Annotated in this window: 56 protein-coding genes and 1 pseudogene (2 of these 57 running past the window's edge); 30 read left to right on the top strand and 27 right to left on the bottom strand. The window is 52.7% G+C overall.

Annotated elements, in window-relative coordinates; all coding sequences use genetic code 11:
* The 4 genes from E3E29_RS08080 to E3E29_RS08065 form a co-directional block, all read right to left on the bottom strand.
* Positions 1–233 carry the beginning of a hypothetical protein gene (locus E3E29_RS08080; protein WP_167910469.1) on the bottom strand. Its footprint begins 559 nt before the window's first position, so the window shows 233 of its 792 coding nt (coding positions 1–233); its start codon is at positions 231–233; its stop codon lies beyond the left edge, outside the window.
* 4 nt (positions 234–237) lie between these two features.
* Positions 238–792 (bottom strand): hypothetical protein, encoded by a 555-nt coding sequence (locus tag E3E29_RS11865; protein WP_240922823.1) that lies wholly within the window; start codon positions 790–792, stop codon positions 238–240.
* 1 nt (position 793) lies between these two features.
* Positions 794–3,937 carry a hypothetical protein gene (locus E3E29_RS08070; protein ID WP_167910468.1) on the bottom strand — a complete coding sequence of 1,048 codons (3,144 nt, stop codon included), beginning with the start codon at positions 3,935–3,937 and terminating at the stop codon, positions 794–796.
* 145 nt (positions 3,938–4,082) lie between these two features.
* Positions 4,083–5,324, bottom strand: a complete 1,242-nt coding sequence (locus E3E29_RS08065) for an NDP-sugar synthase (protein ID WP_167910467.1) — start codon at positions 5,322–5,324, stop codon at positions 4,083–4,085.
* Between the two features lie 118 nt (positions 5,325–5,442).
* On the opposite strand from E3E29_RS08065, the gene nadC reads away from it, so the two are divergent.
* From nadC to E3E29_RS11860, 6 genes are all read left to right on the top strand, one after another.
* A complete protein-coding gene (gene nadC / locus E3E29_RS08060; protein WP_167910466.1) occupies positions 5,443–6,276 on the top strand; it encodes a carboxylating nicotinate-nucleotide diphosphorylase in 834 nt (277 codons plus the stop codon).
* Between the two features lie 173 nt (positions 6,277–6,449).
* Positions 6,450–7,457 (top strand): pyridoxal 5'-phosphate synthase lyase subunit PdxS, encoded by a 1,008-nt coding sequence (pdxS, locus tag E3E29_RS08055; RefSeq protein ID WP_167910465.1) that lies wholly within the window; start codon positions 6,450–6,452, stop codon positions 7,455–7,457.
* Positions 7,458–7,495: 38 nt separating this feature from the next.
* Positions 7,496–8,089, top strand: a complete 594-nt coding sequence (pdxT, locus tag E3E29_RS08050; protein ID WP_167910464.1) for a pyridoxal 5'-phosphate synthase glutaminase subunit PdxT — start codon at positions 7,496–7,498, stop codon at positions 8,087–8,089.
* A gap of 72 nt (positions 8,090–8,161) precedes the next feature.
* A complete protein-coding gene (fdhF, locus tag E3E29_RS08045) occupies positions 8,162–10,141 on the top strand; it encodes a formate dehydrogenase subunit alpha (protein ID WP_167910463.1) in 1,980 nt (659 codons plus the stop codon).
* Positions 10,142–10,282: 141 nt separating this feature from the next.
* The gene (locus E3E29_RS08040; RefSeq protein ID WP_342764700.1) at positions 10,283–10,459 is read left to right on the top strand and encodes a UPF0175 family protein; all 177 of its coding nucleotides are present in this window, start codon (positions 10,283–10,285) and stop codon (positions 10,457–10,459) included.
* A gap of 195 nt (positions 10,460–10,654) precedes the next feature.
* Complete coding sequence (locus E3E29_RS11860) at positions 10,655–10,945, top strand: DUF3368 domain-containing protein (protein ID WP_240922822.1); 291 nt, start codon at positions 10,655–10,657, stop codon at positions 10,943–10,945.
* Here E3E29_RS11860 and purF read toward each other — a convergent pair.
* Positions 10,932–12,284 carry an amidophosphoribosyltransferase gene (gene purF, locus E3E29_RS08030; protein WP_167910595.1) on the bottom strand — a complete coding sequence of 451 codons (1,353 nt, stop codon included), beginning with the start codon at positions 12,282–12,284 and terminating at the stop codon, positions 10,932–10,934. The genes E3E29_RS11860 and purF overlap by 14 nt on opposite strands.
* A gap of 175 nt (positions 12,285–12,459) precedes the next feature.
* On the opposite strand from purF, the gene purC reads away from it, so the two are divergent.
* On the top strand, positions 12,460–13,173 hold the full coding sequence (purC, locus tag E3E29_RS08025; protein WP_342764699.1) for a phosphoribosylaminoimidazolesuccinocarboxamide synthase: 714 nt from the start codon (positions 12,460–12,462) through the stop codon (positions 13,171–13,173).
* On the opposite strand, the gene E3E29_RS08020 is transcribed toward purC, so the two are convergent.
* Positions 13,139–13,303, bottom strand: coding sequence for a hypothetical protein (locus E3E29_RS08020; RefSeq protein WP_167910461.1), 165 nt, complete (start codon positions 13,301–13,303; stop codon positions 13,139–13,141). The two genes, purC and E3E29_RS08020, sit on opposite strands and share 35 nt — an antisense overlap.
* A gap of 32 nt (positions 13,304–13,335) precedes the next feature.
* On the bottom strand, positions 13,336–14,340 hold the full coding sequence (gene purM / locus E3E29_RS08015; protein ID WP_167910594.1) for a phosphoribosylformylglycinamidine cyclo-ligase: 1,005 nt from the start codon (positions 14,338–14,340) through the stop codon (positions 13,336–13,338).
* A 118-nt stretch (positions 14,341–14,458) separates the two neighbouring features.
* Between purM and purT the strand changes: the two genes are divergently transcribed.
* A complete protein-coding gene (purT, locus tag E3E29_RS08010) occupies positions 14,459–15,748 on the top strand; it encodes a phosphoribosylglycinamide formyltransferase 2 (protein WP_167910593.1) in 1,290 nt (429 codons plus the stop codon).
* Between the two features lie 373 nt (positions 15,749–16,121).
* Here the strand turns inward: purT and purE are convergent, their stop codons facing one another.
* The 4 genes from purE to E3E29_RS07995 all read right to left on the bottom strand — a co-directional run bounded on the left by purE (position 16,122) and on the right by E3E29_RS07995 (position 18,013).
* Complete coding sequence (gene purE / locus E3E29_RS08005; RefSeq protein ID WP_167910460.1) at positions 16,122–16,553, bottom strand: 5-(carboxyamino)imidazole ribonucleotide mutase; 432 nt, start codon at positions 16,551–16,553, stop codon at positions 16,122–16,124.
* 65 nt (positions 16,554–16,618) lie between these two features.
* The gene (locus tag E3E29_RS08000; RefSeq protein ID WP_240922821.1) at positions 16,619–17,173 is read right to left on the bottom strand and encodes a hypothetical protein; all 555 of its coding nucleotides are present in this window, start codon (positions 17,171–17,173) and stop codon (positions 16,619–16,621) included.
* Positions 17,133–17,375 carry a hypothetical protein gene (locus E3E29_RS11855; RefSeq protein WP_240922820.1) on the bottom strand — a complete coding sequence of 81 codons (243 nt, stop codon included), beginning with the start codon at positions 17,373–17,375 and terminating at the stop codon, positions 17,133–17,135. The genes E3E29_RS08000 and E3E29_RS11855 overlap by 41 nt, the downstream gene beginning before the upstream one ends.
* A complete protein-coding gene (locus tag E3E29_RS07995; RefSeq protein WP_167910459.1) occupies positions 17,372–18,013 on the bottom strand; it encodes a hypothetical protein in 642 nt (213 codons plus the stop codon). Before E3E29_RS07995 ends, E3E29_RS11855 begins: the two co-directional genes overlap by 4 nt.
* Positions 18,014–18,154: 141 nt before the next feature.
* On the opposite strand from E3E29_RS07995, the pseudogene purD reads away from it, so the two are divergent.
* From purD to E3E29_RS07950, 9 genes and pseudogenes are all read left to right on the top strand, one after another.
* Positions 18,155–19,472: pseudogene (purD, locus tag E3E29_RS07990) on the top strand (phosphoribosylamine--glycine ligase).
* Positions 19,473–19,482: 10 nt separating this feature from the next.
* Positions 19,483–20,625 carry a formate--phosphoribosylaminoimidazolecarboxamide ligase family protein gene (locus E3E29_RS07985; protein WP_167910458.1) on the top strand — a complete coding sequence of 381 codons (1,143 nt, stop codon included), beginning with the start codon at positions 19,483–19,485 and terminating at the stop codon, positions 20,623–20,625.
* 10 nt (positions 20,626–20,635) lie between these two features.
* Entirely contained in the window at positions 20,636–20,878 is a 243-nt protein-coding gene (gene purS / locus E3E29_RS07980) for a phosphoribosylformylglycinamidine synthase subunit PurS (RefSeq protein WP_167910457.1), read from the top strand.
* Position 20,879: 1 nt separating this feature from the next.
* Positions 20,880–21,551 carry a phosphoribosylformylglycinamidine synthase I gene (gene purQ, locus E3E29_RS07975; RefSeq protein WP_167910456.1) on the top strand — a complete coding sequence of 224 codons (672 nt, stop codon included), beginning with the start codon at positions 20,880–20,882 and terminating at the stop codon, positions 21,549–21,551.
* A 66-nt stretch (positions 21,552–21,617) separates the two neighbouring features.
* Complete coding sequence (locus tag E3E29_RS07970; protein ID WP_167910455.1) at positions 21,618–23,114, top strand: PEP/pyruvate-binding domain-containing protein; 1,497 nt, start codon at positions 21,618–21,620, stop codon at positions 23,112–23,114.
* A 240-nt stretch (positions 23,115–23,354) separates the two neighbouring features.
* Positions 23,355–24,122 carry a hypothetical protein gene (locus E3E29_RS07965; protein ID WP_206205841.1) on the top strand — a complete coding sequence of 256 codons (768 nt, stop codon included), beginning with the start codon at positions 23,355–23,357 and terminating at the stop codon, positions 24,120–24,122.
* A gap of 201 nt (positions 24,123–24,323) precedes the next feature.
* Positions 24,324–25,271, top strand: a complete 948-nt coding sequence (locus E3E29_RS07960) for a M1 family metallopeptidase (RefSeq protein ID WP_167910453.1) — start codon at positions 24,324–24,326, stop codon at positions 25,269–25,271.
* Between the two features lie 106 nt (positions 25,272–25,377).
* On the top strand, positions 25,378–27,522 hold the full coding sequence (gene purL / locus E3E29_RS07955; RefSeq protein WP_167910452.1) for a phosphoribosylformylglycinamidine synthase subunit PurL: 2,145 nt from the start codon (positions 25,378–25,380) through the stop codon (positions 27,520–27,522).
* Positions 27,519–28,514 (top strand): formate--phosphoribosylaminoimidazolecarboxamide ligase, encoded by a 996-nt coding sequence (locus tag E3E29_RS07950; protein WP_167910451.1) that lies wholly within the window; start codon positions 27,519–27,521, stop codon positions 28,512–28,514. The genes purL and E3E29_RS07950 overlap by 4 nt, the downstream gene beginning before the upstream one ends.
* Here E3E29_RS07950 and E3E29_RS12055 read toward each other — a convergent pair.
* A complete protein-coding gene (locus E3E29_RS12055; RefSeq protein ID WP_167910450.1) occupies positions 28,507–29,550 on the bottom strand; it encodes a DUF835 domain-containing protein in 1,044 nt (347 codons plus the stop codon). The genes E3E29_RS07950 and E3E29_RS12055 overlap by 8 nt on opposite strands.
* 108 nt (positions 29,551–29,658) lie before the next feature.
* Here E3E29_RS12055 and guaB point away from each other — a divergent pair, with 108 nt between their 5' ends.
* The 5 genes from guaB (at position 29,659) to E3E29_RS07920 (ending at position 33,404) form a co-directional block, all read left to right on the top strand.
* A complete protein-coding gene (guaB, locus tag E3E29_RS07940) occupies positions 29,659–31,119 on the top strand; it encodes an IMP dehydrogenase (protein ID WP_167910449.1) in 1,461 nt (486 codons plus the stop codon).
* Between the two features lie 86 nt (positions 31,120–31,205).
* Positions 31,206–32,129: a glutamine-hydrolyzing GMP synthase gene (gene guaA, locus E3E29_RS07935; RefSeq protein WP_167910591.1), complete on the top strand. Its 924-nt coding sequence runs from the start codon at positions 31,206–31,208 to the stop codon at positions 32,127–32,129.
* Positions 32,130–32,176: 47 nt separating this feature from the next.
* Complete coding sequence (locus E3E29_RS07930; RefSeq protein WP_167910448.1) at positions 32,177–32,395, top strand: antitoxin family protein; 219 nt, start codon at positions 32,177–32,179, stop codon at positions 32,393–32,395.
* Complete coding sequence (locus E3E29_RS07925; RefSeq protein ID WP_167910447.1) at positions 32,392–32,841, top strand: type II toxin-antitoxin system VapC family toxin; 450 nt, start codon at positions 32,392–32,394, stop codon at positions 32,839–32,841. The genes E3E29_RS07930 and E3E29_RS07925 overlap by 4 nt, the downstream gene beginning before the upstream one ends.
* Positions 32,838–33,404 carry a GMP synthase subunit A gene (locus E3E29_RS07920; protein ID WP_167910446.1) on the top strand — a complete coding sequence of 189 codons (567 nt, stop codon included), beginning with the start codon at positions 32,838–32,840 and terminating at the stop codon, positions 33,402–33,404. The genes E3E29_RS07925 and E3E29_RS07920 overlap by 4 nt, the downstream gene beginning before the upstream one ends.
* Before the next feature lie 375 nt (positions 33,405–33,779).
* Here E3E29_RS07920 and E3E29_RS07915 read toward each other — a convergent pair whose 3' ends face one another.
* The 11 genes from E3E29_RS07915 to twy1 form a co-directional block, all read right to left on the bottom strand.
* The gene (locus tag E3E29_RS07915; RefSeq protein ID WP_167910590.1) at positions 33,780–34,541 is read right to left on the bottom strand and encodes a DUF2101 family protein; all 762 of its coding nucleotides are present in this window, start codon (positions 34,539–34,541) and stop codon (positions 33,780–33,782) included.
* A 5-nt stretch (positions 34,542–34,546) separates the two neighbouring features.
* Positions 34,547–38,167, bottom strand: a complete 3,621-nt coding sequence (locus E3E29_RS07910; protein ID WP_167910445.1) for a DUF2341 domain-containing protein — start codon at positions 38,165–38,167, stop codon at positions 34,547–34,549.
* On the bottom strand, positions 38,152–40,104 hold the full coding sequence (locus tag E3E29_RS07905; protein ID WP_206205840.1) for a hypothetical protein: 1,953 nt from the start codon (positions 40,102–40,104) through the stop codon (positions 38,152–38,154). The genes E3E29_RS07910 and E3E29_RS07905 overlap by 16 nt, the downstream gene beginning before the upstream one ends.
* A 131-nt stretch (positions 40,105–40,235) precedes the next feature.
* Positions 40,236–41,696 carry a hypothetical protein gene (locus E3E29_RS07900; protein ID WP_167910443.1) on the bottom strand — a complete coding sequence of 487 codons (1,461 nt, stop codon included), beginning with the start codon at positions 41,694–41,696 and terminating at the stop codon, positions 40,236–40,238.
* Positions 41,693–42,193, bottom strand: coding sequence for a hypothetical protein (locus tag E3E29_RS07895; RefSeq protein WP_167910442.1), 501 nt, complete (start codon positions 42,191–42,193; stop codon positions 41,693–41,695). The genes E3E29_RS07900 and E3E29_RS07895 overlap by 4 nt, the downstream gene beginning before the upstream one ends.
* The gene (locus E3E29_RS07890) at positions 42,153–42,596 is read right to left on the bottom strand and encodes a hypothetical protein (RefSeq protein WP_167910441.1); all 444 of its coding nucleotides are present in this window, start codon (positions 42,594–42,596) and stop codon (positions 42,153–42,155) included. The genes E3E29_RS07895 and E3E29_RS07890 overlap by 41 nt, the downstream gene beginning before the upstream one ends.
* A gap of 1 nt (position 42,597) precedes the next feature.
* The gene (locus E3E29_RS07885; RefSeq protein WP_167910589.1) at positions 42,598–43,128 is read right to left on the bottom strand and encodes a class III signal peptide-containing protein; all 531 of its coding nucleotides are present in this window, start codon (positions 43,126–43,128) and stop codon (positions 42,598–42,600) included.
* A gap of 86 nt (positions 43,129–43,214) precedes the next feature.
* Positions 43,215–43,847 (bottom strand): hypothetical protein, encoded by a 633-nt coding sequence (locus tag E3E29_RS07880; RefSeq protein ID WP_167910440.1) that lies wholly within the window; start codon positions 43,845–43,847, stop codon positions 43,215–43,217.
* A complete protein-coding gene (locus E3E29_RS07875; RefSeq protein WP_167910439.1) occupies positions 43,840–44,937 on the bottom strand; it encodes a cell division protein FtsZ in 1,098 nt (365 codons plus the stop codon). The genes E3E29_RS07880 and E3E29_RS07875 overlap by 8 nt, the downstream gene beginning before the upstream one ends.
* 5 nt (positions 44,938–44,942) lie before the next feature.
* Positions 44,943–47,243 (bottom strand): prenyltransferase/squalene oxidase repeat-containing protein, encoded by a 2,301-nt coding sequence (locus tag E3E29_RS07870; RefSeq protein WP_167910438.1) that lies wholly within the window; start codon positions 47,241–47,243, stop codon positions 44,943–44,945.
* A gap of 97 nt (positions 47,244–47,340) precedes the next feature.
* On the bottom strand, positions 47,341–48,342 hold the full coding sequence (gene twy1, locus E3E29_RS07865) for a 4-demethylwyosine synthase TYW1 (protein WP_167910437.1): 1,002 nt from the start codon (positions 48,340–48,342) through the stop codon (positions 47,341–47,343).
* Positions 48,343–48,534: 192 nt separating this feature from the next.
* Here twy1 and E3E29_RS07860 point away from each other — a divergent pair, with 192 nt between their 5' ends.
* A complete protein-coding gene (locus E3E29_RS07860) occupies positions 48,535–48,942 on the top strand; it encodes a hypothetical protein (RefSeq protein WP_167910436.1) in 408 nt (135 codons plus the stop codon).
* Complete coding sequence (locus E3E29_RS07855; protein WP_342764692.1) at positions 48,939–50,255, top strand: glycerate kinase; 1,317 nt, start codon at positions 48,939–48,941, stop codon at positions 50,253–50,255. Before E3E29_RS07860 ends, E3E29_RS07855 begins: the two co-directional genes overlap by 4 nt.
* 2 nt (positions 50,256–50,257) lie before the next feature.
* Here the strand turns inward: E3E29_RS07855 and E3E29_RS07850 are convergent, their stop codons facing one another.
* Positions 50,258–51,058, bottom strand: coding sequence for a radical SAM protein (locus E3E29_RS07850; protein WP_167910435.1), 801 nt, complete (start codon positions 51,056–51,058; stop codon positions 50,258–50,260).
* Between the two features lie 37 nt (positions 51,059–51,095).
* Between E3E29_RS07850 and E3E29_RS07845 the strand changes: the two genes are divergently transcribed.
* Entirely contained in the window at positions 51,096–51,743 is a 648-nt protein-coding gene (locus E3E29_RS07845) for a M48 family metallopeptidase (RefSeq protein ID WP_167910434.1), read from the top strand.
* Positions 51,740–52,129, top strand: coding sequence for an NfeD family protein (locus tag E3E29_RS07840; protein WP_167910433.1), 390 nt, complete (start codon positions 51,740–51,742; stop codon positions 52,127–52,129). Before E3E29_RS07845 ends, E3E29_RS07840 begins: the two co-directional genes overlap by 4 nt.
* On the opposite strand, the gene E3E29_RS07835 is transcribed toward E3E29_RS07840, so the two are convergent.
* Complete coding sequence (locus E3E29_RS07835; protein WP_167910432.1) at positions 52,098–52,535, bottom strand: hypothetical protein; 438 nt, start codon at positions 52,533–52,535, stop codon at positions 52,098–52,100. The genes E3E29_RS07840 and E3E29_RS07835 overlap by 32 nt on opposite strands.
* A 66-nt stretch (positions 52,536–52,601) precedes the next feature.
* Between E3E29_RS07835 and E3E29_RS07830 the strand changes: the two genes are divergently transcribed.
* Positions 52,602–53,030: a CoA-binding protein gene (locus E3E29_RS07830; protein WP_167910431.1), complete on the top strand. Its 429-nt coding sequence runs from the start codon at positions 52,602–52,604 to the stop codon at positions 53,028–53,030.
* Positions 53,031–53,099: 69 nt separating this feature from the next.
* Here the strand turns inward: E3E29_RS07830 and E3E29_RS07825 are convergent, their stop codons facing one another.
* Both E3E29_RS07825 and E3E29_RS07820 read right to left on the bottom strand, forming a co-directional pair.
* Positions 53,100–53,315, bottom strand: a complete 216-nt coding sequence (locus E3E29_RS07825) for a hypothetical protein (RefSeq protein ID WP_167910430.1) — start codon at positions 53,313–53,315, stop codon at positions 53,100–53,102.
* Between the two features lie 40 nt (positions 53,316–53,355).
* On the bottom strand, positions 53,356–54,456 hold the full coding sequence (locus E3E29_RS07820; RefSeq protein WP_167910429.1) for a TRM11 family methyltransferase: 1,101 nt from the start codon (positions 54,454–54,456) through the stop codon (positions 53,356–53,358).
* An 88-nt stretch (positions 54,457–54,544) separates the two neighbouring features.
* Between E3E29_RS07820 and E3E29_RS07815 the strand changes: the two genes are divergently transcribed.
* The 3 genes in view from E3E29_RS07815 to E3E29_RS07805 are tightly spaced (at most 50 nt apart) and all read left to right on the top strand, a layout consistent with a single transcriptional unit that may run on beyond the window.
* Positions 54,545–55,843, top strand: a complete 1,299-nt coding sequence (locus E3E29_RS07815; protein WP_167910428.1) for a prenyltransferase — start codon at positions 54,545–54,547, stop codon at positions 55,841–55,843.
* Positions 55,806–56,108, top strand: coding sequence for a hypothetical protein (locus tag E3E29_RS07810; RefSeq protein ID WP_167910427.1), 303 nt, complete (start codon positions 55,806–55,808; stop codon positions 56,106–56,108). The genes E3E29_RS07815 and E3E29_RS07810 overlap by 38 nt, the downstream gene beginning before the upstream one ends.
* Positions 56,109–56,158: 50 nt before the next feature.
* Positions 56,159–56,233, top strand: the beginning of a protein-coding gene (locus E3E29_RS07805; RefSeq protein ID WP_167910426.1) for a secondary thiamine-phosphate synthase enzyme YjbQ. 348 nt of this gene lie beyond the right edge of the window; only the first 75 of its 423 coding nucleotides appear in the window; its start codon is at positions 56,159–56,161; its stop codon lies beyond the right edge, outside the window.

Raw genomic sequence — 56,233 nt, 5'->3', positions numbered from 1 at the left:
AATAGACATTCGAAAGAACCTCCTAAGCCAGCTCTTGGAGGACACTTTACTTCAATGGTTATTTTGGTACTTGGATCTCCGGCAACATTAACTGTTCTCTCAATGGAATCCTCAAAGAGCTTCTTACCGTTAACAACCCTGTAAAGCTTAACCTCGTAAGAATGCGCTCCTGCTTCGCCGATCCAATGGAGAGTAAAGCTCTTCTCAGAATTTCCGGCGAGAGTCTCGATCATTGGATCAACCCCCCTCATATCTATGATGTTTAATATCCATTGTACCCATCTTTACAATATCCTCAATCTCCAGTTGAAGCCACAGTGTCGGGACTGCATACGTCAGTGCCAGTGGAGTCCTGTAAAGGACGGCAAGTAATAGAGAAGGCAAGTATAATGCGGACAAACAAGCCACCTTATGGGCGATACAGGTTCTCTTGAGTAAATACCATAGAGGCAACCATGCCAGGAGAGCCAAGACTCCTATCTCGGGCGTGGAGACTAACAGAACGCTTGAAAGGGCAAGGTAGGGTAAGGAGTACAACGTGCCTGCATTCTCAACGTCTTTCCTTGTAATCCCAATAAGGCGTCTCCGAATGCTTAGTATTGCCACCATAAGCCACAGGAGGAACGAGGCGATTATTGGCCATAAAGCTTCTGGGGACTTTGTTTTCACGGTGAGATAGAATACCACTCCTATTGCCACGAGGGATGGGAAACTTCGTTTTGGTGATGCTATGAGGGCCAGTAACGATAGTATGCACCAAAAAATAATGGAGATGAGCAAAGCCGCGTCCATTTCAACCACCTATCACATTGTTTCCATCCGACTCACTTGGGAATCCATTTACGCCTAATCCAAATGCAAATTGAAGCTCTGGGACGCCCTTTTCGATCGCAGGGATTGCAATTGATATTCCAAATGCAATCCATCCTATGGGGTTGCTCCCTTCAATTATGAGTTGTATAGCAGACAGTATCTCCCCTGATATTTCTAGTGCTGTTGATCCGTAGTCTATCCCTTTCTCAACTGTACTTCTACTGTCAATGTTAACTATTGTTATTGTGTCTGAGAGTGGATACCTTAACCCGTCAAATATTGCTTTGATCAGGTAGGAGTGTCCAGCGAACTTGTCCACATAGTTTCCATGGATTGGATTTCCAAAGTAGTAATTAGCTAATTTGTCGTTTATTGTTATCGTTATTGTTAAATTATTTTGCACACTAGAAGAAAGTGTTATAACTTGCTTGTTAACTCTAACTGTATTCTTGCTTGGCCCATTGGGCCATACTCTCTTCCCTCCAAAGTCAACCTCCGTGAGGTTCAATGTGACAGTAGTTGGGGTATTTAACTCAACATGCACCGTGCAAGTTGTAGATCCGCCCAAAGGAACCACCGTTGGATCACAGTCCATGCTGGCTATTATGTCTCCTACTGGTTTTACTTCTACACTGGCATTACTCCAGTGTTCTTCTCCTTCATCGTTGGGTATGCCATCCCTATCATCGAGGAAGAGCCTGAAAGTATGATTGCCAACCCCATAGAGTGTATAAGTGAATGAAATATTCTTCTCGCTATTCGCTGAGATTGCCCCCTCAGAACCCTGAATTACCTTGATTATTGCACCATCTTCGTCCACTACAAAACCACGTAATAAAATGGGGGTATCCTCAAAATTCGCCGCATGTATTGTAAAGAGTACTGTGCCACCTCCACTGAGCATTGCCGGGGAAGTCTCCAAGGATGCAGCAAACCGCTGAGCGGAAGCAACGGTTATGCTCCCCTTTCCACTGCTCTCCAAAAATTCCTGCCCTCCAAAGACCCTATAAAGCTTCACCTCATAAGAGTGTATCCCGCTCTGGGCAATCCAATGGAGAGGGAATATCTTTGTTGAATTCCCTCTCATACTGCTATTTATCGAACTCACCAATGAACCGTCAATGTAGAGTTTAAGTTCGATATCTTGAGCCGAGGGATATGAGTTTTTGACTGCAACATTGAAGGTGACGTTTTCCCCTTCCTTAAACTTCCGAAGAAGCTCAAAATTGTAATAAGAGGTTTCTGATGGAGAAGACGGGATAACGTTGATTAGCTCCAATGAACCTTCCTGGCTACTTTCAATATTAGCACTTACAACGATATCCCCCTTGTCCCACTTCCTATTGTACTCTTCACCACTTCCAGAACTTCCAAATCCCCACCACGTATCATCTCTGAAGTTAAATACGCCGTAGTAACCGTACTCGCCGGGCGAACCATAAGGCACGGGCCCCACTTTGAACGTCCTGACCGAATTAGCCTGAAGGGTGACGGAACCATTAAACCTCACCTGACCAACACTACCAGCACCCTCCGGAACAGTGACCCAGAGAGTATAACTCCCACTCACCTCCACAGGATTCTTGTTTGATAGCGTAACGTAGAAGTAGGCAGAATCACCGGCCTTAACTGGATTCACAGAGGGCTTTATGGAGAGCGACACTTTGCCCGGATCAGCCAGCCCTGTAGCGGTTATCGTCTTTGAGTACTCTTTCATCACCTCGAAAGTCCTTGGCCCAGACTCAGCGTCAATCCCTCCAGTGCTCTGAAGGCGAACATCACCGGGGGAAGAAAGCGGAGTCGGGCCATCGGAGGACGTGTAAACAACGCTCACCGTGCCGGTAATCTTCAGATCATCAAATCCAACCTGGGCACTAAACTCAGGACTGTTCCAGGTTACAACACCAGCAGTAGGGTCAACCTCACTGATCTTCCCTTCTGCATCGCCATTAACATCGTGCACGGTTATCCTCACGTTGCTCACAACGTTCCCCTCCGCACTCAGGGAAAGCTGAACGTGGTAGGAAACCTTTCCCTTCTCAATCGAATCTACGATGACATTAACATTCTTAACGCTTATCATGCCATAATCACTCTGGATTGAAACCGGTGGGTCAAGCGGATAGCGGACGGGCATTGGACCAACCGGGCGCGGGGGACGGGGCAAGCTGCCGGAGGACTGCTGTTTTTTGGGCTCGACCATCAGCGCGTTCTGTAACTCCATCACCTTCTCGTTCAGACTCCACTTGAGTTCCGGATTACCGTTTCCGAGTTTTATGGATTGGAGAAGCACGTAAATCTGCCTCGTGAGGTTGTAAGCCTTCAACGCTCCCGGCCAGTAGTAGGAATCCTTGAAAACCGCCCCATTGGGAGCGTGGTTGGTGTTCTCAATCACGCTCTGGATGTCAGAAGTGAGGGAGAGGACTTCATCGTACATTTTACCGTAATCGTTGGCATTGTAAGCGTCGTGGAGGGAATGCCAGTCCAATGTAAGGTCCGGGTTGATTATTTGATTAGAATCATAATTCGAGGTGTCCGGAGTTTTCGTGTCTTCCCAGTACTCCCTCTGAAGGGCCCACGCCTCGTATCCAGCGTATTTGAAGCCAACACGGGCCATGGCGGTGGAGAAGTTCCCGAGGAAGAAACCCATGTCAAAATCCTGCATCGTATCGTTCGCGTGAGCGGCAATGTAAGTCTGCAGTGCACTTATCTCCTCATCGCTCCAGCCTTGATTCTTCAGCTCTTGAATAACGTTCTCGGGGAGGCCGTTGCGCGTTATGTTCTCCGCCATCTCCTTGAGTTCTTGGGCCGTGTAGTGGAGTTTAACTCCGGAGGCTTTGAGTTGTTCGAGAGCGTTCCAGATTAAACTTGAAATGTTTGCCGCGTTTAATTCGCCTTCTCTGGAAGTTTCTATGAGTTCTTGGGCGATGGTGGTGTTGGCGGTGTTGTTGAGTTCAAAAACGAGGCTTGCTTCCTTGTTGAGTATTTCCCAGAATTTCGTGTAAGCGTTTTCGGAACTTTGAGTGGTTGTTGGTTCTGCCGATGCTAATCCCATGTTCGCCGCACCACTTATGGTTAAGCCTATTATTAATCCTACTATTACTAAACTCACAATCCCACGCATGGTATCACAGGCTGTAATTAGATGAAAGATATAAAAACTTTTCTATCTAAGTTTTTAATACCACTATAAAAAGTCATCAAAAAACGAAGAGAACAAAACAGTACATCCCTCAAAGCTCGGAAGGATTAAAGAAGAAATCGAAAAACTACCTCCTCGGGACGCCCGTCCTCACGGTGTAATGTTCGAGCGTTGCCCCCTTCTCCACGAACTCGTGGGGCCAGATCTTGACGTTGTACATTCTCACGTTATCGTCCACGACAGCGTTGTCCCCTATGACCGAGTTGACGATCCTGACGTTGTCCCCAATCTCGACGTGGCGGCCGATTATGGAGTTCACTATCCTGACGTTGTCCCCAAGCTTCGCCCTGTCCATGACAACGGAGTGCAGGATTTCACAGTTCCTGCCCACCATCGTGTAGTTGTCTATCACGGCATCCTCGAGTGCGGTTCCTTCCCCAATGCTGATGTGCCTTCCGAGGAGCACCTTTCCTTCCACGAGCAGCTTCCCTCTCTTTATCATCTCCCTAAACTTCCTCCTGAGGTCTTCTGACATCTCCGATTTGCCCTGCATGTAGACATCGCGGGTTATCTCAATGGCCTCCATATCCTCCGGTGAAAGGTTGCGGAGGAGGTACATCGCCGCGTTGAGGTATCTCTCCGGCGTACCGACGTCGAACCAGTAGCCCTCCATGGGGTAACCGTAAACTTCGTAGCCGTGCTCTATCAGGGCTGGAATCATGTCGCCGCCGAAGTCGAGCCTTCCAGTCTCTTTCATCTCCCTGGCCCAGCTCTCGTCGAGAAACTCCCAGAAGTTCTCGGAGAGAATGTAGATCCCCGTGTTGGCGAGGTTGCTGGGAGCCTCCTCTGGCTTTGGCTTCTCGACGAAATACTCAATGCGGTAATCATCATCAACCTTAGCCACGCCAAAGCCGATAACGTCATCAACCGGCTGGAGGGCAATCGTCATGAAGGCGTTCTTCTTCCTATGCCACTCGTGCATATCCTGGATGTTGAGTTGGTAGATGTTGTCGCCTTGGATAACCACGACCGGCTCTTTAATTCCGTAATAGTTCATCGTATACCAGACGGCGTCTCCGTTGGTCGTGCTCTCGTAGCGAGGCATATAGCGGATCCTTACTTCCTTTTCAAGCCCGTACTTTTTCTTCAGCCAGTAACCCTCGCGGAAGTAGTCAAAGAGCGTCGTGTAGTTCACATAGCCCTTAACGCCGAGGTAGACCTCCTCAATCCCGTCCTTCGCGAGACTGAGAATAGAGTGCTCCAGAATCGGCTTGTTCAAAAGCCTGACGAGTCCCTTAGAAGTCTCTATTGTGAGGGGCCTCAGACGGGTCGCCTCACCCCCTATAGGGATAACCGCTTTCTTTATCATAATGCTCCCCACATAATTTGGCTCCCGGAGAATAAAAGGTATTCTTTCACGGAGAGTGGTGCATGGATACGGAAAGCAAAATAAAGGTAAAAAAGAAAAGGGATGCGGGGGTGAAGATATGGTTCCGCTCAGTTATCTGTTCAGGTTTATCGAGGAAGACGCACCCTTCGGTGACGTCACGAGTGAGGCCATAATTCCGGAGGATGTGAATGCAAGGGCAGTCATTATAGCGAAGCAGGATGGCATTATAGCGGGTGTGGAGGAGGCAAAGACCCTCTTCGAGCACTTCGGCGTTAATGTTGAGGTCAAGAAGCGTGATGGGGAGCAAGTTAAGAAAGGAGATATCATACTCGAGCTTGAGGGCAACGCGAGGGTAATCCTCCTCGTTGAGAGAACGGCACTCAATGTTATGGGAAGGATGAGCGGGATTGCAACGGAAGTCAGGAGGCTCGTAGAGAAAGTAAGGGCAGTAAACCCCAAGGTCAGGGTCGCAGGAACGAGAAAGACCCTCCTCAAGCCGATTGACAAACGCGCACTTCTCATCGGCGGCGGGGAAACACATCGCTTCTCCCTCAGCGATGCGATACTCATAAAGGACAACCACCTCGCCCTAGTCCCGCTTGAGGCGGCCATAAAACGGGCTAAAGAGTTCTCCGTCTACAAGATTGTAGAGGTTGAGGTGGAGAGCCTCGGAGATGCCCTAAAGGCCGCCAGAGCCGGGGCGGACGTAATAATGCTTGACAATATGAGGCCAGAAGAAATCGGAGAAGTCTTAGAAGCCCTCAAGAGGGGAGGCCTCCGTGATGGGGTCAAAATTGAGGTTTCAGGTGGGATAACCCCCGAGAACATAACGGAGTATGCGAAGCTCGACATCGACGTCATCAGCCTTGGCTACTTAACGCACTCGGTTAAGAACTTTGACGTGAGCCTTGAAGTGACTGGGAGGGCCTGAGCTCCCAAGTTTTTTGCTTTCAACTCTTAGGTAGGCTCTTCAGAGCTCTCCTTTTGCATTCTGTATATCCTCTATGAATTTCGCGGAACAAAACTATTGTCTGCTTATGTGGAAAGACTTATATCCTCCTTTTCAAACCAACATCTGAAAGAAGGACGAAAGAGGTGATTCGTATGGGAAAGCTCGATATTATTGAGGCCAAGGGCACCGAGAGACTGAAGCGCGGTTTCGCCAAAATGGTGAAGGGCGGCGTCATAATGGACGTCACAAACGCCGAGCAGGCGAGAATTGCCGAGGAAGCTGGAGCCGTTTCCGTTATGGCCCTGCACCGCGTTCCCGCCGACATCAGGAAGGCCGGCGGCGTCGCCAGGATGGCCCCGATAGAGAAGATACAGGAGATAATGGACGCAGTAACGATCCCGGTCATGGCGAAGGTCAGGATTGGCCACGTTGCAGAGGCGAGGATCCTTGAGGCACTCGGCGTTGACATGATAGACGAGAGCGAGGTTCTCACTCCGTCCGACCCGTACTTCCACATCGACAAGCGCGAGTTCAACGTTCCCTTCGTCTGCGGCAATAGGAACCTCGGCGAGGCCGTCAGGAGGATCTGGGAAGGTGCAGCGATGATGAGGACGAAGGGCGAGGCCGGAACCGGGAACATCGTTGAGGCAGTGAGACACGTCCGCCTCCTCAAGGACAACATCGCCCTCCTCCAGCGCATGACGGACGAGCAGGTTTATGGCGTTGCCGAGAAGTTCGCGGAACCTTACCTCAGGCTCGCCTTCGAGATAAGGGAGATAAGCGGCCTGCCGAAGAGCGTCCTTGAGAACGAGCCCGTCTACGGCCACTACACCTACCGCGACATCGTCGAGGGCCTCTACAAAGTACTCCTTGAGATAAAGAAGCTCGGAAGGCTCCCGGTCGTCAACTTCGCCGCAGGCGGCGTTGCAACCCCAGCCGATGCCGCCCTCATGATGCAGATGGGTATGGACGGTGTCTTCGTCGGCTCTGGAATATTCAAGAGCTCCAACCCGCCGAAGATGGCGAGGGCGATAGTTGAGGCCGTCAACCACTGGGACGAGCCCGATGTTCTCGTGGAGATCAGCAAGGAGATAGGCGAGCCGATGCACGGCCAGGAGATAGAGGAGCTTGAGGTTAGGCTCGAGGAGAGGGGCGTCTGAGCCATTTTCTTTACTCTTCTTGTTTTAGAGGTGATAGAATGGCTAAGGTAGGCGTCATCGGCCTCCAGGGCGATGTCGAAGAGCACATCTGGGCGGCCAAAAAGGCCCTTGAGGACCTCGGCGTCTCTGGGGAAGTCATCTGGCTCAGGAAGCCTGAAGGGCTTGAAAACATCTCAGCCATAATAATCCCCGGCGGAGAGAGCACTACCATATCAAGACTCATGGTGGAGAACGGCCTTTTCGAGCCCGTAAAGAAGCTCGGTGAGGAAGGGCTTCCCATCATGGGCACCTGTGCCGGGCTGATAATGCTCTCCAAAGAGGTTATAGGGGCCACCCCAGAGCAGAGGTTTCTGGGACTTCTCGACGTTAAGACCAACAGGAACGCCTACGGCAGGCAGGTGGACAGCTTTGAGGCGCCGATAAAGCTAGCTTTCAGCGACGAGCCGTTCCCTGGCGTCTTCATCCGCGCCCCAAGGATAGTGGAGCTCCTCAGCGAAAGGGTGAAACCGATAGCCTGGCTCGGGGACAGGATCGTCGGGGTGGAGCAGGACAACATCATAGGCCTCGAGTTCCATCCCGAGCTAACAGACAACACGAGGGTTCACGAATACTTCTTGAGAAAGGCCCTTTGATTGACAATTTATTTTTAATTTTCACCAAAAAACTTTTTAGTTTTGACTTTTTCTTGCTAACCAGGTGGTAGCGTGAAGAGAGTGGTTTGTCCCTACTGCGGCTTTGGCTGCAACCTTCTCGTTGATCCCGTTACGCTGGAGGTGAAGCCCTACAAAGGGGAACCAAACCTCGGCAAGCTCTGCCCGAAGGGGCTCCATTCAGTGGAAATTGTAAAATCCAAGGCCAGGCTCAAGAGGCCCCTCAAGAGGGTCGGCTCCTCGATGATCCCGATTGCCTGGGGAGTGGCGATAGATGAGATAGCGAGCAGGCTTCTTGAGATGAGGGAGCTCTACGGCCCCGATGCCGTTGCCTTTCTGGCATCGTCCAAAGTATCTAACGAGGAGAACTACCTCATCCAGAAGATAGCGCGCCTCTTCGGCACGAACAACATAGACAACTGCGCCCGCCTGTGCCACGAGGCCTCCGTCCACGCTCTCAAGCTCTCCCTCGGCACTGGAGCTCAGACCAACCCCTACGAGGACATATCGAAGTTTAAATCCGTCTTAATCTGGGGGTACAATCCCGCCGAGACTCATCCCGTTCTCATGGACTACATCCTGAGGGCGAAGAGGAACGGGGCGAGAATAATCGCCGTTGACGTGAGAGAAACGAGGAGCATGGCCTTCGCGGATTACAAGCTCGTGATAAGGCCCGGAACCGACATAGTCTTAGCTAACGCGCTGGCCCACGTCATAATCGAGGAGGAACTCTACAACGAGGAGTTCATCAGGAGCAGGACAACCGGCTTCTCTGAGGTGAGGATGGCGGTCAAAAAGTACACACCAGAATACGCAGAGACCGTAACCGGGGTTCCCACGGAAATGATCAAGGAGGTAGCAAGAGAGTTCGCCCTTGCCGGAAGTGGAGCGGTGATGTGGGGGATGGGTATCACCCAGCACGTTTCTGGAGTCGAGAACGCCTTAGCTCTGATAAACCTCACGCTGCTCCTCGGCTACCTCGGCGAGAGGGGCGGCCTCTACCCGATGCGCGGCCAGAACAACGTCCAAGGAGCGGCATACATGGGCGCCCTCAGTGAGTTCCTGCCTGGCTACGTCCCGCTCACCGATGAGAAGTTCAGGAAGAAGGTGGCGGGGCTCTGGGGCGTCGACGACCTCCCGACTGAGAGGGGCCTCTACCTCACCGAGCTGTGGGATGCGGTTGAGAAGGGGGACGTAAAGGCCCTCTACATCGTCGGCGAGAACCCAGCCGTAAGTGAGGCGGACTTTATGAGGGTGAGGAGGGCATTGAGGAAGCTCGACATACTCGTCGTCCAAGACATATTCCCCACGAGAACGGCCCGCTATGCCCACTACCTCCTTCCGGCCTCGGCGTTCTGTGAGAAGGGCGGGAGCTACATGAACAGCGAGAGGAGAATTCAGTGGAGCGAGAAGGCCTGCGAGCCAGCATATGACTCAAAACCCGACTGGGAGATACTGACGATGCTCGGAAGGGCGCTCGGCCTGCCGGGCTTCAACTACACCTCCGTGGAGGAAATCACCGCAGAGTACTTCAGGCTCTTCCCGGAGCTTGAGGAGAAGAGCGTTGAGGAGTTGAAGAACTCGAACGGAATCTTCCTGCCGAAGAAGAGGCTCCACACCTGGGAGTTCGCAACGCCGGACGGGAAAGCCCGCTTTATGGCAGTCGAGAGGATAGCGCCCTGGGAGGGCCCGGATGATGAGTACCCCCTCGTCCTCACAACTGTTAGACTCATTGGTCACTACAACACAGGGGAGATGACGCTGAGGAGCCCTCCCCTGGTTAAGCTCATGGGGGAGCCGAGGGCACTGATAAGCCGTGAGGACGCCGAGAGGCTTGGGATAAAGAGCGGGGACTTGGTCGAGATAGAGACGAGGCGCGGGAAGATAAGGATGAGGGCGGAGGTTGAAAACGTACCCAGGGGACTCGTCGCCGTCCCCTTCCACTTCAAGGCAAACAGGCTGACGAGCTCAGCGCTCAACAAGGCCGGAACGCCGGAGCTCAAGTTCGCGGCGGCGAGGGTCAGAAAAACCTAATCGGTCTGCCGCCGACATATTTTTAGGCCCATAAACAATCTGGATACGGTGGTAATATGGGAGAGGTTACTGTGATCATTCCCTCAGACCTCTCGCGGATCCTCAAGGGTCAATGAGAAACAGCTACCAAAGCTCGTCAGGATATACCTCGCCGTTGAGCTCTATCGGGAGGGTGTAGTTAGCCTTGGAAAGGCAGCAGAGATTGCTGGGGTCAGCAAAGCAGAGATAATGGAAATTCTGGCCTCCAAGGGTATCTCCCTGAGCTACACTGAAGAGGACCTCCAGGAGGACATAGAAACCCTGGAGAGGTTGTTATGATAGTCGTATCCGACTCCGGGCCGCTGATAGCTCTCTTAAAGATTGGAAAACTGGAACTTCTAAGGGAGCTGTTTGGCGAGATTATCATCCCCCGAGCTGTATGGATAGGGGTAGTCGAGAAGGGCAGAGGCCGTCCTGGCTCCCGAGAAGTGGGGCGAAGCAGAATGGATAAAGGTTCAGGACGTAAACGATAGGTTGAGCGTTGAAATCCTTATGAAGGAAATCGAGATTGGAGAGGCCGAGGCCATAGTGCTCGCCAGGGAGCTGAACGTGGATTTGTTGATTCTTGATGAGAAGATTCCGAGGATCATAGCGAAGTCCCTCGGGATAAAGGTTTCGGGAACCCTGGCGCTGCTTTTCATCGCCAAAGAAAGGGGTCTTCTGAAAGAAGACCTTGAACCCCTGCTGCTTGAGCTCAGGGCCAAGGGGGTTAGCTTCAGCGAGAAAGTTGTTGAAGCCCTGAGAAAGCGGTTCAGTAAAACCTGAAGGCCCACTCCGGGTACTCCCCAGTGAGGCACGCCAGACAGAGATCTTTCTTGCCCACGGCCTTGATGAGCCCCTCAACGCTCAGGTAGGTGAGACTGTCTGCACGTATTGCTTCCCTCACCTTCTTGGCGCTCCCAAAGGCTGCTATCAGTTCGTGCCTCGTCGGGATGTCTATTCCCATGTAGCAGGGATGCCTTATCGGCGGCGACGCTATCCTGACGTGCACCTCTTTTGCACCGGCGTTCCGGAGGAGGGAGACTATCCTCCTCATCGTGGTGCCCCTGACTATGGAGTCGTCCACGAGGACTACCCTTCTATCCCTGATGACCTCCCTCACGGGCGAGAGCTTCAGCTTCACCTTAAGCTCACGGTAGAACTGGCCTGGAGTTATGAAAGTCCTCCCTATGTAGCGGTTCTTTATCAGCCCCTCGGAGTAGGGGATTCCGCTCTCCATCGAAAAGCCCAGCGCGGCGGCCCTCCCCGAGTCGGGCACGGCTATGACGACGTCGGCATCCGCAGGGCTTTCCCGCGCCAGCTCCATCCCCATCCTGACCCTCGCCTGATAGACGTTCACGCCGTCTATTGTGCTGTCGGGCCGGGCGAAGTATATGTACTCGAAGACGCAGTGATGGTGCCTCTCCTTTGCCAGAACCCTGCTCTCCACTCCTTCTTCAGAGAGAAGAAAAACTTCACCGGGCTGAACGTCCCTGATTTTCCCACCTTTGGACTCATCGATGAAGAGTCTCAATGCAGAGTCCTCCGAGGCGAAGTAGTGGCCGTTTCCGACGCCGTAGCTGAGCGGTCTGAAGCCAACGGGGTCCCTTACGACGAGGATTTTGCTGTCAAATAAGAAAGCAACGGAGTAAGCACCTCTGACCTCGTCAAAAACCTCTTTCATAGCCTCGAACTCGTCTCCGGTCTCCTTAAGGTGCCAGAGAAATGAAATCCCCAGGAGTTCGGAATCTACGGAGTGTTGGAACTTAACCCCCCGATTTTCATACTCCTTTCGCAGAGGCTGGAAGTTAGTGAGGGTTCCGTTGTGGGCTATTGCTATCCTCTTTCCACAGCACTCGGTCTCAAGCGGCTGGGTCTCGGTGAGGGAACCAGAAGTCGAATACCGGACGTGGGCAATGGCGAGGTTGGAGCGGAGGGATGACAAGGTCTTTCCATTAAAAACGTCCTGCACAAGGCCCAGGCCAGATACTGTTCTTATCATGTGTTTCCAGACGCTTATTCCAGCGCTCTCCTGGCCGCGGTGCTGGAGGGTTATCAAGGCGTAGTATGCTTTTTTTGCTGCGTTTTCTGTCACCGCTGCAAAGACCCCGCACTTTTCGCGCATTACCCTCACCGGATACCTTTTTGATGGTCAGCTTTGATTTGAATATGCTGATTTAACTCGTAAATACGCCAGATTTTTTCTGGTTAGTGCTTAAAAGCTTTGCCCATGTGTTGACAATTTGTCGGCAAAAAATCCTTAAAAAGACCAAACTTTTTACATAAAAATGGTGATCAGCGTGGAGGTTTACGAAGGCAAGGCCAAGAAGGTAATCCCTCTGGATGAAGAGAAGGTTATCCTCGAGTTTAAGGACGATGCAACGGCCTTTAACGGTGAAAAAAAGGCCCAGTTCGGGGGAAAGGGATGGCTCAACGCCCAGATCAGCGCCCACCTCTTTGGGGTTCTTGAGAAGAGCGGCATAAAGACTCACTTCATAGGCATCGCCGGCGACAACAGGCTCATCGCCGAGGGGCTTAGGATGTATCCCCTTGAGGTCGTCGTGAGGAACGTCGTTGCCGGAAGCTTGAAGAAGCGCCTTCTGCTGGCCGAGGGAACCGAGCTCCCAGAGCCGATAGTCGAGTTCTACTACAAGGACGACTCCCTCGGAGACCCGATGATAAATCAGTACCACGCGAAAGTCCTCGGAATAAGCGAGGTCGAGCTCAAAGAGATGGAGAGGATGGCCCTTAAGGTAAACGAGATCCTCCGGGAGTACTTCAGGGAGAGGGGAATAATCCTCGTGGACTTCAAGCTGGAGTTCGGAAAGAACGCGAGGGGCGAGATAGTCCTTGCCGACGAGATAAGCCCGGACACCTGCCGCTTCTGGGACGCCGAAACCAAAGAGAGCCTCGACAAGGACGTCTTCCGCTTTGAGAAGGGGGATTTAATAGAGGCCTACGAGAGGCTCTACAAGAGGCTCACGGGCGAAGCTCCGAATCGTAGATTATCATGACGGTGTAGCAGCCTTTCTCGTCCTCTTTTACCTCTATACCCTTTAGAGCAGTGCCGTGCTCCTCAACGGCCTTTCTCACAAGGTCTGGAAGCTCCTCGAGGAAGGCCTTTCTCCTAACCGTCAGCTCCATTAAATCACCAAAGAAAGAGAAGAGTAGGGAAGTTAAAGCTTTATCCCGTAGTTCTCGACCCTTATCCCGGGCTCTTTCACAACCTTTCCGAGCTCGAAGCTCTTGAAGTGCCTGTTTAGGAGCTGGAGGGCTTCTTCCTTCTCCTCCCATGGAACCGCCGCCACCATGCCGACGCCCATATTGAAAACGCGGAACATCTCCTCAAGCGGAACGCCGTTCTCGTGGATGAGTTTGAATATGCCCCCGACCTGCGGCATTTCAAGGGAGAACCCGTAGCTGGTGAGCCTCTTAAGGTTGAGGAGGCCGCCTCCGGTTATGTGGGCCAAGCCGTGCACCTCGACGTTTCCTATCAGCTCAAGAACGGCCCTAACGTAGATCCTCGTTGGTTCAAGAAGCCACTCCCAGAGCTTTTTCCCCTCGTACTCATAGTCCAGCCCGTACTTCGGGATCAGGAGCTTCCTTGCGAGGGTCAGCCCGTTGGAATGGATTCCGGAGCTTGAGATTCCAATAACTGTATCTCCCGGCCTTATCTCCTCCCCCGTAATCACCTCCCCCTTCTCGACGACGCCGATGGCCGTTCCCGCCAGATCAAAGCCGTTTATGAGGTCGGGCATGACTGCCGTCTCGCCGCCAACGATGGCTATCCCCGCCTGCCTCGCCCCCCCGTAGAGGCCCTTCGCTATCTGGGAGAAGACTTCATCGTCCGGCTCCCTGACGGCGAGGTAGTCAACGAGGGCCACTGGCTCCGCCCCGACGCAGAGCAGGTCGTTCACGTTCATCGCTATCATGTCTATCCCGATCGTGTCGAACTTTCTGACTGCCTCAGATACGAGAACCTTCGTCCCAACGCCGTCGGTCGTCATGGCAAGGTAGAAATCCCTGAAGTCCATCAGGGCCGCGTAGTGTCCGAGGTCTTTGGCCGGTTCGCCAATTTTATCCTTTCTGAACTCGAACGTCCCCTTGGCGAGAGAGATTATGCCCTTCAGGGCCTTCGAAGTTTTCTCATCATCGACTCCAGCCTGGGCGTAGGTCAGCATGAGTATCACCGGTGAGAGTTGGACCCCCGGGCTTAAAAGGTTTGCCATTTTTCTGCTTAAAAAAGCTTAAATATTCTTAAATTTTAACATTTTATCGTCAATCAATGAGGTGATGCTCATGATAGAACCCCGTGACGAACTCGGAACCGCCATGACCGACTCCGCCCAGAGGATACTCCTCCTCGGAAGCGGCGAGCTTGGGAAGGAGGTGGCCATCGAGGCCCAGAGGCTCGGTGTTGAGGTTATCGCGGTTGACCGCTACTCCAACGCTCCGGCTATGCAGGTCGCCCACCGCTCCTACGTTGGCGACATGAGAAACGCGGACTTTCTCTTTTCCGTCGTCGAGAGGGAGAATCCAGACGCGATAATCCCTGAGATAGAGGCAATAAACTTGGATGCCCTCTTCGAGCTTGAGAAGGACGGCTACTTCGTCGTCCCGAACGCCAGAGCCACGTGGATAGCGATGCACCGCGAGAGGACGAGGGAGACCCTGGCAAGGAAAGCTAAGGTTCCTACTTCCAGATACACTTATGCCTCAACCCCCGACGAGCTCTACGAGGCCTGCGAGAAGATAGGTTACCCTTGCCACACCAAGGCCATAATGAGTTCCTCCGGAAAGGGCTCCTACTTCGTCAGGAGCCCGGAGGACGTGCCGAAGGCCTGGGAGGTTGCCAAGAAGAAAGCGAGGGGAAGCGCCGAGAAGCTGATTGTTGAGGAGCACATAGACTTCGACGTGGAGATTACGGAGCTGGCGGTGAGGCACTACGACGAGAACGGTGAGTTGGTAACTACCTTCCCGAAGCCAGTCGGTCACTACCAGATTGACGGCGACTATCACTCGAGCTGGCAGCCGGCCGAGATAAGCGAGAAAGCCGAGAGGGAAGTTTACAGGATAGCTAAGCGCATAACCGACGTCCTCGGCGGCCTCGGCCTCTTCGGCGTTGAGATGTTCGTGAAGGGGGATCAGGTGTGGGCAAACGAGGTCTCTCCGAGGCCCCATGACACCGGGATGGTGACCTTGGCCTCTCATCCAACCGGCTTTTCGGAGTTTGGGCTCCACCTGAGGGCGGTTCTTGGACTCCCGATACCGGGCGAGTGGGTAGATGAGTACAGGCTCTTCCTGCTATTAACCCCAGCGGCGACGCACGTCATCAAGGCCAACGTTGCTGGATACTCACCGCGCTTCAGGGGGCTGGCGAAGGCTCTGGGCGTCCCGAACGCTACCGTGAGGCTCTTCGGCAAGCCCGAAGCCTATCCCGGAAGGAGGCTCGGCGTTGCGATAGCGTGGGACAGGGACGTTGGTGAGGCCAAGAGGAAGGCCGAGATGGTGGCCCACTCAATAGAGCTGAGGACGAGGTCTACTAACTGGCACTCCCAGGACTATGAGAAGAGGAAGCACCTTATCTGAGCCAGCTTTTTCGTTTTTCCCAATAATTTCACGATCTCCTTGAGTGCACATAAGTGACGAAAGAGGCCCTCCGAAAAGAATTACTCAGACATTTTTGTTCACTGTAGGGGTGAACATATGTGCGATTTCATCCAATGATTTGGATAATATCCGAAAAGTTTAAATAGGCTTGAGTCTACCCACTGGCAATGTGATTCCCTAGAATCAGAGTGCCGGAATAAGTGCTCGAATTGTAGGTTGAGATATAATAAGGCAAGATAGAATGAGGCGGGTGGAATAAGGAGGAGTGGATAAAATCAAGAACACGGGGGGTCTTTCCCCCATATAACTTTTTTTAAAGGTTCTCGAAATTCTGGCCCATATGGTTGTATGTTCACGTCCTGAACTTTTCCCTGTATTCTTCAAGCTTCTTCCCCAGCTCCTCATCCGTGAGGGCGAGAATTTCAACTGCGAGAATTGCCGCGTTCTTCCCATTGTCTATTCCGACCGTCGCCACAGGAATCCCCGGCGGGAGCTGGGAGATGCTGAGCAAGGCATCTAAACCACCGAGCTTGGCTGAGACGGGGACGCCTATGACCGGCTTCGTTGTGTGGGCGGCAATGACACCCGGAAGGGCGGCGCTCAGGCCGGCTATGGCTATGAAAACATCATAGTCCTTCTTCGCAAGCTCTTCGACCTTCTTGGGGTTCCTGTGGGCAGACGCAACCTCGACGTCGTAGGGGACGCCAAACTCTTCGAGAACCGCCGTTACCTTCTCCGCTATATGAGAATCGCTCTTGCTTCCCATCACCACTAGAACCTTCATGGAATCACCTCAACTATAAAACGATTAAAATTTAAAACATTTTCTCATAATTTAATACTCAAAAGTTAAAACTCGGAGAGGACTACCTTCCAGTCCTTGACCCCGTACTCAATCCTCGGAACGTCCCTCCTTCCCGGAGCTTTGAGAACGCGTAGGAAGCGTCTGATTTTTCCGTTCTGGATTGTGCTCTCCGTTCTGATGACGTAGTCCGCCTTCCTGTAGATGAGGGGAAGCACCACAGTATCGTTTCCGGAGTAGACCCACACGTTGGTTCCGGCGGGGTACTTTTTGTAAACGTCTGAGGTGGCCCTCTTGAGGTCGGAGAGTTCGAGGTACTTCTGGGTTGGAACGAGGCCAAAGATGTTGAGGTAGTCGGACATCGAGATGGTTACCCCCCAGAGCTCGCGGCCCCCGAACATGCCAAGCTGCTTCCACTTCTCCTTATGGGCTCGCAGGATGTCTATGTATTTGTCGTTGAGGGTGTCGATGTCCACGGACTTCTTGAGGTACCAAACGTTCTCCATGTCCGTTTTTATCCCGTAGATGCTGCCGAAGGTGTCGATTATCATGAGGCGCTGCTTATGAAGGTGTCTCCTCCAGTCGATTCCTGCATTCCCCATAACCCTCAAAAGTACCGGAAGGGGGGGTGCCTATGTTGAAGTAGCCGATGAGGTTGTCGGAATCGAGCTTTGCCTTCAGGATTTCGAACGCCAGAAGCTTCCCGAGGGACGCTGGGTCGGCTTCATGGATTAAGATGAGACTGCGGGGTTCAACCCCTCCAAGGAGGAAATCCAGGCCTTTTATTCCGAGTTTCAGCTTCATTCCAACTCCCCCTTGGTGACCGTCATGCATTTTGAATCTCCATCGGTGCACCCCTCAACCACAAAGTCGGAGTAGAGGTACACGAACTCCTCAAGGGCAGGGCATTCAGGCTTTATGTACGTTATCAAGCTGGAGACATCGAGCCCAAACTCCTCCCGCAGGTTCCAAAGAAGGCGGTGCGTCCTTACGGGATTATCGAAAAGCCTGCACATGCCGGACTCAAGGTACCCAACGACCATTATGGAGCCGGTGGGGGGCGAAATCTCCGATAGAAGGTGCTCTGTGAGCGATTTGTACTTTATGATGAAGACGCGGTCGTCGAGGTATCCGCCCAGGACAAAAACACCGTCTATCCCGGAGTCTATGTGCTTAATAGAGCCGAACACATCGAGAATGAACATATTCCGATTCAGATACCTTTCGTAGTCAATCCCTGCCCGTCGGAGGTCCCGGAGGAGGCTCTGAAGGGGCTCGTAGGAGACAATCCAGGCGTACCTCCCCATTTCAAGGGGTTTTCCAATGCCCGCAAGGGCATCCAGGTAGGTAAACGATGATACATCCCTATCAACAATGGCCAACGTTTTACTAGAGAGAAGAATTTTTGCCACCGAATCTTTAAGCCCACCGTTACTGTCCATCTTAGACCCCTGTTATCTCCTGGGTATTAAGGCCTAAATACTTTTTGGTAGGCCGAAGGTTCATCGTCCAAGAGTTTTAACATTAAAATGGTAAAATAAGGTTTAAAAATATATTTTTTTAACATTAAAATGGTGAAACTCATGAAAATCTTGATCGTTGGTGGCGGCGGCAGGGAGCACGCCATAGGAGATGCCCTTGTCAGCGCCGGTGCGGAACTTTACGTCGTTTCGAAGCACAGGAACCCCGGTCTCTCAAGGCTTGCTAGAGACTACGGGCTGGCTAAGGAAACGGACGTTGGGAGAGTTCTCGACTTCGCCCTCAAGTGGGGCGTTGATATGGCCTTCATCGGCCCGGAGGCGCCACTTGAGAAGGGCATCGTGAACGTCCTTGAGGAGAACGGAATCCCCACTGTGGGGCCGACGAGGGAAGCCGCCAGACTGGAGACGGACAAGGCCTTCGCGAGGGCATTCATGAAGCGCCATAAAATCCTGGGGAGGAAGCTCTTCCGCGTTTTCGACGATCCAGTTGAGATGCGCTCGTGGATAGACGATTTCGGAAGGCCCCTTGTCGTCAAACCCCTCGGACTCACCGGCGGCAAGGGCGTTAAAGTTGTCGGCTACCAGCTGGGGGACAACGAAGAGGCAAAGGCTTACGCCGGAGAGCTGATAAAGAGGGACGGAAAAGTCCTCATCGAGGAGCGCACTGACGGCGTGGAGTTCACCTTCCAGGTCTTCAGCGACGGGAAGCGCATCCTCCCAATGCCCCTCGCCCAGGACTACCCCCACGCCTACGAGGACGATGAGGGCCCCATCACTGGCGGCATGGGTTCCTACTCCTGCGCCAATGGCATGCTCCCCTTTGTGAAGGAGGAAGATTACGAGAGGGCCCTGAAAACGCTCAATGCAACCGTCGAGGCAATGAGGAAGGAAGGGACGCCCTACAAGGGCATCCTATACGGACAGTTCATGCTCTCCAGAGAGGGACCTGTTCTAATAGAGTACAACGCCCGCTTCGGAGACCCTGAGGCAATGAACGCCCTTCCGCTTTTGAAGACACCGCTTACAGAGGTGGCCGAGGGAATCGTTGACGGCAAACTTGGAAAGGTAGAGTTTGAAGAAAAGGCAACGGTCGTGAAGTACCTCGCGCCCAAAGGTTATCCGACGAATCCCCTCAGGGGAGTGAAGGTGGAAGTTGATGAGGAAGGAATTAGGGAAGCCGGTGCTAGGATCTACTATGCTTCATTGGACGAGAACTTCACAATGCTGGGCTCGAGGGCGCTGGCCGTCGTAGGCATCGCCGGGACCCTCGAGGAGGCCGAGAGAATAGCCTCCGAGGGGATAGAGGGCGTGAAGGGAGAGGTCTTCTACAGGAAGGACGTAGGGACGGTGAAAAGCGTCGAGAAGAGGATCCGCATCCATGCGGGAGTTCGGAAGGGAGTTTGAGCCAGGTTTGTGCTGAGGTGGTTGTTATGATAAGCAGGGACGAGATTTTGGGAATCATTGAGAAGTACGACCCGGAGAAAATAACGGTCGGCGTCATCGGTAGCCACTCCGCCCTGGATATAGCGGACGGTGCCAAGGAAGAGGGCCTGCCGGTCCTGGTCGTTGCCCAGAAGGGGAGGCACAGGACTTACACCGAGTACTTCAAAGCCAAGAAGACGAGGGACGGCCTCACGAAGGGCTTCATCGACGAGGTTCTGGTTCTGGAAAAGTTCTCCCAGATAATCGAGGAGCAGGAGGAGCTCGTTAAGAGGAACGTGGTCTTTGTCCCCAACCGCTCCTTCGTGGTCTACACGGGCATTGACAGAGTGGAGAACGAGTTTAAGGTTCCCCTTTTTGGGAGCAGAAACCTACTCAGGAGTGAGGAGAGGAGCGAGGAGAAGAGCTACTACTGGCTCCTTGAAAAGGCGGGCCTGCCCTATCCCGAGCCTGTCAAGCCGGAGGAAATTGATGAGGTGGGCCTTGTCATCGCAAAGCTCCCCCACGCGAAGAAGAGGCTTGAGCGCGGCTTCTTCACGGCGGCGAGTTACAAGGAGTTCCGCGAGAAGGCGGAGCGCTTAATCAAACTCGGCGTCATCACCGGGGAAGACCTCGCAAAGGCCAGGATAGAGCGCTACATAATCGGCCCGGTCTTCAACTTCGACCTCTTCTACTCCCCTCTCGACGGGGAGATTGAGCTCCTCGGAATAGACTGGCGCTTTGAGACGAGCCTTGACGGTCACGTTCGCCTTCCAGCAAGTCAGCAGCTCACCCTCCCGGAGCACCAGTTCGAGCCGGAGTACACCGTTACGGGGCACGCTTCCTCAACGCTAAGGGAGAGCCTCCTTGAGAAGGTCTTCGACATGGCGGAGAAGTACGTCAAGGCCACTCAGGAGTACTATTCACCGGGAATAATCGGGCCGTTCACGCTCCAGACTGCTGTGGATAAGGACCTCAACTTCTACATCTACGACGTTGCCCCGAGAACCGGTGGTGGGACAAACATCCATATGGCGATGGGCCACCCCTACGGAAACTCCCTCTGGAGGAAACCGATGAGCACCGGAAGGAGGGTCGCCTTGGAGATAAAGAGAGCGGTGGAGCTGGACGAGCTTGAGAAGATCGTTACATGAGGCGATGTCGATGAAGTGGAAGGTTAAGGTCATCGTCCGCCTGAAGGAGGGCCTCAACGACCCCGAGGGCAGGGTTATAGGGAACGCGCTGATGAACCTCGGCTACGCCGTTGAGAACCTCCGCGTCCCCAAGTACTTCGAGTTCGAACTTGAGAGCGACGAACCGGAGAAAGAGGTTGAGGAGATGTGCAGGCGCCTCCTGGCGAACCCGCTCATCCACGAGTGGGAGTACAGCGTAGAACCGGTGAGCTGACATGGTGAAGTTTGCCGTCGTTGTGTTTCCAGGGACGAACTGCGACTTCGAGACGGAGAGGGCTATAAGGAAGGCTGGTGCCGAGGCGGAGCGTGTGTGGTATAAGAAGTCGCTCAAGGACTTCGACGGTGTTGTCCTGCCCGGTGGCTTCAGCTACGCGGATTACTTAAGGGCCGGTGCAATAGCCGCTCGTCAGGGGATAATGGAGGAAGTAAAGGAGTTCGCCCGCGAGGGAAGGCCCGTCCTCGGGATATGCAACGGCTTCCAGGTTCTGACCGAGGCCGGCCTTTTACCGGGGGCGCTGAGGCCGAACAAAACTCCACGCTTCCTCTGCAGGTGGGTTAACCTCCGCGTTGCCGATGCCGAGACACCCTTCACTTCCCTCTACGAGCCCGGGGGTGTCATAAGAATGCCGATAGCGCACGCAGAGGGCAACTACTACGTTGACGACCCCTCAAAGGTTAGAGTTGTTTTCCAGTACAGCGACGAGAACGGCAACATCACGGAAGAAGCTAACCCCAACGGCTCGGTTCTCAACATAGCGGCGGTGGCCAACGAGAGGGGCAACGTTCTCGGCACAATGCCGCACCCGGAGAGGGCGAGCGACCGCTTTTTGGGCAGTGAGGATGGACTGAGGCTCTTCAGGAGCATGGTGGAGTGGGCGAGGGAGTGACCTCTCAATTTTTCTCTGTCCAAAACCTTTTTAGTGTAGTGTTCCCTTCACTAAAGGGGATTATAAATGTTCGTCCGCTCGCTTTCCGCTGGGGGCAGCGTGGATGAAATCGGGAACAAGGCCTATCGCCTTTCGATCCTCGCGAGGTACTTCAACGTTCCTACCGGCTTCGTGGTGACGACAGGGGCTTACGACCTCTGGAAAGAGGAAGGAAAGCTCCCCCAAGAAGTCGTGGAAGAAGTTAAGGAGTACTTCAACTCCCCATATCTCCTCGAAGGAAAGTTCCCAGTCGTGGTGCGCAGTTCCGCGACAGTCGAGGATAGCCCGAAGGCAAGCTTTGCAGGGGTTTTTGAGAGCGTTACGGGGATAAAATCCTTTGACGATTTAATCAAAGGAATAGAGCGGGTCTTTGAGAGCGCCAGTTCGAAGAGGGTTAAATCATACATGGAGCGGATGGGCCTGAGTGAACAGCCGAGGATGGCGGCAATAGTCCAGAGGGAGATTAAGCCCGAGTTCGCTGGCGTGCTCTTCACCCGCTCCCCAACCGAACCGGAGAGGGCTTTAGTCGAGTTCGTAAGAGGGAGCGGCGAGGAGCTTGTGGGTGGGAGAAAAAGCGCCGAGCGAGTTCTGCTTCCGAGAAACCTCGACGAAGTTCAGGATGAGCTCATGAAGGAGCTTCTCACCGTGGGCCTTGAGGTTGAGTGCCTCTTCGGAAGGCCGCAGGATATAGAGTGGGCCTACGACGGGACGCTCTGGATACTCCAGTCGAGGGAGGTAACGGTGCTCGGCCAAAACAAAGAAGTAAGAGGCTTCAAAAACGAAAACTGGCACGCCCTAAAGGGCATCCCCGCGAGTCCTGGGGTGGCGAGGGGCAGGGCGCGGTTTGTTCTCGACGACCAGCCCCCAGAGGAGGCTGAAAGAGTGTTCAAGGAGGGCGAGATACTCGTCACCTACGTCCTGCACGCCGAGCACTACAACCTCTTTAAGAAAGCCGCAGGGATAGTGACGAAAGTGGACAGCATTCTCTCCCACCCTGCGATAATAGCGAGGGAGCTTGGAATCCCGTGCGTGGTAGGGGTTGATGTTGAAGCAATAATGGAGGGGGATGAGGTAATCGTTGATGGGGGCAGGGGTATCGTTTACGTCCGGAACCCGAGGAGGGTGCTGAGGGGCATTGAGCTGTGGAAATCAACCTATCGCGAAGACGAAATCGTGAAGGAGCTAAAAGAGGGGTATCTAAAGGCCCTGGATGAGCTCTCGCCGGAGGGACTGGAAAACGCCATTGTCAGGGCCTTCTCGCTCGTCAGGGAGCTCTATCCCACGGATAAGGAAAAGGCCCTCAACATTTACTATTTCATAAACTGGCTCATGGAGGAGGAGACTCCGAGGCTCCTAGCTGAGAGCTTCGATGTCCTTGACGTCTTTTCTCGCGCGGATAGAGGTGAAAGACCAAGAACCGACGAGGAGGCGAGGCTCTTCGAAATCTACCGGCTCCTAAAGGCCTTCATAAACTACACGGACGAGAGAGTTAGGGACATTCCTGGGCTGCTCTTTGAAGTTTAAGTTTTCCACTTTTTCTGTTAGAGAGTGAGAACACAGTATGGAGCAGATGAACTGAACTGAGATGGCGAAGTCCGCTGTCGCTATCTTCCCTGGAACAAACTGCGCATTCTCCAGCTTGTTGATCAAATTATATCGATAAGAATTTAAAGAAAGTACAAGTAACATGAGATAGCAACCTCTACAACCTGACAACATAAAATGGAGGGATCGATATTGAGACGGCTAAGCTTGGTCATGTTGTTGATATTCATGGTTGTTGGCTCTCTGGGCTGTATTAATTCCCCCTCAGCATCGACCAATGGTCATAACTCAAGCACTTCCCAGCCCACCTCGACCAGTAGCTCCATCTCGGGCTCCTGGCTCCACAACTCGACGAAATACTTTGAGATTTATTACCCCAAGGAAGTGCTGGAAAACCCTTATCTCCATGCAAAGCTCAACATCCTGATTTTAGGAGCTGATTACACCTACGAGAGCTTCTCTAAGCTTTTCCACCGGGAGCCGAGGAGGGCGAAGATATTCCTCTATACCTCGGAGGATTCCCTGAAAAACCGCACCGGTGAAGATTCAATCTGGTTTGTAAACTACACGTCGAACGAGATATACCTGGCACTTCTCAACGTCTCGCGTTTCTGCTACGCCCCGGAGCTCCTGCCCCCGATAGCCGAACTCGCGGCGGGAAAGAGGCTTCCCGATTACCTGACGGTTGGTCTTGGAACCCTCGCCTTCGGCATCCCATCATATACCGCACTAAAACCCGAAACCCTCTATCACGCAGACCTGAGGAGCGACTACAACGAAACCCTCTGGGGTTCCGCCGGGATGCTGGTCGGGTACATACTACTCAAATACGGGGGCAGTGAGCTGGCTGAGCTTTTGAAGGGAGATGAGGCACCAAAGGTGACTTGGAAGGAGTTTGAGGGCTATCTAAACGGCAACTTCAGCGGAATAACTACTGTTTCCCAAATGAGCCTTGAGATAACGCCCAAGATGTTCCCCGGGGAATAGAAAGGCTTTCTGAACGGGACGGTTCTCTACTCAGGGATCAACGCCTCCAGTTTTCCCCTGTTCTGGAAAAACGTCAGGCTGGACGTCAATGAAATTAAGTTGGATGGAAATTCTACGCCCTTCCTTCAGGCATTGGGTCTAGTCATTCCCCTAACAAAAACTCTGCCCCAACGTGTTGAGCTCAGGTACACCGGGGACTACATGAAAGTGCGGAAGGTAATACCCGTTGAGGGGCACCTCGAGAGCGGTTTCTTTGGGGATTCGGCGTTTTTGAGGGGTTTCGAACTCTTTCCAATGATGGCTCACAGCCTGATTAACAGAACGACGTTAACAGTGCACACAGAGAAAACAACCATCGCCCCCGGCCGCGAGGTCTCCCCCAACGAGTGGGTCTCAGATTATCCCCTCGACCTCAATGCACCTATTGTCCTCCCGGTTTTCATTGGGCATTTCGAGAATATCTCCCTGGGAAATCTCACGTTCTACTACTCTGGCATTTCAAGGGAAACCGCCGAGGAATACGCCAACATAACCTGGAGGATACTCCAGTTTGGCACTGAGCGCTTTGGGAGACCCCCCTACAGGAGGTTCAAGGTCGTCTATGCTGCTGGCATGGAGCACATGAGCTCCTCAATGCTCGACATCCTTGCGTACAACGCGGATATTAGGCGGTATCTCTACGGATACACCTACGAGGTGGCCCACTGGTGGGTTCCGGGGACGGTCGTGTTCACTGGAGAAGACTGGTGGTTCAACATGGCCTTTCCAGCGTACTTCAGCTTAGAATATGCGAAAACGGTATCAGGAGAGGATTATATCTCCCTGTGGAACTACTATGTAGATACTTACAAGAAGTGGACAGATTACGGAAAGAAGGAAGTCCCCCTCGTGGACGTGGGAAATGTTTACATGAGTGATATTTACCTGGCATATGGTGTTGGGGCCTACAAGGGGGCGCTCGTCCTGGAGAAGATTGAAAACTACACGGGCAGGGAGGCGTTCTATGCCGCATTGAGGGAGTTCTTTAAAGAGAACAGGTTCAAGGAGGGCAATCTGGATGAGTTTGTTAAACTCCTCGAACAGAAGTCAGGTAAAGAAGTGGCCCCCTTCTTCCAGAACTTAACGACTTCCACGGGTCTGCCGACATAAGCCCCTGAACGAACCTATGTCCCTTTGTATTTTTACATTTCTCTGCTAAAATAAACCTTAAAACTCCAATTTTTTACATTTTTCTGGTAATAAAGGAGGTGAACTCATGTTCCCACACGAGGAGAAGATCATCCGCGAGAGGCTCGGGAGAGAGCCGAACGAAGTTGAAAAGGCGATGCTCGAGGTAATGTGGAGCGAGCATGCCTCCTACAAATCGAGTAGGCCCCTTTTGAGGCTCCTTCCAACGGAGAACGAGCACGTCGTTTTGGGCCCGGGAGAGGATGCTGGAATAGTGAAGTTCGACGATGAAACGTGGATAGCGGTTGGAATAGAGAGCCACAACCATCCGAGCGCCGTTGAACCCTACGGAGGAGCTGCTACAGGCGTTGGCGGAATAGTGAGGGACATCCTCTGCATGGGTGCAAGACCCATAGCGCTCCTCGACCCGATCCGCTTTGGGCCGCTTGAGAAGGAGCGCAACCGCTACCTCTTTGAGTACGTCGTGAAGGGCATAGCGGACTACGGCAACAGGATAGGAGTCCCGACGGTTGGAGGCGAAACTGAGTTCGACGAGAGCCTTGACAACTACACGCTCGTAAACGTCGCCTGCGTTGGGGTAATGAGACCTGAACACCTTGTCCACAGCTACGTTGAGGAAGCGGGGTTAAAGCTCGTTCTCGTCGGCAACAGGACGGGGAGGGACGGCATCCACGGGGTGACCTTCGCGAGCGAAGAGTTAAGCGAGAACGCGGAGGAGGAAGACCGCTCGGCGGTGCAGATTCCAGATCCATTCACTGAGAAGCTCCTGATTGAGGCCACGCTTGAGGCCGTCTACGCCGGAAAGGTAAAGGCCCTCAAAGACCTCGGCGGCGGTGGATTAACCTGCGCCTCCTCCGAGATGGCCGGGAAGAAGGGATTTGGCGCGGTGATTTACGCTGACAGAGTGCCCCAGAGGGAGCCAAACATGACACCGACGGAGGTCATGATATCCGAGAGCCAGGAGAGGATGCTCTTTGCTGTCAAACCCGAGGATGTGGAAGAAATCAGGAGGATTTTCGAGAAGTACGAGCTTGAGTGGGCCGTCATAGGTGAAATAATTGAGGAGCCACGCTACGTTGTCTACTGGAATGGAGAGAAGGTCGCGGATCTGCCCGTTGGGCTCCTCGCGGACGTTCCGGTGGTAGGGTGGGAGATGAAGGCCTACGACGCCGAGAGAGACGTGAAAACACCGGAGATAAGATTTTCAGAGGCCTTCGAGCTCGTCTGGGGCAGTCCCAACGTCCTGAGCAAGCGCTGGGTCTGGGAACAGTACGACCATGAAGTCCAGGGCAGGACGGTGGTGAAGCCCGGGGGAGACGCGGCGGTGCTCAAGATCAACGAGAAGTATGGTCTTGCCTTCGTTGCCGATGGGAACCCGAACCACAGCCACCTCAACCCCTACCACGGGGCTATAGGGGCCGTGGCTGAGGTCGTGAGGAACCTCGTCAGCGTCGGTGCCAGGCCCCTGGCCCTCGTGGACAACCTGAACTTCGCATCCCCAGAGAGGCCGGAGGTCTACTGGAGCTTTGGGGAGACCGTGAAGGGTCTCGTCGAGGCGGCGAAGGCGTTCGGGCTGGCCTACGTGAGCGGCAACGTCAGCTTCTACAACGAGGTTGTTGACAGGCCGATAAAGCCCACCCCGGTTGTCGCTGGCCTCGGAAAGGTGGAGCTTGAGAAGATACCTGGGGTAGGCCTTGAAGATGGCCTCTTAATCGGCGTCGTTGGGGTTACGAGGAGGGAACTCGGCGGCTCGGAGCTTTACGCGAGACTCGGGGTCGAGGGCGGCTTCACTCCACGCGTGAGCTTAGATGAGGAAAAGGCGAATGCCGAGGGAATTCTTGAGGCAATCCGCAGGGGCCTTGTTAAAGCCGTCCACGACGTGAGCAGGGGAGGCATAGCGGTTGCCCTGGCGGAGATGGCGGTGGCCGGAAGCGCAGGTTTCGCCGCTGACCTCTCTGCGGTTCCTGCGGAAGGCAGGCTTTCACCCGTGGAGACTGCATTCAGCGAGAGCCACGGGCGCTACATCGTTGTCTTCCCAGAGGAAAACCTCGAAGCACTTAGGGCACTCTTCAGGCACTTCACAGTCATCGGAAAGGCCGGCGGAAGCGACGCGGTCTTCCACTGGAGGGAAGAGGAGCTTCTCAGAAGGTCGATTTCCGAGCTGAGAAAAATCCACGAGTCGCTACCAAGGCTTTTGGGTGAGGAAGAATGAGGGTAACTACCTACGCTTCCCATTCCGCCCTTCAGATTTTGAAGGGTGCAAAGCAGGAGGGCTTTGAAACGGTGGCCTTTGGGACTGGGAGGGTAAAGCCACTCTACACAAAATACTTCCCGGTCGCTGACCACTTCATCGAAGGGACTTATCCGGAGGAAGAACTGCTTGAGCTTGAGACCGTGGTTATCCCTACCGGTTCCTTCGTGGCCCACCTGGGAATTGAGCTTGTTGAGAGGATGCGCGTCCCCTACTACGGCAACAAAGAGGTTCTCAAATGGGAGAGCGACCGCTCCCTCGAAAGGAAGTGGCTCGAAAAAGCGAAGCTGAGGCTTCCGAGGGTTTACGACGACCCGGACGAGATTGATGGACCGGTTATAGTCAAGCCCCACGGCGCCCGCGGTGGGAGGGGATACTTCCTCGCCAAAAGCCCTGCGGATTTCTGGGAGAAGGCGGGGAGGCTCGGCATCAGGGACAAGGAAGACCTATCCGAAGTTCAGATACAGGAGTACGTGGTCGGCGTCCCAGTTTACCCGCACTACTTCTATTCAAAGCTCAACGACGAGCTGGAGCTGATGAGCATTGACAGGCGTTATGAGTCCAACGCGGACGCGATAGGCAGAATCCCAGCGGAAGAACAGCTGGGCCTTGAACTGAACACCAACTACACGGTAATCGGCAACATTCCAGTCGTCCTCAGGGAGAGCCTGCTCATGGACGTCATCGAGGCTGGAGAAATGGTTGTGAAGACCGCAGAAGAGCTCATGGGTGGCCTTTGGGGCCCCTTCTGCCTTGAGGGAGTGTTCACAGAGGAGCTGGAATTTGTCGTCTTCGAAATCTCAGCCAGGATAGTCGCAGGCACAAATCCCTTCGTCCACGGCTCCCCCTACAGCTGGCTCCGCTACGACTTTCCAGTGAGCACGGGCAGGAGGATAGCGATGGAACTGAGGCAGGCCCTGGGAGAGGACAGGCTGGGTGAAGTCCTCACTTGAGGAGCCTCTCTAAGATTTTCAGCTCCCTTTCTTCCCATGCGTCTTTTTCAAGGATTATCATGAGCGTCCCTCCGCTTGTGATGACGTAGTCCCGTAGGGACGTCAGGAACTTTGCCAAAGCCCGAAAGTCGTTGTAAATCTTGAGGTATTCGAGGCCCTCAAGAACGACAACCGGCTTCAATTCGGAGTTTTCAAGGGAGCGGACGTAATCCACAGCCGTCTCAAGAATCCTTGGGAGGTTGGTAGGAGAAATGTTCCCGTGTCCTCCTAAGTTGGTTATCCTGTAAACCCTCCATCCATCGGGCACTTCCACGTTTCTCACAAAAGCGAGAACCGGATACCCCCCAAACTGTCTTTTGAAGTCTTCAAAATGCCCTGGATCAGTTATACGAACTCCAGGCTGGACTTCTATATGAGTTTCCGGCTCTCTGATCTCAAATACTTCACCAAGGGAGAGCTGAACCATGAAGAGAGCGGTAACAACCGTCAGAACTAGGCCAATGAACAGGCCCCAGAACCTGACGCCCTCGCTCCAGAATATGGGGTACAACATTTGATATAGGCCGTAGGTGATCAGGGATAATCCAAGGTATGCGGCGTCCTGATCGTAGAACTCCTTCACGCGGTAGAGAATAAGCCCTCCTACACTCAGAAAGACGCCAGAGGTCCCGTAAACAACGCCCATGACGGCCATTTCAGGGGTTTTTTCGAGGAAGATGAAGAGAACTGCGGTGTACACCCCAATAACTGCAGGCCCCCATGAGACGGTCCGGATGTAATCCTGAGACATTGAAACCTCTTCATTCGTCCTTAAAACTCCCTGCAGGATGAGTGATGAGAAAAAGCCGAGTAAAACGACAGCTATCTCAGGATGAACTCCTAAATCGCCTATTATGGCGTAGGCGTAAACTATCCAAGCAAGGCCCCAGTAGTAAGCGGCCTTTCTGTGTCTCTGCTGGGAGAAGAATAGAAGCGTTCCGCCTGCGCTCAGTTTAATCCCTGCATCAAATGCGGCCGCTATCAAATAGGAGTCCACGGTACCACCAGATAAAGCACCCTCTCTAGATATATTTAACCCTTTTTCCGCAAGCCTTAAAAGCCCTTATCATTTTCAAGTCAAAAAGGGTGAGGAGGTCCGGGAGATATGGGCGGATTTGAACAAAAACTTGTTAATGCCCTTAAGGGCTATACCTTCGACGACGTTCTCCTGATACCGCAGGCGACGGAGGTCGAGCCGAAGGACGTGGACGTTTCTACGGGGATAACTCCCAACGTACGGCTTAACATCCCGATTCTCAGCGCGGCCATGGACACAGTTACAGAGTGGGAGATGGCCGTTGCAATGGCCAGGGGGGGTGGCCTTGGCGTCATCCACAGGAACATGAGCATCGAGGAGCAGGCCGAGCAGGTGAAGAGGGCCAAGAGGGCGGAGCGCTTCATCGTGGAGGACGTGATAATCATAAAACCAGACGAGAGCCTCGACTACGCGCTCTTCCTCATGGAGCGCAACGGCGTTGACGGCCTGCCTGTCGTGGACGATTCAGGAAGGGTCGTTGGGATAATAACCAAGAAGGACATAGCGGCGAAACAGGGGGCAAAGGTCAGCGAGGTCATGACCGGCGAAGTCATAACCGTGCCCGAGACTGTAACGGCTGAAGAGGCAGTTCAGATAATGTTTGATCACATGATAGACAGACTCCCAGTGGTGGACAGTGAAGGGCGACTCGTTGGGCTCATAACGATGAGCGACCTCGCGAAGAGGAGGAAGTACAAGAACGCCGTGAGAGACGGAAACGGCGACCTTCTGGTTGCTGCTGCGGTCGGCCCGTTCGACCTTGAGAGGGCAAAGACCCTCGACAGGGCTGGAGTGGACGTTATAGTCATTGATACCGCACACGCTCACAACCTCAAGGCCATTAAGGCCATGAAGGAGATAAGGAAAGCCGTTGATGCCGACCTCATAGTTGGGAACATCGCCAATCCTAAGGCCGTGGACGACCTGACGTTTGCAGATGCCGTCAAGGTCGGAATCGGGCCGGGAAGCATCTGCACCACGCGCGTTGTTGCGGGTGTGGGCGTTCCTCAGGTTACGGCCATAGCTCTCGTCGCCGACAGGGCCCAGGAGTACGGGCTTCATGTGATAGCAGACGGTGGAATACGTTATTCGGGCGACATAGTTAAGGCCATAGCCGCTGGAGCCGACGCGGTCATGCTCGGCTCTCTCCTCGCCGGAACGAAGGAAGCTCCTGGCAAGGAGGTAGTCATGAACGGCAGGCGCTACAAGCAGTACCGCGGAATGGGCTCGCTTGGGGCCATGATGAAGGGTGGAGCGGAGCGCTACTACCAGAAGGGTCACATGAAGACCAAGAAGTTCGTGCCTGAAGGCGTTGAAGGCGTCGTTCCATACAAGGGTCCGGTTGGAGAAGTTCTCTACCAGCTCGTGGGCGGGCTTCGCTCTGGAATGGGCTACGTGGGAGCTAGGAACATCCCAGAGCTGAAGAAGAGGGGCGAGTTCGTGGTCATAACCCACGCTGGATACATCGAGAGCCATCCTCACGATATCACAATAACAAACGAGGCACCGAACTACCCGCTCGGAAAGTGAGGAGTGTTCCTATTTCAACATTTTTAACGCAAAAGCAACAAATTTTTAAGCTAAAATCATCAAGATCATGTTGAAAGGTGGTCGCGATGTGGGAGAACTTCATTGAGGAGAAGGTAAGAGAGATTAAAGAGACCGTTGGCGATGGAAATGCGATAATTGCGCTCTCAGGTGGTGTTGACAGCTCGACCGCCGCAGTTCTGGCGCATAAGGCCATGGGGAACAAGCTACACGCGGTTTTCGTGAACACCGGCTTCATGCGCAAGGGTGAACCTGAATTCGTTGTTAAGACCTTCCGCGACGAGTTTGGGCTGAACCTCCACTACGTTGACGCGAGCGAGCGCTTCTTTGGCGAGCTGGAAGGCGTTATTGACCCCGAGGAGAAGAGAAAGATAATCGGCAGGGTCTTCATCGAGGTCTTTGAGGAGGTTGCGAGGGAGATAAACGCCGACTTCCTGATCCAGGGGACTATTGCTCCCGACTGGATAGAGAGCCAGGGCAAAATAAAGAGCCACCACAACGTTGGCGGTCTGCCCGAGAGACTCAACCTCAAGCTCATAGAACCACTCCGAGACCTCTACAAGGACGAGGTTCGCGAGCTGGCGAAGGAGCTCGGCCTCCCGGAGAAAATCTACAACCGCATGCCTTTCCCGGGGCCTGGCCTGGCCATCAGGGTTCTCGGTGAGGTAACCCCTGAGAAGGTCGCCGTGGTCAGGGAGGCCAACGCGATAGTTGAGGAGGAGATTGAGAGGGTGGGTTTAAAGCCCTGGCAGGCCTTTGCGGTGCTTCTGGGCGTTAAAACCGTCGGCGTTCAGGGCGACATAAGGGCCTACAAGGAGACAGTAGCGGTTCGCGTGGTGGAGAGCCTCGACGGAATGACGGCAAACGCGATGGCGGTTCCCTTTGAGGTGCTCCGGAGGATAGCCTTCAGGATAACCAGCGAGATTCCCGAGGTCGGAAGGGTGCTCTACGACATCACCAACAAGCCGCCCGCAACCATAGAGTTCGAGTAACTCGATATCCTTATTTAGTTTCGATGCTAAGATGGAACGGTGGGAGCATGGGGGAGAACGTTGAGGTCATAGAGGCCGTCTATGAGAACGGTGTGCTTAGACCGCTTAAGCCGCTGAAGCTGAAGGAAGGAGAGCATCTAGTGATAAAGCTCCATCAGAAGGACATAGTTGAGAGAACGGAAAAATTCAGAAAAATGCTCTCTCCTGAGAACTTCAAAGAAAGCCCTGAGGAGTATCTCCAGAAACTCAGGGAGGAACGGCTATGAAAGTCGTCCTTGATACCTCCGTTGTGGTTAATCTTTTTTCCAGTTTTTATCCAGATAGGTCAGAAGTTGCCAAGAAGATCGCGAAGCTCTCGGAAATGGGAGTTCTTGAAGTCTATATCCCGCGACTCGGAGAGTTCGAGTTTGTATCGGTTCTATCCAGATTCCTTTCCGGAGAGATGGTGAGGGAAGTCCACGAAATATACCTTGAACTCATTGCAGATTTTGTAGGGGAAGGACTTTTATCCGGTGAAATACTGGAGTTGGCCTTTTCAACAGGTCACCGCGTTCCTGACCTGTACTTCGTCGCGACTGCGCGATATATTAACGCCTTTCTCCTGACCAACGACAGAAAAATGGCCGATATGGCCAAGTCTGTTGGTGTGAAAGCTTTCTACCTAGTTGAAGAGGCCAATGAGTTTTTCAAACTCGTGGAGGTGGGTGAATGATAATCATAATGGACAACGGGGGACAATACGTCCACCGTATTTGGAGAACGCTTCGCTACCTCGGAGTCGAGGCGAAGATAATCCCGAACACGACGCCGCTTGATGAGATAAAGGCCATGAATCCGAGGGGAATCATCTTCTCGGGCGGCCCGGACATCAACAGAACGGGAAACTGCTCTGCAATCCTGGAGCACTACGACGAGTTCAACGTCCCGATCCTTGGAATCTGTCTCGGCCATCAGCTCATAGCGAAGCACTTCGGCGGAAGGGTTGGGAGAGGTGATAAAGCGGAATACAGTCTCGTTGAGATTGAGATAATTGAGGAGAATGACATCTTCAGGGGGCTCTCCGGAAAGCTGAGGGTCTGGGAGAGCCACATGGACGAGGTCAAGGAGCCGCCCAAGAGGTTCAGGCTGCTCGCTAGGAGCGAGACTTGCCCGGTTGAGGCGATGAAGCACGAGAGCCTTCCAATCTACGGCGTTCAGTTCCATCCGGAGGTTTCCCACACCGAACACGGGGCAGAGGTCTACCGCAACTTCGCTGAGCTGTGCGGGGAGCTTTAGTCAGCTGGTCCATCTATCATCATTTTCTTTCTCAGGTGGGCTCTTTCATCATTGCTCCCGTGGGATTTCTTGAGGGGGCCATTGAAATATCTCCCCCCACCCAAAAACTTTTTAAAGTTTAGTTTTTACGTTAATTGGTGATATTTTGGGCCACACAGTGTATTATAAAACCTCAATTGGGCGATGGGAAGCATTTGGGGCCTTCCTTAGGAGGGTCTGCACGGGACTGGGATACGGGTTTGAAGCATCGGGGGACAGCATAGTTATCACACCGGACTGCAGGCTCGTCGAACCCCTCTGGATAGAAAAGCGAGGGGAGGGGTTCGTAAAAACCAACAGAATCGAGCCCTGCCACTCGATTTATCTTCTGATCCTTCATTCGGTCTCTGCCTTTGGCTCCGTTGAGCTCTGGGAGGATTGACTCTCAAGGTAGACCTCGAGAACTCTCACAGGCACGGCCCCCTTCAGGGCCCTGTCCTCTATCAGGAGCTTCACTACCCTATCCGGTTCCACATCGGGAACGGCGGGAACCCAGTAGTAGCCGGGCTTGACGTTCGCCGCTATGTCGTCGTGGACGAAGACCCTGATGAGGTCGTTTTTCACCTCCTCGACGACACCGTAGGTGTAGTCCCTTCCGTAACGGGATTTAAAGAGGTATCTAAAAATTATCACCAAACCTGTTATTGCTATTATGTACGCGTAATAGTAGTATACCTCAACGCCGAGTTTTCTCAGGCCAACAAATCCCAAAAATGCAAAGAAAGCTATAGCCGATGCCACGGAATAGAAAAAAGTATACGGTTCTGGCTCTATGAGATAGTCCCCATACCTGTGGGTGACCCATCTAAAATAAATCGTGTAGATAAAACCAAGGATTAAGAGGGAGTACAGAGCATGGGGAAAGAATACTGCGAGTGCGTTTGCCGCGAGGTATAGAAAAAACACTACCTGAAGATGGAGGCTCATCATCTCATGGACGGTGTAATTTCTCCTTCGGATGATACGAGAGGAAATGGGAAATTTCGGGGGAGTTTCACTTTTTTGGGGTTTTAGGAGATTACGCGTAGCCCTTCCAAGCACCGATACCAGACGCTCCACTCCCTCGCCCACAGTGTACAGTACTTCCTCGATATCCATACCAGTCATCCTCCGTATATCAGGTACTTCCATGCGTTCTTTCCCATGATGGTCTCAGCAGTGGAGTTATCGATGAGGAAGCCGACGCCCGAGAGGTATGCGTAGTCTCCAGTTCCCATTGATATCCCCCACATCCTATAGGCTTTAGGGGACGTTGCCACCTGTGCAAACTTATCCTTAAAGTAGTAGCCCAGCCAGTAGTAATCCGCGAAGGAGATAGCATTCCCAATGGCGCTGTTCGGATCCTTCTCAAGGAGTTTGAGAGCACTGGTCAGGTCATCGTCGGAGGGGTAGTATATAAAGCTAACCAAGCCTATTGGGTAGTAACTGCCGTCCTTTGCTATTCCAAGTTCTTCCTGCATTTTCTTAGCTGCCTCCCAGTACTCACCGTTTTTCCCCGTACTTGCAGGGTCGAGCTTTCCTTCGAGCCTCTCGAAGAAGCTGGGGGCATCGTAGAGACCGAAGTAACGGTCATTGACGAGGCAACTCAAGAACGGCTGAAGGTCAAATGCGGCAGAGGCGTAAGCCTTCCACACCACGAGTCCCGAACCCTCAGGTGTCCCGAACTTTACACCGCTCGTAACGTAGGGTGGCCCTACTATTATCCAATCAAAGCTCTGGGATCCAACTCCTTTGCCCACTATGGAGACGTTCCAGGAGCCTGAGAAATCGCCATTGTAACCCACATGGGCATTTGAGGTTATCCTCGTGAGGTTCAACCTGGTGGAGCTGACGTTGAGCTCGTAGCGGTTGAAACCGCTTGTACCATCAGTGGTTTTTGCGAGTTCCTCCCAGTTCTTCCACAGTGCAAGCTGAGTCGCGCTTCCCGTTGCCTCGTATTCGGTCGGCTTGTTCTGGGCCTCGTGCTTCTTTACAGTCTCGGTGAGGGAGTTGAGGTCGAGATATTTCCTAACGTAGATGAAGTCATAGCTCGTCGAGCCCATGAACTGGGCCAAGCCAATGGCAGTGTTGTTTTGAGCGTAGATGTCATCCCAAAAACCATCATAGTAACTGACATGTGTAGTGTTTCCACTCCAAGTTCCTACAAAAGGCCCGCTCTGGTTTTGGTAACTTATCATGTCTGCGTAGTGATCTCCTATTAGATGATAGTCGTCTACTGCAACCTCGATATGGGTCCATTCATCAGTTAGGTACCCCCCACCATCTTCATAATAGTTCCCGTTACCATTACCAACGTTGAAGTCGTAGAGGTGACCGTAGGTTCCTTTATATTTACGCCCCTTGTACTTGGGATAAACATCCTCCATCCATGCCCAGTTGGTATTGTCTAAGTACCACAGCCAGCCCTGAGCCGCCAAACTGCTCACCTTAACCTCCATTCCGACGACGTAGCTGTAATATGGGAACGTCTTCCTCGTCCAGAGCCAGACGTCTGAAGTTGAGGGATCACTATCTCCGTTGAGGGTTAGAACGCCGTTGGAGAGGGAGATGTAACTTGAGTCACCACCGATGTTCCACTTGCTCGTATCAAGGGAAGGTTCATTAAAGTCGTCGAAGAACTCGAACACCTTATCGCCGTCTCCCCTTGTCTCGCTCCCGGTGTTGTAGAGTATCTTGATGTGGGCTCCTGCGTATGAATAGCGGGTGATGTAATAGTAGGTGTGTTTCTCAGTTTTAACAAAGGGTATTTTGTAGTAAGTGTCAGACCTGCTCTCATAACTCAATGTTCCTCTAGATTCTTTAACTTTGTAAATAGAATACACTGTCTTTCCAAAAAGTGTCCCTTTGATTTTTTTCGAACCTATACCTGTATAGTATCTTGCCGACAAGTTAACCTTAACCCATATCAGCGCCCCGTTGTCGTTCCAGTATTCTATCCAGAATGGGAGAGGGTTGCCGTTCTCATCGACTACCTTTATGGCGGCCTTTCCACCGTTCGCATTAATTCCTTGAATTGTAGTTACGTTAAGGTATATCGGAACTTGATAATCTTTATACTCAACGGTCGTTCCATTTATCTTGGCGAGCTTCGAGTCGAGCCAGGACTTGGCGGTTTGGGCATCACTTAAAGAGTAGATATAACGGGTGTATCCCTTTTTCCAACTGTATCTAAGGTCATTGAGACTTGAAACGGATGATGTTCCCGTGGTGTTATAAGGCCAGTAAACGCTCTTCTTTGTTAGTTTACCGTATCTCACAACAACATCAATGTAGTTCTCCCCACCGCCCTGCGGAGGCCTGTAAATGCCCACGCCGGCATCGGCGTTTGTCGTGTTCATGCCCCAGCGGACGAAGAAAGGAGGTTTGAATCCTTTCTTGGATATCGCTGTATCGCTCCCTGAAATCTGGTTATTGAAAGTGTACCAGCCGTTGCTCACCGTTCCGCTCTGGAAGTCCCATAGGTCGGTGTTCTTGTAGAGGAAGTCGTCTATGAGGTAGAACAACCCGCTTGGATCGCCCCTCGTCTCGAGGGAGGGGTCGTCCGAGACGTAGAGGGAATACTTGTTAACGTCGGTCGTCTTCATCCATAGCCACAGCTTTCCACTGTTGCTATCCCAGTATTCTATCCAGAAGTTGACGGGGTCGCCGTTGGAGTCGTAGATCAGTATCGATGCCTTATCGCTCGTGTGGGCGACCCATTTATTTAGAGTCTTTCCTTCGATTCTAACGGAGGTTGTGTCCATTATGAGGAGGGTTAAACTGTTGGGCTTGAAGTTGTTACTATCAACCGTGAAGTTGACGCGGTACTTGTAGCTGCTGCTGACTGCCCAGTTGTTGCCGATAACCGGGACGCTGACGTTGCCGAAGTAAAGGTAGCCCCTGTCTCCGTCCCTGAAAAGTTCCAATGGGTTGACCGAAGGATTAACAAGCTTTGCCTCTGGGGAGTTTGACCATATCGTATCATTGCTGTAGAGTATGTTCTCCCCATAAGTTCCAACGAGATGTGTTACACTTGAGTTTCCAGCGCCCGTGAGCCACTTAACTGGTTTCTCACCAAACTCTGGGTACGAGAAGCTGCACGGTTGGATCATCCTGTGATATTGGCCGTTTGTTGATATGGCATACACTGGATCCTCCACACCATCGAGGTCAATAACGGTGTAGAGGTAGCCCCTTACAGGGAGGCTACCCTGATAGATAACCTTTCCGTTCATGTCCATTAACGTAATGTTCTTTATCCTTGCTTTCACGGCCACTTTGAATGACGTCAAAGGGACTATCTCCATGTCAATGCTGTCTTCAAGGTTGCCCGAGGGTCTGAGGATGAGCCCCCTCTTAATGAGCTCATTAGATGCAGTGTTGAACCAGTAGAGCAACGTTTGATTGCCCATCAGCGGTGAAGTGTAGCCTTCGATCTTTCCATTTATCATGAGGTTCCTCATGCTTACGTTCGCTTTGCTCAGGAACTTTTCATTGCTCACGGTGTAATTCACCATGGCCAGTATGGCTCTCTTTCCCGATATTTGAAGGGTGTTTCTAAGGTCCGTGTCTAGGTAATTCACTGCCCAGTTGAGTTTTTCCAGTTCCATGTTTTCGCTCTGGCTGTTGATTATCTGATAATGAACCTGGGTGTACGTGGCGGTCAACAGGAGGAGTGGGATAAGGAGAACCAGTACAGCGGAGTTTATGAGGAATCCCCTTCTCCTCATCATCCTAGCCTCCATAATTTCAATTCAATGGGAACGGGTTTGAAAAGGCTTGGGGCGTTCATGGCGGAGAACTCCATCTTTACTGAAGGGGGTAAGAGGACCGCGAGAGGATTGTCCTGACTTCCAGGCTTTCCGTTCGTATCGATTGCCAGTTTTGAAAAGAGCCGCAGTATTGCGTCGTCAACGGAGTATTCCTTCGGTTGGAGGTTGCTAATATCCACTGGCTTATAAGGCGGTTTTCCAATGAGTATATACCTCTTCTCGGGCTGGGAGGATGAACCATAGAGCTTAGCATAGTAAGTGAGGTTGTAACCTTTATAAACGGGATATCCCTGGAGGAGCTTCGGGAATGGTTTTCCATACGGAGCATAAGCCTGGAGGAAGTAGTACACAGTGCCCCAGGACTGGCCCTCGCGGAAGCCGTAGGAGTCGGAACTACTGGATGCCCTGAATATGTTGGTAGAGCCGTTTTTCATCATCCAGTCGGCGTACTTGGCGTATCCGAAGCGGTAGAGGTAGTAATTGAGGGGTCCGCTGATTATCGTTCCCCCGTTTTCAAAGAACGTGAGCGTGCCGGTTGGGGCGCTTCCTTGGTACTCAATCGCCGTCCAGTAATCGGCGTACCAGGGAATTGCCTTGGGTGGAAGAGTGTAGCTGGTGCTCATTGTTCTGTATACACCACTACCGATCCTGTCAGTAGGTGGGTACGAAAAATCCTCTGGATACAGCGGAATGGAGAGTGGTATCGCGTAATGAACGGCGTTGACTTTGGAGTTGACAGTTACTTCAACGAAAGATTGACCAAAGCCGTAGAGGTGCCTCTCCCTGTAAGTGGTACTGTACTCCGGATTACTACTGCCGGAAGGCCAGGTGGCATCGAATCCTATAACAAACGTAAAAGCCCTTTTGTTGAGGTTGGAATACGTAACCCCGCATCTTGAGAGTCCACTTTCGATTTCATCTGATGAGAAGTAAGTGATGCCATCCACAGGAGACTTGGAAAGTCCCATATCGCAGATACCCGTGCCGTTGTTGTAGTAGAGATGTATTCTATCTACGCCGGTGGTCTTTAGATAAATACTTGTGCTCGTGACGTTTCCGGTTGGGACAACCGTAACAAACTGAACAAAACCGTAATAGCTGGTTACATTGTAGAGGTCTACCCTATCCGGACTCGTGTAGGATGTGCTGTTGGTGGTGTACGATGTTAGTAGAACGCTGCCGCTACCGAAGCCAACCTCGTCTGCCCCTCCACTGTCTATGGTGAACCTTAGAATGTTACTCCCTGGTAAGAGGTAGTTGCTTAAATCAACTTTCCCTCCAGACCCAAGATCTCCATATTCAGTATCACCGTTGGAATTCGAAATTGTGAGAGAAATTTTATTACCATTATATCCAATTATCCTGGCGTAAAATGCACCCTTTGCGGAGATGTCCGCCGCGTCGTCGGGAAGATCAACTGGGATATCCACGTACAGAGTGTTCCCGTCACCTCCAGCGACTATTCTTTGAATGCCAATAAGCTGAGAGTATCTATGCTGAGCATAGGTGAGGTAAGCTCTGCTGATATAACCGATGGGTCTTTTGCCCCGCTGAAAGCCGCTCATGATAGCTGAGACTGCAGTGATATCACTAGCATTTGAGATGTTACCATGTTCTGCTATGGTAGTCGAATTAACCTTAAACTGAAATCCATAACCGGGGAAGTTGTGAGTTATTACATACTCAATTATGGTCCGCGCTTTGTCTTCGAGGTGCAGGTTTTCATACGTGGAGATATTCGAGAGTGCCCAGTACATTAGTGCTATCTTTAGAGGAGGGGTGGATGGACTTACATAGAGGGAGGTGTTCAGTACCCCAGTTCTGCTCCAATCTCTCAAAACGCTCTCATTCACAAGTGAACTCAGTGGGGCATTTGAGAGAACGTTCATAACATCCTCCGCGGTGTACATAGTTTTCATTCTCATGACAGTGGAATACACTTGTCCCGAGTTCTCTTGGATAGATGTAATTGAGGTTATCACAATTAGGACCATCACTATTGACAGCATCGCGTCCAGTGTAAACACGAAGCCTCGCCTTTTCATGAGTCATCCCACACCCAGAGTTTTATTATGGCTGCCTCCAATCTGGGTTCGAGCACCCATCTCAAGTCAGGGACGCATTCAATCGTTACACTATTCCTATTCCAGCTGTTGCTAAGGGAGTAAAACCATAAACCTATCGTATCTCCTGAGCCAGGACTACCGAAAAGGGCGTTAAGGGGGATGGATACTGAAGTCGCGTTTCCAGAGTATTGAACGGTGGTGTTGTCGTACACGAGAATCCCTGTGACAGGTTCGTTACTGTTGTCCTTGTGAATAAGGAGCCCTCTTGTTTCGATTCCTGAAATCGCCACGAAAGACATATTCCCAGTACTATTCGGAACCATGACTTTGAGATACGCCCCACCTGGCAAGGGATTCCGTAAGGTACCATAAATCATCGGAATCTGGGCTGAAGGGGAAGCAGAGAGATTGTACTCAAATTTCTCAATGATTCCTGTTCTTTTGCCTACTTCAATCCATGGAGAACGGTTCATAGAGGCGTTTATCACTCCCTGGTCGGTAACGACAGTTCCGTTTATAACTGCAAAAGCGTATGTCGGGTTTCCGAGGGATTCAAAAACCGGGGCGGAGGTGTAGTTTGCTATTAGTTTGGGGATGCTGTTATCGTAGGCTGAAACTGTTACTTTAATGTTTCCTTTTCCAGATATAGTGACACTGTTGACACTATTGGGGCAACCATTGACCTGTAAATTAAATGCGCTGGTTTGATTCAGATAAAGCTCAATAACAGAACCTGCTGGAATCTCTTTTGGGGATGGAGGGAGATATCCGTTTCCCCTCTTCGCAGTTAGATTCACTGTATCTGTAATTATAACCTTAACATAGTATACTCCTGTGTTCTTTGTGTTAATGGTGCTGCTTTTTCCATTGACTAAATCACACACACCGCTGTTGATATACTCGCTACCATTTAAGAGTTTAAGTTTTATATAACTAATTCCAAATCCCCCGTTGGTTCCACTTTTTACAATATCAAAATTCACACCTTGCTTATCATTTACTGGACTTTTGAACGTCACATTGCTCAGATAAACCCTCGGAAACCTCCCCTCAATGCCCACTTTGTACTTTGAGACGAAGGTCTCTATCATGAAGTCCTTTCCCTGCGAGAGGTTTGTGAGTGCTCCCACAAGTTCATCTATCGAGGAGTTCAGGGCCATGAGCTTGCGGTAGTTGAGAGCGTATGTCTTATCCGAGCTCCTCAACCCTACCACCTTAACACTACTCGGGTCGAGATACCAGTTGGGGGGCTCACCTGGACTCTTCGTCAGTACATCAAGCATATTCTCGGCTATGTTAGCTCGCTCCTGCCATTCTATCATAGAGGATATCTCCTCCTTGAGCGCCGAGGATGTGTTGGTCACGGTTGCAAGGATGAAAACGACTAGGATCAATGAGAGCATAGCATCGAGGGTAAGCAGCTGGCCCCTCCTCATCTTCTCACCGCCTGAACTATTATACTCACACTTTTCTTACCGTAAACGAGAGAACTCCCTACGGAATGGAACTCGCTCCTGCTCTTAAGTTCATTTATTATGAACGATTTAGTGGCATTCGCAACTGTTGAGTTCTGAACTGTGCTCCGAATGTATTCCAGCTCCACTTTTACCGTGACGCTGGTATCGTTTGAAGAGGTTATCCCAACTCCTCTCACCATGCATCCAATCGAGCTGTAATTGGCGTTTGTTATCAGCGGATTCAGCGCGGCATGCTTGCTGTCTTGGATCACCACGCCCGTGTTGAGATAGGCACATGCATCGTCCGCAACGCTTCTCACTTGAGCAACCACCATTGCGTCCGTGTTCTGGTCCAGGTAGGGGGGAACGATTAAAGCCGCACCCGCCACTATCACCGCGGCTATGAAAAGGACTTCCAGCGCTGTCTGGGCGCGTTTAGCCCTTAAGCTCGACGTACGTCCTCCCCTCCGTCTCATTGTAGGCCGCGGTCACGTTGAAGGTCTCTTTTCCCGGGGTCAGCTTTACAGAGGTTGTGGAATAAACCGGCACTGGGAGGTTCTGTTCCACCTTAAACGTACCGTCATTAAGGTTTGCCACGATGATAACCCTGTTGGAGGTGGAGTTGAGAGTTACGGTCACGCTTTCTCCCTTCTGAAGGTTCATCGGCAGGGATTTGACTACAGTAAATCCTTCTCCGATGGAGTAGACCTTGGTTACGGTATCCCGCATATCAACTGAGAAGACTTTGAGCTTCGCCGCGGTATCGAAGGTCTCCGCGTTGGCCTTCTCACCGCTGGCTATTGAGATCATCCCCACTACGGTAACGCTGATGAGCATCAGTGCAATAAGGAAGTCAAACGTTATCTGTCCCCTCTTCATCTCACCCACCGGGGTTGATGTTTATGTCAAGCTCTCCATTAGTGGGGTCGAAACTCCAGGATTCATTCAAATCGGGATTCCACTGAACTACAATTTTCAAGATTCGGGGAAACGCTGAAATCGAGATGGAGTCCTTGTGGGGCGTGTTGTAGATGGTCGTCGTTGTAAACGTGTTCTTTTTGTCTCCCGTCGTTATTGCCTTATCTCCAATGGTGATTGATACGTTGGTTCCAACTTGGGTTATGGTTATGTTAGATGAGTTGAATGTTTTGAGGAGCATATCCTTGTCTGAGAGATAAGAGACGCTCACGTATGTGGTTGCCTTTGAACCGGGGCCCTGAGAATAGACCTGGCTGATAGTCCCGGAGATTGTGTTTATCACATGCTTGCCCTCAAGGGCCACCTGAACGGTCATTGTATCAACCGATGCGGACCCTTGCTTGAACGTCGTGTTATTGATGGAGTAAACTAACAGGATGGCGATGATTGAGAAGATAAACATGAATTCCAGCGAAACCTGACCCCTTCTCATAGCCCTCACTATACTCCCATATGAAACTTGAGTATTTAACGGTTGCCCAGCATATCTGTGGAGTTACTTAGCATTATCTGTCATTGTCAGATGTCCATGGGCTCGGCTATCGCGAAAGTCTCCCTTCCTATCCTGGCTGTTCTGATGCCGAAGTAGTCGTCGTTGAACACCTTAAAGCGGTACATCTCCGGATCAAGCCGGTACTTCCCCAGGAGAACGCGCATCTCGTCGATGAAAAACTGGGTGAGCTGGTGGTATATCATGTCTTTCTTCTCGCGGGCCCTGTCGCGAACCCATACCGCGAACGGAAAGATTGAAGCTCCCAAAGCTATAAGGGGCCACCAGAAGAGCACGCCCGCCGCTATTAATGCTCCCGCAACCCCCCCAATCACCGCGTAGAGGAAGTACTCCGCCTTGCGGACGCTCTTCAGCTCCTCCACCTTGGCCTCCCAGATGTCAAGGAGAGCAGGATTGTAGAAATCAAAGGCAGTGTGTCTCTTCCCCTTCCTTATTCTCTCCCTTATGAGGTCGTCCCAGTCGTCGCGGTAATAGACGAAGAACCCCTTCTTCCGGGCCCTCTCAGAGTCTATGGATGAGATTATCCTCCTTATGTCCTCGGCGCTTTCCCTCGCTATGTGCGAGTACACCTCCCTCTCGTTCAGGTCGAGGGCCACCTCAACGGAGTCCTTTATCTGGTTATCAGTATTAGTATCAGCCATCTTCCTCACCCGTGGGATAAAGGTCATCGAAGTCCGGCAGTCCATTCAGGAGACTCTCCTTTTTGGCCTCTGCTTCTGCTTTTGCCTTCATAAACGACTGGGCGTAGTTTTTGGCGGTCAGTATGACCTCCTCGATGCTTCTGCTGTCGTAGATTCCGCTGAGGAGGGTGACGACTTCCACTTCCCTAGTTCTCGGGTCGGGGTAGAAGCCCCTGAATATCTGCTTGCCCTTGATCCTCTCCGTCAGCTCGTCAAGGGCCTCGAAGATTTCCTTGGCCTTCAGCACTTCTGGAGGGCCGTGAATTGCAACAAGTCCGTAGAGAGCCGACTCAACGTTGGCCTCAAGGTAGAGCCCCTCGCTCTCGAACGACCTCACTATCAGTCTGGAGAGGCTCTTTACTTGGTCCGCCCTCGCCTTGGCGTAGCCAACCGTGGCGAAGCTGCCAAATGCTTTTAGGACGAACTTGAGGTCGCTGGCGTCAAGGGTCTGTTCCCCTGGGACGTCGATGAGCGCCAGTAATGAGGCGATGCGCTCTACTATCGTGTAGTTTATCCGCTCGTAGGCCTGACTGATGTCCAAATCGCCTTCCTTGAGCTTGTTGTTGTCGATGGCTACTATCGAGTCGGCGACCTTTGAGAGCTTGTCGATGGTTATCGCCGCGTTGATGGTCGGACGTATTCCCTCCTCCTTCAGGGGAAGTGCTCCGATGGCCACGACGAGTGAATCTGGGTACTCCTCCTTCAGCGCCTCCGCCAGCAGGGGGGTTCCACCCGCCCCGGTTCCACCACCAAAACCGAATGTGAGGAAGAAAATGTCAACCTCATCGTACCCCACCATAGAACCTATCTTGCGCATCACCATCGGAAGGTCGCGTCTCATGGCCTCCCTTCCGAGCACTGGGTTCGCGTTGACTCCCTTCCCTCCGGTGATGCCTTCACCTATGAGTATCCTCCTGTCCTGGGGGATGTGCTTGAGGTAATCCAAATCACCCCTTGACGTGTTTATGGCCAGTGCCTCAAAATCGAGGAGGGAAAAGAGGTCGGCTATCTTGGTTCCGCACTGGCCGACCCCGATGATTAGAGCCCTCACCTACTTCACCCCGCGACTTCCGCGGTTACCTCGTTGAGCTGAACTTTCCCGTCCCCGTTCCTGTCCTGGAAGCGGATCACCACGGCGTTGCCCTGCATGTACTTGACATATCCGATCCTGAAGACCAGCTTTGCTATCTCCGATGAATCCTTGTCGTAGAGGACGAACAGGATAACACCTCCCTTGGTTCTTCCTGGGGCGAGCAGAACGGTGCCCTCGCGCGGATAGGGCTTTCCATCCACGGTTATCGTGTTTCCGTTGACCTCAACGTCCAGGTACCTGTTGTATTCTGAAACGTTCACGTCGTTGAACCCAGCCACGACCACGTAGTTCCCACCTTCGAGACTTCCGAGCGGGCCGAGGAGGAACTTCTGGCCAAATGACTCTATCAGGTAGTCTCTGATGCTCGATGCATCCTCCATCCTTCCCTTGGCGTACTCCACTGCGAAGGTCGAGCTTTCGAGGGCGTTCCTTACATCGGAGAGGTCTACCATCGGCATCCTGTTGAAGCCCGAGAGGTATATTATCGCCGCCGCGGTATCAAGGGTGTCGTTTACGAGCTTCCCGGAGTCGCGGGCAGACCTGACGAAGTCCAGCGCTTCTTGAGCTATTGAGTGGCCCATCCCGTGCTTCATGAGGAGCGTCGCCGCCTCAACGGTGAGGAACACGGTTGGTGTCCCGTTGACTGCCCTGCTCGTTATAACTGGTGTCCCGTTGGCGGTGAAGTTCACGCTCCAGATGTAGTTCTTCTTCACGTACGCCCAGCCGCCGTCAACCTTCTGGTTGAGGAGCCACTTAAGGTGTGGCCTGAGCGTGCTCTCGTTCACCAGCGGTTCGAGGGCTTTCAGAACTGTAATTGTATCCAGGACGTTCATGTCGAGCATGTAACCGTAGAGACCGCTGGCGTAGTACAAGCCCCATCCCTTGGAGCTTATGGATGTGAGCCACTCTTCCGCTGCCTTAATGTCCCCGTCGGAGGGGCTGACTCCCAGAGCCAGGAGGGCGCTGATTGCCCTAGCCGTGTCCCCAGGCTGGGGACCGAGGTCCTTCTCTCCCCAGAGCCCGGTTTTGAGCTTCAGGCTCTTTATTACCTGGATAGCATGGGCCCTCTCACTCTCATTGAGGGCGTTGAAGCGTACGAGCGTCATAAGTGCGTAGTAATAATCCACCGTCATCCTACCCTCTTTGAGGGCTTCTGACTCGTCGTGAGCCAGCCTATCTTTCGTCCAGTTTATTGCCCTCTCCACTGCCTGTGGGGCAGGATAGCAGGCCTCAACTGCCTGAAGGGCATAGTAGGTGGCCATCTCGTTCGATGGAAGACCTTTGCGCAGTCCCCATCCCCCGTCGGGGTTCTGGTATGAGAGGAGCTCGTCGCACGGCATCTCGTTTGGATTGACTGAGACACTCTCTATCGGTGGAACGAGCTCGGAAATCGCCATGAGGGCGTAGGCTGTTGGAGTTATGGTGTCCGTTATGGACATTGGATACTTTGGAGTGTCAGCCCAAAAAACATTGTTCCGTCCGGTGTGCTTTATCTCATCCAGACGGGCTATGTCGGCAACAAGTTCAAACGTAGGCTTGGAATAGAGTGTTGCCGCGTACGTTAAAATGGCCCTCTGCTGCGGGCTCAGGCTTCCGTTCTGGAGAAGATTCATTACCGTTTCGACGCTTGAGTTCTCAACGCTGGCCCCAACGGCCTTGAGTGCTATGAGCTTGAGGCCGAGCGCGGTTACGTTGTCAATATACATGGGGAGTGCGGAGAGAACGGAGAGGGCATCGGCGACCTCCGGATCGTCCACGGTGTAACCGTTCTTCCCCAGAGCCCATAGGGCCATTACTGTGGGGTAGAACATGGGCGACGTCCCGGAAACGTAGCCCCAGGCCTTTCCAGTGCGGGAGGAAAGGATGAAGTTTATCCCGCTTTTTCTGGCGTTGTCCACCCTCCAGTAATCGGAGGTACCCTCAAAGAAAGGCTCGGCCTCCTTGAGGGCCACAACGGCGTAAGAAGTCTCCAGAACATTGCTAACGCTCCCGTTGAAGTACCCCCATCCTCCGTCGGGGTTCTGGCATGACAGCAACTCTCTGGTGAACTCCCTTATCTTCGGCGTTGGGTCATCGCGGACCTTTCCCTTTGCTTCGCTTAAAGCGATGATTGCAAGGCTAAGGTGCCTTATCTGTCCTGTGCTGTCCCCAAAGTTCTTGAGAAAATTGGCAGAGCCGTCGTTTATTGATACGGCCGCAGCCAGCGGTGACAGGGTTACTATGGTGATGAGAATGATTACGAACGCGTTAAGGGCTCCCCTCATTGTTAACACCTCTACCCTTAGTCGGCGTCAGAATAAATAAAGTTTTCCACGTGGAGGTGAATGGGGCGGAAAGGATAAAAAGAGAATCTAGTGGAGATTAGAACTTCACAAAGCGGCCGTTCAGACCGCGTCCATTGGGGTCAACGTCGTCCCTCATGAGGAGGACGACCCTGCTCGGCTCGTACTCATCCTCAAGGTGGTAACCGGGCAGGTACTTCAGGAGCTCCTCGGCGAAGGCCTTTATCTCCTCGTGGCGCGGCATGTTGTTGATGGTGAGCCTGTTCCTTGAGAAGCCCACGAACATGTAAGCCTTAGCCTCGACGAACATCGGGTTGGCGAGCTTTATGAGCTTCGCGTAGCCCCTGGGGTTATTCATGTTCTCGCCCTTCACAAGCGTCATCCTGATTACCGTCCTCGTCTGGGCGTCGTTCATGAGTTTGAGCGTCTGCTTTATCCTGTCCCAGCCGTCCGGAATCATGGGCACGTTGACGCGGTTGTATGTCTCGATGTCCGGAGCGGTAAGCGAGACGTAGAGCTGGCTTGGGAGCTTGTCTTCTTTCTTCATTTCCTCAAGTCTCTCCGGAACGGTGCCGTTGGTGACTATAAAGGTCGTGAAACCCCTCTTGTGGAACTCCTCAACTAGATCGCCCATGTATGGATAGAGCATCGGCTCGCCGGACAGGCTTATGGCCGCGTGCCTTGGGTTCCAGGCCTCTTCAAACTTCTTCATGTTGATTCTGGGCATGCCCTTGTAGCCGACGAGGAGCTTTCTCTGGGCCTTTATGCTCTCCTCGACTATGAAGGCCGGGTCGTCCCAGGGCTGGGGCAGTTCAGTGCCCAGGAAGCCCTCCATCGGGCGCCAGCAGAATATGCAGTTGTGGGTGCACCATGCAGTAACCGGGGTCATCTGCAGGCAGCGGTGGGAGTGTATGCCGTAGAACTTCTGCTTGTAGCAGAAGCGGTCGTGCTTTATGCTCTCCTTGAGCCAGTGGCAGAGTTTAACGGAGCTGTGCCTGCCCACGAGCGCGTAGTGCTGCTTCCTAAAGAGCGCCGCAATCTCCTCAGGCATATTCGGGTTAGATGCAAAGGTTATCGCCATTAGCCTCACCTAACACGTCTCTCTGTGGGAGGTCTAACCAACGCTTTAAAAACCTGATTGAACATCCATGTCCCTCTGATTGGAGTCGAGAAATTTAGTTTTGGCATAGTGTTAAACTGCCCGAGGGCAATGGGGAGCCGCAACTGGGGTGAAGGCCTTTAAGCTCCTACCACAACTTTTTTCGGTGGGGACATGAGCATCGGAAAACTCGTGAGGACGCGGGATTTGGTTGTCCTCTGGAAGCTCAAGATAACGAGGGCGGCCAGCTACCTCAGCGTCGCCAACAGCTTCATGATACTCTTTGTCTCTGTCAAGGAGCTCTATTCCGTTCCCTGGAGAGCGGCATGGTCCTCCTTCCGCGAGTTCGTTGGCATCTCATACCTCCTTGCCATCATCGGCTTCATTATCCTGGCCCAGCTCGACTGGCACTTCATGTACAAGCGGGAGCAGAGCTACGTCCTAACCAGGAACCCCCTCCTCCCTGCCCAGTGCTTCACTGCCCGCTACCTTCTTGAGAAGGCAATCAAAGATGGCAGCATAATCGAAGAGGAGGCCAGAAAGGTTGTCTCCTCACTCGGGCTGGCGGGGTGTGAAAAGTGAACCCTCGTACAGTTGCCATGGAGGTAATGAACTCCGCTCTGGAAGCGGCAAATCCGTACGAGGCAGTTAAGCGCTCACTTTCCTTTGACGGAAAAGGAATAGAGGTGAAAGGTCACCATTTCGAGGTCAAAGGTAGGATTTACCTCCTAGCCTTCGGAAAGGCCGCCTGCGCAATGACAAAGGCCGTCGTGGACGTTCTCGGGAATAGGATCGAGGAAGGCGTTGTCGTTACGAAGTACGGCTACGCGGAGAGCTGCCCCAGAAAACCGGGCATTAGGGTAGTTGAGGCCGGCCATCCGGTTCCGGACGAGAACTCCCTTTTAGGGGCCAAACTCGGCCTTGAGATGGCCAGAAAAGTCGGTCCCCAGGATATACTCCTTGTCCTTATATCGGGCGGCGGTTCCGCACTCTTCCTTCTCCCGGAGGAGGGGATAAGCCTTGAGGACAAAATCAAAACGAATGAACTCCTCCTCAGGAGCGGGGCAAAAATCTACGAGATAAACACCGTAAGGAAGCACATCTCGGCGGTGAAGGGTGGAAAGTTGGCTAAACAGGTTGGGGGAACCCTAATAAGCCTCATCCTCTCGGACGTTGTCGGAGACCCTCTTGAGGCCATAGCCTCGGGCCCGACGGTGAAGGACCCCACCACCTTCCAGGACGCCTACAGGATTCTGAGGCTCTACAACGTCTGGGAGAAGCTCCCTGAGAGTGTTAGGAAGCACATAGAGCGCGGTTTGAGGAGAGAGGCAGAGGAGACGCTGAAGGAGGATTTACCGAACGTCCACAACTTCATCGTGGGAAGCGGGACGATAGCGTGTGAAGCCGCCAGGAGTAAGGCTGAAGAGCTCGGCTTCAATTCCGCTATATTGACTACTACCCTGGAGGGGGAGGCCAAAGACGTTGCCCTAGCCATAGGTTCCATAGTTCAGGAGATAGCCAGATACGACCGCCCGGTTACAAAGCCGGCCGTCCTCATAGCCGGCGGTGAGTGGACGGTCACTATAGGGGGAGAAGCCGGCCTCGGCGGTCCGAACCAGGAGTTCGCTTTAAGTATAGCGAGGAAGATAGCCGGGCTGAACGCGGTGGTTCTGGCAGTGGACACCGACGGAACCGACGGTCCCACGGATGCAGCCGGAGGAATAGTTAATGGAAGAACGCTTGAAAAGCTGAAGAAAGCGGGAATCGATGTGGAGGATGTCCTGAAGAGGCACGACACCTATCACGCCCTCGAAAAGGTCGGCGCGCTCCTCAAGACCGGCCCGACTGGGACGAACGTCAACTCGCTGGTGGTGGCCGTTATCCCGAAGGAGTGAACTCACAGCTCGACGAACTCCCAACCCCTCCGGTGGGTCTCTATACCCTCAGCCTTCACTCCAAGGCCCTTTATCTTCCCCTCCAATTCCCGCAGGAACTCCCCGAACTTCTCATCCTCTGTCAGAACCGCGTAGCCCTCCGGGTACCCCTCGCGGAGGAGCCTCTGGAACTCCCTGCCTGCCGCGCGGAGGTTGAGAACCTCGAAGAGGTAGTAGTCCGCGAAGTCCATGGTGTCCTCGACTATCGCGGAGACGTCCGTGATTTCGGGAATTATCGGGCTCACGAAGACGTAGGTTCTCAATCCGGCTTCCTTAAGGGTCTTGAGAGCGTTCACCCTCGCCTCGTGAACGGGCGTCAGCGGCTCGAAGAGCGCCTTTTCCCTCCCTGTGAAGCCGTTTATTGTGAGACCGACCTCTATGCGGTCGAAAAGCTTGAAGAGGTCTATGTCCCTGGTGACGAGCGGCGATTTGGTGAGTATCGACAGTTCGTTTCTCTTATCCATATACCGAAGAACGCGCCTCGTCAGCTTCAGCTTCGCCTCTACCGGCTGGTAGGGGTCGCTCACGGTGGACATCACGATACTTCCCCTCACGTGCTTCCCGGCGAGCTCGGGGGCGTTGGTCTTAACCTCAACCCAGCTTCCCCACTCTCCGTGGTCCTTCCACCTCGTCAGAAACTTGGCGTAGCAGTATTTGCAGGCGAAGGCACAGCCGGTATACTGGTTCACCGTCCAGTCAACGCCCGGAATTCTTGACCGGGTGTAGATGCTCTTTGCCCTTCGCTCGATAACCCGAACCTTCATAAGGGTCTTTCGTCAATTCTCCTTAAAAGGTGGTAGCATGAACCTGAGGGTTCGGAGGAGGCCTGTAAGGTACGCCCGCATCGAGGTTAAACCCGACGGTGAGGTCATTGTCACGGCCCCGGAGGGCTTCGACGTTGAAAGCTTTCTCCAGAGGAACTCCTCGTGGCTCGAGGGGAAGATGGCTGAAATAGACGGCCTGCGTGAGCTGGCTGAATCCGGATTCCCAGTCAATGGCGAGTTCTACGGAGTGGTTCGGGGGAGGAAAGCCCGAATTCACGAGCGCTTTAAGACGGTTGTCCTTCCGCCATACCCCGACGAACTCAGGGAGGAGCTTAAGAGATTCCTCCGGCCGAGAATAGAGGAACTCATTGAATCCTATGCTGGAAGGATGGGAGTATCCCCCGGGAAGCTCTTCATCCGCTCTCAGAGAACCAGATGGGGCAGCTGCTCCGGAAAGGGAAACCTCAACTTCAACCTCCGCCTTGCCGCCGTCCCCCCTGAGCTCAGGGAGTACGTGGTCGTCCACGAGCTGGCCCACCTGAAGCACCGCAACCACTCAAGGGCTTTCTGGGACTTTGTTTTATGCTTCTACCCGGATTACCGCCCCGCAAGGGAGGAACTCAATAAGTGGTGGGGCGTACTCGAACTCAACCCGTACTGGCGGTGGCTGGAGGGAAGGGAGTGAGGTTCGGCAGAATAGTAAAGTTCCTCCTTCTCTCGGTGGACGAAATCATAGTGGGGCTTTTCCTCGTCTGGGTGCTGCCGGGCTTCGGGGTTGAGGTTCCTCTATGGGCGGTGGCGTCTGTTATAGGCGTTCTAATCTTCAAGGACATCCTTGTGGCGCCATTCATCCTGCGCGGTGGCCTTAGCGCAAGGCCTAGGGCTGGCTCGGAGAGCCTGGTCGGAAGGATCGCCCTGGTCGTTGAGGATTTGGATCCGGAGGGTCTCGTGAAGGTGGACGGCGAGCTCTGGAGCGCGGAGTGCATAAAAGGAAGCGCTAGACGGGGAGAAGTTGTTAAAATCGTTGGTGTGAGCGGCTCTAAGGTTCTCGTGGAACGCCCAGAGCCCTGAGAGCCTCTACCAGATTCTCCGGCCGGTTGGTGGAAAATGAAACTGTCCAGCCCTTCTTCTGCCGTATCTTAACACATGCCTTTGCTGGAAGGGTGAAGTGGATCGTCCCGTAACAGCTCATCCAGCCCTTCCGAACCTCAAAGCCCGCTATGTTCTCGATAGAAACCGTCTTCCGGACTATGAGCCCGAAAAGGCCCCTTATTCTGACCTCACGCTCATCTATCTCGATTTTGATGGCCGCGACATCCAGAAGGAGAACTGAAATTCCAAGTGTGGTCGCGAGCATTATTCCAAAACCCTCTCCCGCATGATACGCACTGTAAAGACCCGCGAGCATCGCAAGGATTGGAATCAGCACGATGATCTGGAACGCCCTACTCGTAAGGGTCTCTTCGTATAGGGCCATGTTCTCATCGAAGAAACTTCTCGGTTAGAGTTTTAAATATTGCTTTCCAAATCCTCGGGGATAGCCATGGTAATGAAGATGCCAGTTGACAGGTTAAGTGATGAGGAAGTTAGGAAAATACTGACGAAATACCGGAAGATCGCCCTTGTCGGGGCATCACCAAAGCCGGAGCGCGACTCCAACGATGTCATGTGGTATCTCCTTGAGCGCGGCTACGAGGTCTATCCCGTGAACCCGCGCTATGAGGAAGTTCTTGGGAAGAAATGCTATTCGAACGTCCTTGAAATCCCGAATGAAGTCGAAATCGTTGACCTATCCGTGAGACCTGAGTTTACGATGGACTACGTAGAGCAGGCGATAAAGAAGGGCGCGAAAGTGGTCTGGTTCCAGTTCAATACCTACAACTGGGCGGCGTTCAAGAAGGCGAAAGAAGCTGGCCTTACAGTCGTCGCTCACCGCTGTATGAAGCAGGAACACGAGAGGCTTATCGGGTGATTCCAAGGAGCTCAGGGAGTTCTTTGGTGTTCGATTTTTTTTCAGAAGAACGAGAAGAGCAAGTTCGTGTTAGTCACTAGAAAAATATCTTCCCCCAAGATACTCGCCCCGTCCCATTTTTGCTTTCCTTCCAAGTTCTACTGCATCCTCCTCTGAAAGCTCGGAGTTCTTGAGCATCTCGTTGAGCCTTGCAGGGGTCTTTAGTCTCTCAGAGATAGTCTTTGCTATCAAGTCCGCCAGCTTCTCGTCCACACTCAGGGGCACCCTAACCACTATGTCTCCCACGTTATCACCAATCTTACTATTGCATTCCTCCCATAATGGTTTATCCCCTGTACCGCAGCACGTGGATGTCCCTGACAACCCTGTGCCTCTCCTCGTAGTCAAGGTATCTGCCAAGAATCTCAAAGCCGAGCTTTCCGAGCCACTTCCTTTCCTTCCTGTATATCCTACCGCCACTCAGCTTATACGCTGGGAAGACGAAAACAACCCTCCCGTTCCTCTTCAGCACGTTGGCAAAGCTCTCGAAGACCGGATAGTAGAAGCGGTCAAGCTCGTTGGCGAGTTTAATTGCTTCGCTCCTGCTAGGGTTCCCCTTGAGGGGCTTTCCAAGGTACGGCTCGGTGACTATCGCGTCGAACCTCTGCCTGAAGCAGTGCTTCAGTTTTCTCGCGTCGCAGACTTCTAAATGGGCCGAGTTCTTGAGCCTGAACTCCTTCCTAAGCCAGGTGAGGTTCTTCTTTGCCGCCTTAATCTGCTCCTCGTCGCGGTCGCTCCCATGGGCATCCAGCCTCTGCAGGACGAACTCCTGAACCACCGTTCCGATGCCGCAGAACGGGTCCAGAAAGCTCCCTTTTCGGATTTCCGTCAGGTTCACCATTATCCTTGCGAGCCTGGGCGGGATTGAGAGGATGGGCTTCTGAACAGGCCTCTCGACGTCGAGCTTCTTCAGCTCGAAGGGGTCGGTGACCTTAATGGTTTCTCCGACGAGGAAGCTCCTGTCTTCTCTGAAGAGGAAGACGAAGTCCTTGACCTCAGGGAAACCCTTCAGGATGAGCTCCGCTGGCATTGAGTAGGTCTTCGCAGGCTTGAAGAACTTGGCGGGCCCCTCCTCTTTGAACTCCCTCTTTATCTCGCTCCCGAGCTTCCTCCAGAACTGCCAGTCGTTCCTCCCATAGAGGCTAACCGTGAAGAGCTTGGCGTACTCGAGGTCTTTCAAAGCTTCCTCGCCCTCGCCGACTATCCGGACGAGCTTTAAAGAACCGCCGAGCCAGTAGAAGTACCTTTCAACTTGGGGAGAAGAGCCGAATAACAACCAGTAACGGCTCGACTCCATGGGTTTAACCTTTAGGCTGAATCTCTTGGCGAACGAATAAAATTCTGCCTCGCTGAGGACTGGATTCTTGCCAAAGATTACTGCGTACATGGAAAAGGCTTTACTTGCCCGTTTAAAAGCATTTGGGCCGATAATGTTAAGAACTCTAGTTTCGGAAGGTTATTACGGGGGTGGTTCATTGCTAACCTCTGAAATAATCGATACTGTTGAAGTCATACGCGATCCTTACCTCCGGGCAACGACCTATGCTAAAATTGGAGAGCGTCTCGCAAAGGTGAAGGACGCGAAGTTCAAACTTGTTTTTCTCAAGGCCATTGAGACGACCAAGGAAATCGAAGACCCAGTTAAGATGCTTAGGGCTCTTCTTTCAATAGGTTACTCGATGAAAAAAGCCGGACTAAACACATCGAAAAAACTTTACCTTAGGGTTGTTGAGGATTCCAAGGCATTTCCCTCTCCCGTGCGTGACGATCTCATGGCCCTCGCCGCCAGGTACATGTTGGGCCTCGGCGAGATAAGCGAAGCGGTTATGTACGCTGTAGAGATAAAGAACCAGGAGCTCAGGGACAGCATTCTCCTTCAGATCATCCGCAGAAACACCTCTCTTATAGGAACGGAGCGCGTTAAGGTTGCATACAGAATAAGAAAGAGCAAAATGGCGCTGGAGCATGTATCCTCCGAACCCTACCGTTCCAAGGCAATAATTGAGATAATGAAATCCTACTTCCTCATGGGGAGTTACGAGAACGGGATTGGGGCTATCAAGGAGATTAACGTAAAGGAATGGGCAAAGCAGGCTTTCAAAGAGGCCCTCTTCTTCCTGAAGGAGAGGGATGTCATTGAAAAGCACGTCCCGGCTTTGAAGGCCCTCGCAAAGGAACTCGTTGAGAAGTTTGGGGACGATTTCAAGGTCGAACTGGCGATAGCGTTTGCCATTGCGGGTGAGCCTGTCGAGGCCGCTGATCTTTTGAGAAAGTTCGGGGACGGCAACGCCATGGTGGAAACTGCCCTCAAGCTTGTGGACGTTGCTCCCAGGGCCCTGCCATCGTTCATCCGCGTTCTGAACTCCAAAGAGGCCGCAGAGGTTGGCCGCGCAGTTATGAACCACTTTTTGGAGAGGCCCGACGACGGGGACTGGGAGACTATACGGGCTATATGGGAGCGCTCGAAGGGCGAAGAAGTTCGTGTTAAGATAGCTAGGTATTCCCTTGTCAGGGGTGACGTGGAGGGTGCCATGAAGGTCGCGGAGGTCATAAAAGACGAACGCCTGCGCTCGGTCGTCCTGGCGGACATCGCCCACCGGCTACTTAAGATGGGTGACGTCTCAAAGGCAGTTGACGTTGCCCTCGGTGTGAGGGATCCGCGGTTCTCTTCCATCCTCGTGGCTGAGATACTCCTGAACGCCCTCGACAGGGAGATAAGCGAGAAGGTGGTCGTTAATGGAAAGGCTAAGGATTATGATGCGAAGGGAATCTAAGGGAGACCCCATTGATTACGTTAAAGATTTATCCTCCGCGATCCTGGAGGGCAAGCTCGTTGGTGAGGAAGTCCTCTTCAGGGATGCGGTCGGTGAAATCTACAACACCCTCCGAAGGGAACTTTTTGAGGGTAAATCCAGTGATTCCAGAAGAGAAAAGCTCGTAGAGGCTTACGAGCTTGCGGTGATCCTGCGCTACCTCGTTCAGGACGGCGTTAAAACCTCAAGGGAAATACTCGAGGAGCTGGTTAAGGTTCTCTCATAATCCATCGACAAACGTTTAAACTTTTCTTCCCATTTTAAAGTGGTGGTTCCATGCTCTTCACGATAGATGTTCCCACGAGGGAAGGGTTCCAGATCCTGGACATAACGGATGAAGTCCAGAAGAAG

It is taken from the genome of Thermococcus sp. Bubb.Bath (assembly GCF_012027595.1).
Classification (GTDB): domain Archaea; phylum Methanobacteriota_B; class Thermococci; order Thermococcales; family Thermococcaceae; genus Thermococcus.
This window is presented reverse-complemented; position numbering and strand designations above follow the sequence as displayed.

What these genes read in the sequence shown, in the direction of transcription:
- E3E29_RS08070 (WP_167910468.1), bottom strand. Translation starts at nt 3,937, where the DNA reads ATGCGTGGGATTGTGAGTTTAGTAATAGTAGGATTAATAATAGGCTTA.
- purM (WP_167910594.1), bottom strand. Translation starts at nt 14,340, where the DNA reads ATGCTGACCTACGCCCAGGCTGGAGTCGATGATGAGAAAACTTCGAAG.
- E3E29_RS07950 (WP_167910451.1), top strand. Translation starts at nt 27,519, where the DNA reads ATGAGGGTAACTACCTACGCTTCCCATTCCGCCCTTCAGATTTTGAAG.
- E3E29_RS07915 (WP_167910590.1), bottom strand. Translation starts at nt 34,541, where the DNA reads ATGGATATCGAGGAAGTACTGTACACTGTGGGCGAGGGAGTGGAGCGT.
- E3E29_RS07870 (WP_167910438.1), bottom strand. Translation starts at nt 47,243, where the DNA reads ATGAGGGGAGCCCTTAACGCGTTCGTAATCATTCTCATCACCATAGTA.
- E3E29_RS07890 (WP_167910441.1), bottom strand. Translation starts at nt 42,596, where the DNA reads ATGAAGAGGGGACAGATAACGTTTGACTTCCTTATTGCACTGATGCTC.
- E3E29_RS08000 (WP_240922821.1), bottom strand. Translation starts at nt 17,173, where the DNA reads ATGGGGAATGCAGGAATCGACTGGAGGAGACACCTTCATAAGCAGCGC.
- purT (WP_167910593.1), top strand. Translation starts at nt 14,459, where the DNA reads ATGATAGAACCCCGTGACGAACTCGGAACCGCCATGACCGACTCCGCC.
- purE (WP_167910460.1), bottom strand. Translation starts at nt 16,553, where the DNA reads ATGAAGGTTCTAGTGGTGATGGGAAGCAAGAGCGATTCTCATATAGCG.
- E3E29_RS07820 (WP_167910429.1), bottom strand. Translation starts at nt 54,456, where the DNA reads ATGTACGCAGTAATCTTTGGCAAGAATCCAGTCCTCAGCGAGGCAGAA.
- purL (WP_167910452.1), top strand. Translation starts at nt 25,378, where the DNA reads ATGTTCCCACACGAGGAGAAGATCATCCGCGAGAGGCTCGGGAGAGAG.
- E3E29_RS07960 (WP_167910453.1), top strand. Translation starts at nt 24,324, where the DNA reads ATGAAAGTGCGGAAGGTAATACCCGTTGAGGGGCACCTCGAGAGCGGT.
- E3E29_RS07995 (WP_167910459.1), bottom strand. Translation starts at nt 18,013, where the DNA reads ATGGACAGTAACGGTGGGCTTAAAGATTCGGTGGCAAAAATTCTTCTC.
- E3E29_RS07860 (WP_167910436.1), top strand. Translation starts at nt 48,535, where the DNA reads ATGAGCATCGGAAAACTCGTGAGGACGCGGGATTTGGTTGTCCTCTGG.
- E3E29_RS07910 (WP_167910445.1), bottom strand. Translation starts at nt 38,167, where the DNA reads ATGGAGGCTAGGATGATGAGGAGAAGGGGATTCCTCATAAACTCCGCT.
- E3E29_RS07985 (WP_167910458.1), top strand. Translation starts at nt 19,483, where the DNA reads ATGATAAGCAGGGACGAGATTTTGGGAATCATTGAGAAGTACGACCCG.
- pdxT (WP_167910464.1), top strand. Translation starts at nt 7,496, where the DNA reads ATGGCTAAGGTAGGCGTCATCGGCCTCCAGGGCGATGTCGAAGAGCAC.
- E3E29_RS07930 (WP_167910448.1), top strand. Translation starts at nt 32,177, where the DNA reads ATGGGGGAGAACGTTGAGGTCATAGAGGCCGTCTATGAGAACGGTGTG.
- E3E29_RS07895 (WP_167910442.1), bottom strand. Translation starts at nt 42,193, where the DNA reads ATGAGACGGAGGGGAGGACGTACGTCGAGCTTAAGGGCTAAACGCGCC.
- guaB (WP_167910449.1), top strand. Translation starts at nt 29,659, where the DNA reads ATGGGCGGATTTGAACAAAAACTTGTTAATGCCCTTAAGGGCTATACC.
- twy1 (WP_167910437.1), bottom strand. Translation starts at nt 48,342, where the DNA reads ATGGCGATAACCTTTGCATCTAACCCGAATATGCCTGAGGAGATTGCG.
- E3E29_RS07925 (WP_167910447.1), top strand. Translation starts at nt 32,392, where the DNA reads ATGAAAGTCGTCCTTGATACCTCCGTTGTGGTTAATCTTTTTTCCAGT.
- E3E29_RS07900 (WP_167910443.1), bottom strand. Translation starts at nt 41,696, where the DNA reads ATGAGGAGGGGCCAGCTGCTTACCCTCGATGCTATGCTCTCATTGATC.
- E3E29_RS07830 (WP_167910431.1), top strand. Translation starts at nt 52,602, where the DNA reads ATGGTAATGAAGATGCCAGTTGACAGGTTAAGTGATGAGGAAGTTAGG.
- purS (WP_167910457.1), top strand. Translation starts at nt 20,636, where the DNA reads ATGAAGTGGAAGGTTAAGGTCATCGTCCGCCTGAAGGAGGGCCTCAAC.
- E3E29_RS08065 (WP_167910467.1), bottom strand. Translation starts at nt 5,324, where the DNA reads ATGATAAAGAAAGCGGTTATCCCTATAGGGGGTGAGGCGACCCGTCTG.
- E3E29_RS11865 (WP_240922823.1), bottom strand. Translation starts at nt 792, where the DNA reads ATGGACGCGGCTTTGCTCATCTCCATTATTTTTTGGTGCATACTATCG.
- E3E29_RS07885 (WP_167910589.1), bottom strand. Translation starts at nt 43,128, where the DNA reads ATGAGAAGGGGTCAGGTTTCGCTGGAATTCATGTTTATCTTCTCAATC.
- E3E29_RS07920 (WP_167910446.1), top strand. Translation starts at nt 32,838, where the DNA reads ATGATAATCATAATGGACAACGGGGGACAATACGTCCACCGTATTTGG.
- purQ (WP_167910456.1), top strand. Translation starts at nt 20,880, where the DNA reads ATGGTGAAGTTTGCCGTCGTTGTGTTTCCAGGGACGAACTGCGACTTC.
- nadC (WP_167910466.1), top strand. Translation starts at nt 5,443, where the DNA reads ATGGTTCCGCTCAGTTATCTGTTCAGGTTTATCGAGGAAGACGCACCC.
- E3E29_RS07810 (WP_167910427.1), top strand. Translation starts at nt 55,806, where the DNA reads ATGGAAAGGCTAAGGATTATGATGCGAAGGGAATCTAAGGGAGACCCC.
- E3E29_RS07845 (WP_167910434.1), top strand. Translation starts at nt 51,096, where the DNA reads ATGAACCTGAGGGTTCGGAGGAGGCCTGTAAGGTACGCCCGCATCGAG.
- guaA (WP_167910591.1), top strand. Translation starts at nt 31,206, where the DNA reads ATGTGGGAGAACTTCATTGAGGAGAAGGTAAGAGAGATTAAAGAGACC.
- purF (WP_167910595.1), bottom strand. Translation starts at nt 12,284, where the DNA reads ATGCGCGAAAAGTGCGGGGTCTTTGCAGCGGTGACAGAAAACGCAGCA.
- E3E29_RS07970 (WP_167910455.1), top strand. Translation starts at nt 21,618, where the DNA reads ATGTTCGTCCGCTCGCTTTCCGCTGGGGGCAGCGTGGATGAAATCGGG.
- E3E29_RS07880 (WP_167910440.1), bottom strand. Translation starts at nt 43,847, where the DNA reads ATGGCTGATACTAATACTGATAACCAGATAAAGGACTCCGTTGAGGTG.
- E3E29_RS07850 (WP_167910435.1), bottom strand. Translation starts at nt 51,058, where the DNA reads ATGAAGGTTCGGGTTATCGAGCGAAGGGCAAAGAGCATCTACACCCGG.
- E3E29_RS07835 (WP_167910432.1), bottom strand. Translation starts at nt 52,535, where the DNA reads ATGGCCCTATACGAAGAGACCCTTACGAGTAGGGCGTTCCAGATCATC.
- E3E29_RS11855 (WP_240922820.1), bottom strand. Translation starts at nt 17,375, where the DNA reads ATGAAGCTGAAACTCGGAATAAAAGGCCTGGATTTCCTCCTTGGAGGG.
- E3E29_RS07905 (WP_206205840.1), bottom strand. Translation starts at nt 40,104, where the DNA reads ATGTACACCGCGGAGGATGTTATGAACGTTCTCTCAAATGCCCCACTG.
- pdxS (WP_167910465.1), top strand. Translation starts at nt 6,450, where the DNA reads ATGGGAAAGCTCGATATTATTGAGGCCAAGGGCACCGAGAGACTGAAG.
- E3E29_RS08020 (WP_167910461.1), bottom strand. Translation starts at nt 13,303, where the DNA reads ATGGAGCTGACGGTTAGGAGAAAGGCCTTCCTCGAGGAGCTTCCAGAC.